The organism is Devosia geojensis, from assembly GCF_000969415.1.
GTDB lineage: Bacteria > Pseudomonadota > Alphaproteobacteria > Rhizobiales > Devosiaceae > Devosia > Devosia geojensis.
Genome location: NZ_JZEX01000179.1, coordinates 1 through 56,908, shown reverse-complemented (window position 1 = coordinate 56,908; position 56,908 = coordinate 1). Strand labels below are relative to the sequence as shown.

The 56,908-nt window shown below is 66.9% G+C and carries 50 protein-coding genes (1 of these 50 cut by a window edge); 28 read left to right on the top strand and 22 right to left on the bottom strand.

Annotated elements, in window-relative coordinates:
• The 6 genes from VE25_RS19725 to VE25_RS19700 all read left to right on the top strand — a co-directional run.
• Positions 1–24: the 3' end of a carbohydrate ABC transporter permease gene (locus VE25_RS19725; protein WP_046110380.1), read on the top strand. It extends 837 nt beyond the left edge of the window; 24 of the gene's 861 nt are visible here — the last part of the coding sequence; its start codon lies beyond the left edge, outside the window; its stop codon occupies positions 22–24.
• A gap of 11 nt (positions 25–35) precedes the next feature.
• The gene (locus VE25_RS19720; RefSeq protein ID WP_052732101.1) at positions 36–863 is read left to right on the top strand and encodes a carbohydrate ABC transporter permease; all 828 of its coding nucleotides are present in this window, start codon (positions 36–38) and stop codon (positions 861–863) included.
• A 19-nt stretch (positions 864–882) separates the two neighbouring features.
• Complete coding sequence (locus tag VE25_RS19715; protein WP_046110379.1) at positions 883–2,349, top strand: alpha-L-arabinofuranosidase family protein; 1,467 nt, start codon at positions 883–885, stop codon at positions 2,347–2,349.
• Positions 2,350–2,370: 21 nt separating this feature from the next.
• Positions 2,371–3,444, top strand: a complete 1,074-nt coding sequence (locus VE25_RS19710) for an ABC transporter ATP-binding protein (RefSeq protein ID WP_046110378.1) — start codon at positions 2,371–2,373, stop codon at positions 3,442–3,444.
• Between the two features lie 71 nt (positions 3,445–3,515).
• Positions 3,516–5,546: a glutaminase family protein gene (locus VE25_RS19705; RefSeq protein ID WP_046110377.1), complete on the top strand. Its 2,031-nt coding sequence runs from the start codon at positions 3,516–3,518 to the stop codon at positions 5,544–5,546.
• 138 nt (positions 5,547–5,684) lie between these two features.
• Positions 5,685–6,695 carry a LacI family DNA-binding transcriptional regulator gene (locus VE25_RS19700; protein WP_046110417.1) on the top strand — a complete coding sequence of 337 codons (1,011 nt, stop codon included), beginning with the start codon at positions 5,685–5,687 and terminating at the stop codon, positions 6,693–6,695.
• Positions 6,696–6,702: 7 nt separating this feature from the next.
• Here VE25_RS19700 and VE25_RS19695 read toward each other — a convergent pair whose 3' ends face one another.
• The 5 genes from VE25_RS19695 to VE25_RS19675 form a co-directional block, all read right to left on the bottom strand.
• Complete coding sequence (locus VE25_RS19695; protein WP_046110376.1) at positions 6,703–7,716, bottom strand: LacI family DNA-binding transcriptional regulator; 1,014 nt, start codon at positions 7,714–7,716, stop codon at positions 6,703–6,705.
• Positions 7,717–7,890: 174 nt separating this feature from the next.
• Positions 7,891–8,871 carry a sugar phosphate isomerase/epimerase family protein gene (locus tag VE25_RS19690; RefSeq protein WP_046110375.1) on the bottom strand — a complete coding sequence of 327 codons (981 nt, stop codon included), beginning with the start codon at positions 8,869–8,871 and terminating at the stop codon, positions 7,891–7,893.
• Between the two features lie 27 nt (positions 8,872–8,898).
• Positions 8,899–10,365, bottom strand: a complete 1,467-nt coding sequence (locus tag VE25_RS19685) for an FGGY family carbohydrate kinase (protein WP_046110374.1) — start codon at positions 10,363–10,365, stop codon at positions 8,899–8,901.
• Positions 10,366–11,325, bottom strand: coding sequence for a transketolase family protein (locus VE25_RS19680; RefSeq protein ID WP_046110373.1), 960 nt, complete (start codon positions 11,323–11,325; stop codon positions 10,366–10,368).
• Entirely contained in the window at positions 11,325–12,146 is an 822-nt protein-coding gene (locus VE25_RS19675) for a transketolase (protein ID WP_046110372.1), read from the bottom strand. Before VE25_RS19675 ends, VE25_RS19680 begins: the two co-directional genes overlap by 1 nt.
• Before the next feature lie 410 nt (positions 12,147–12,556).
• Between VE25_RS19675 and VE25_RS19670 the strand changes: the two genes are divergently transcribed.
• The 8 genes from VE25_RS19670 to VE25_RS19635 all read left to right on the top strand — a co-directional run bounded on the left by VE25_RS19670 (position 12,557) and on the right by VE25_RS19635 (position 22,522).
• On the top strand, positions 12,557–13,372 hold the full coding sequence (locus VE25_RS19670; RefSeq protein ID WP_046110371.1) for a DeoR/GlpR family DNA-binding transcription regulator: 816 nt from the start codon (positions 12,557–12,559) through the stop codon (positions 13,370–13,372).
• Positions 13,373–13,665: 293 nt separating this feature from the next.
• Positions 13,666–15,573 (top strand): ABC transporter substrate-binding protein, encoded by a 1,908-nt coding sequence (locus tag VE25_RS19665; protein WP_046110370.1) that lies wholly within the window; start codon positions 13,666–13,668, stop codon positions 15,571–15,573.
• 72 nt (positions 15,574–15,645) lie between these two features.
• A complete protein-coding gene (locus VE25_RS19660) occupies positions 15,646–16,647 on the top strand; it encodes an ABC transporter permease (protein ID WP_046110369.1) in 1,002 nt (333 codons plus the stop codon).
• Positions 16,644–17,552: an ABC transporter permease gene (locus VE25_RS19655; RefSeq protein ID WP_052732099.1), complete on the top strand. Its 909-nt coding sequence runs from the start codon at positions 16,644–16,646 to the stop codon at positions 17,550–17,552. Before VE25_RS19660 ends, VE25_RS19655 begins: the two co-directional genes overlap by 4 nt.
• On the top strand, positions 17,549–18,526 hold the full coding sequence (locus tag VE25_RS19650; protein WP_046110368.1) for an ABC transporter ATP-binding protein: 978 nt from the start codon (positions 17,549–17,551) through the stop codon (positions 18,524–18,526). The genes VE25_RS19655 and VE25_RS19650 overlap by 4 nt, the downstream gene beginning before the upstream one ends.
• Positions 18,517–19,347: an ABC transporter ATP-binding protein gene (locus tag VE25_RS19645; protein WP_046110367.1), complete on the top strand. Its 831-nt coding sequence runs from the start codon at positions 18,517–18,519 to the stop codon at positions 19,345–19,347. The genes VE25_RS19650 and VE25_RS19645 overlap by 10 nt, the downstream gene beginning before the upstream one ends.
• 53 nt (positions 19,348–19,400) lie before the next feature.
• Positions 19,401–20,993, top strand: a complete 1,593-nt coding sequence (locus VE25_RS19640; protein ID WP_046110366.1) for a DUF5060 domain-containing protein — start codon at positions 19,401–19,403, stop codon at positions 20,991–20,993.
• A 14-nt stretch (positions 20,994–21,007) separates the two neighbouring features.
• A complete protein-coding gene (locus VE25_RS19635; protein ID WP_046110365.1) occupies positions 21,008–22,522 on the top strand; it encodes a DUF5060 domain-containing protein in 1,515 nt (504 codons plus the stop codon).
• A 20-nt stretch (positions 22,523–22,542) separates the two neighbouring features.
• Here the strand turns inward: VE25_RS19635 and VE25_RS19630 are convergent, their stop codons facing one another.
• From VE25_RS19630 to VE25_RS19610, 5 genes are all read right to left on the bottom strand, one after another.
• Positions 22,543–23,577, bottom strand: a complete 1,035-nt coding sequence (locus VE25_RS19630) for an aldo/keto reductase (RefSeq protein WP_046110364.1) — start codon at positions 23,575–23,577, stop codon at positions 22,543–22,545.
• Positions 23,578–23,618: 41 nt separating this feature from the next.
• Complete coding sequence (locus VE25_RS19625) at positions 23,619–24,575, bottom strand: dihydrodipicolinate synthase family protein (protein WP_046110363.1); 957 nt, start codon at positions 24,573–24,575, stop codon at positions 23,619–23,621.
• A gap of 18 nt (positions 24,576–24,593) precedes the next feature.
• Positions 24,594–25,472: a carbohydrate ABC transporter permease gene (locus VE25_RS19620; RefSeq protein ID WP_046110362.1), complete on the bottom strand. Its 879-nt coding sequence runs from the start codon at positions 25,470–25,472 to the stop codon at positions 24,594–24,596.
• A complete protein-coding gene (locus VE25_RS19615; RefSeq protein ID WP_046110361.1) occupies positions 25,469–26,380 on the bottom strand; it encodes a carbohydrate ABC transporter permease in 912 nt (303 codons plus the stop codon). Before VE25_RS19615 ends, VE25_RS19620 begins: the two co-directional genes overlap by 4 nt.
• A 74-nt stretch (positions 26,381–26,454) precedes the next feature.
• Positions 26,455–27,744, bottom strand: a complete 1,290-nt coding sequence (locus VE25_RS19610) for an ABC transporter substrate-binding protein (protein ID WP_160300007.1) — start codon at positions 27,742–27,744, stop codon at positions 26,455–26,457.
• Positions 27,745–27,909: 165 nt separating this feature from the next.
• On the opposite strand from VE25_RS19610, the gene VE25_RS19605 reads away from it, so the two are divergent.
• The 8 genes from VE25_RS19605 to VE25_RS19570 all read left to right on the top strand — a co-directional run bounded on the left by VE25_RS19605 (position 27,910) and on the right by VE25_RS19570 (position 36,474).
• The gene (locus VE25_RS19605) at positions 27,910–28,806 is read left to right on the top strand and encodes a helix-turn-helix domain-containing protein (protein WP_046110360.1); all 897 of its coding nucleotides are present in this window, start codon (positions 27,910–27,912) and stop codon (positions 28,804–28,806) included.
• A 427-nt stretch (positions 28,807–29,233) separates the two neighbouring features.
• Positions 29,234–29,803, top strand: a complete 570-nt coding sequence (locus VE25_RS19600; protein ID WP_046110359.1) for an RBBP9/YdeN family alpha/beta hydrolase — start codon at positions 29,234–29,236, stop codon at positions 29,801–29,803.
• Positions 29,804–29,972: 169 nt separating this feature from the next.
• Positions 29,973–30,425: an RrF2 family transcriptional regulator gene (locus tag VE25_RS19595; RefSeq protein WP_046110414.1), complete on the top strand. Its 453-nt coding sequence runs from the start codon at positions 29,973–29,975 to the stop codon at positions 30,423–30,425.
• A 16-nt stretch (positions 30,426–30,441) separates the two neighbouring features.
• Positions 30,442–31,821 (top strand): FAD/NAD(P)-binding protein, encoded by a 1,380-nt coding sequence (locus tag VE25_RS19590; RefSeq protein ID WP_046110358.1) that lies wholly within the window; start codon positions 30,442–30,444, stop codon positions 31,819–31,821.
• 67 nt (positions 31,822–31,888) lie between these two features.
• A complete protein-coding gene (locus VE25_RS19585; protein ID WP_046110357.1) occupies positions 31,889–33,055 on the top strand; it encodes an NAD(P)-binding domain-containing protein in 1,167 nt (388 codons plus the stop codon).
• A gap of 140 nt (positions 33,056–33,195) precedes the next feature.
• Positions 33,196–34,680, top strand: coding sequence for a UbiA family prenyltransferase (locus VE25_RS19580; protein WP_046110356.1), 1,485 nt, complete (start codon positions 33,196–33,198; stop codon positions 34,678–34,680).
• Positions 34,680–35,111, top strand: a complete 432-nt coding sequence (locus tag VE25_RS19575; protein ID WP_152664686.1) for a GtrA family protein — start codon at positions 34,680–34,682, stop codon at positions 35,109–35,111. The genes VE25_RS19580 and VE25_RS19575 overlap by 1 nt, the downstream gene beginning before the upstream one ends.
• A gap of 79 nt (positions 35,112–35,190) precedes the next feature.
• Positions 35,191–36,474, top strand: a complete 1,284-nt coding sequence (locus tag VE25_RS19570; protein WP_046110355.1) for an O-antigen ligase family protein — start codon at positions 35,191–35,193, stop codon at positions 36,472–36,474.
• 124 nt (positions 36,475–36,598) lie between these two features.
• Here the strand turns inward: VE25_RS19570 and VE25_RS19565 are convergent, their stop codons facing one another.
• From VE25_RS19565 to VE25_RS19555, 3 genes are read right to left on the bottom strand one after another with little or no spacing between them, the layout of a single operon-like run.
• A complete protein-coding gene (locus VE25_RS19565; protein ID WP_046110354.1) occupies positions 36,599–37,000 on the bottom strand; it encodes a hypothetical protein in 402 nt (133 codons plus the stop codon).
• A complete protein-coding gene (locus VE25_RS19560; RefSeq protein WP_046110353.1) occupies positions 37,000–38,598 on the bottom strand; it encodes an FAD-dependent oxidoreductase in 1,599 nt (532 codons plus the stop codon). Before VE25_RS19560 ends, VE25_RS19565 begins: the two co-directional genes overlap by 1 nt.
• A 1-nt stretch (position 38,599) precedes the next feature.
• The gene (locus VE25_RS19555) at positions 38,600–39,835 is read right to left on the bottom strand and encodes a glycosyltransferase family protein (RefSeq protein ID WP_046110352.1); all 1,236 of its coding nucleotides are present in this window, start codon (positions 39,833–39,835) and stop codon (positions 38,600–38,602) included.
• Between the two features lie 199 nt (positions 39,836–40,034).
• Here VE25_RS19555 and VE25_RS19550 point away from each other — a divergent pair, with 199 nt between their 5' ends.
• The 3 genes from VE25_RS19550 (at position 40,035) to VE25_RS19540 (ending at position 44,019) form a co-directional block, all read left to right on the top strand.
• Positions 40,035–41,357 (top strand): GumC family protein, encoded by a 1,323-nt coding sequence (locus tag VE25_RS19550; RefSeq protein WP_046110351.1) that lies wholly within the window; start codon positions 40,035–40,037, stop codon positions 41,355–41,357.
• A gap of 91 nt (positions 41,358–41,448) precedes the next feature.
• Positions 41,449–42,627 carry a GNAT family N-acetyltransferase gene (locus VE25_RS19545; RefSeq protein WP_046110350.1) on the top strand — a complete coding sequence of 393 codons (1,179 nt, stop codon included), beginning with the start codon at positions 41,449–41,451 and terminating at the stop codon, positions 42,625–42,627.
• A 75-nt stretch (positions 42,628–42,702) separates the two neighbouring features.
• On the top strand, positions 42,703–44,019 hold the full coding sequence (locus tag VE25_RS19540; RefSeq protein WP_152664685.1) for an oligosaccharide flippase family protein: 1,317 nt from the start codon (positions 42,703–42,705) through the stop codon (positions 44,017–44,019).
• Between the two features lie 366 nt (positions 44,020–44,385).
• Here VE25_RS19540 and VE25_RS19535 read toward each other — a convergent pair whose 3' ends face one another.
• From VE25_RS19535 to VE25_RS19515, 5 genes are read right to left on the bottom strand one after another with little or no spacing between them, the layout of a single operon-like run.
• Positions 44,386–45,513, bottom strand: a complete 1,128-nt coding sequence (locus tag VE25_RS19535) for a substrate-binding domain-containing protein (protein ID WP_046110348.1) — start codon at positions 45,511–45,513, stop codon at positions 44,386–44,388.
• Positions 45,514–45,571: 58 nt separating this feature from the next.
• Entirely contained in the window at positions 45,572–46,561 is a 990-nt protein-coding gene (locus VE25_RS19530; RefSeq protein ID WP_046110347.1) for an ABC transporter permease, read from the bottom strand.
• Positions 46,558–47,541, bottom strand: coding sequence for an ABC transporter permease (locus tag VE25_RS19525; protein WP_046110346.1), 984 nt, complete (start codon positions 47,539–47,541; stop codon positions 46,558–46,560). The genes VE25_RS19530 and VE25_RS19525 overlap by 4 nt, the downstream gene beginning before the upstream one ends.
• A complete protein-coding gene (locus tag VE25_RS19520; RefSeq protein ID WP_046110345.1) occupies positions 47,538–49,070 on the bottom strand; it encodes a sugar ABC transporter ATP-binding protein in 1,533 nt (510 codons plus the stop codon). Before VE25_RS19520 ends, VE25_RS19525 begins: the two co-directional genes overlap by 4 nt.
• Positions 49,067–49,921 (bottom strand): sugar phosphate isomerase/epimerase family protein, encoded by an 855-nt coding sequence (locus VE25_RS19515; protein WP_046110344.1) that lies wholly within the window; start codon positions 49,919–49,921, stop codon positions 49,067–49,069. The genes VE25_RS19520 and VE25_RS19515 overlap by 4 nt, the downstream gene beginning before the upstream one ends.
• A 290-nt stretch (positions 49,922–50,211) precedes the next feature.
• Between VE25_RS19515 and VE25_RS19510 the strand changes: the two genes are divergently transcribed.
• A complete protein-coding gene (locus tag VE25_RS19510) occupies positions 50,212–51,246 on the top strand; it encodes an AraC family transcriptional regulator (protein WP_046110343.1) in 1,035 nt (344 codons plus the stop codon).
• 111 nt (positions 51,247–51,357) lie between these two features.
• Positions 51,358–52,086 carry a GGDEF domain-containing protein gene (locus VE25_RS22075; RefSeq protein ID WP_052732097.1) on the top strand — a complete coding sequence of 243 codons (729 nt, stop codon included), beginning with the start codon at positions 51,358–51,360 and terminating at the stop codon, positions 52,084–52,086.
• A 180-nt stretch (positions 52,087–52,266) separates the two neighbouring features.
• Here VE25_RS22075 and VE25_RS19500 read toward each other — a convergent pair whose 3' ends face one another.
• Genes VE25_RS19500 through VE25_RS22065 form a run of 3 tightly spaced genes read right to left on the bottom strand, consistent with a single transcriptional unit; the run spans position 52,267 to position 55,287 of the window.
• On the bottom strand, positions 52,267–53,364 hold the full coding sequence (locus tag VE25_RS19500) for a GNAT family protein (RefSeq protein WP_046110342.1): 1,098 nt from the start codon (positions 53,362–53,364) through the stop codon (positions 52,267–52,269).
• On the bottom strand, positions 53,361–54,125 hold the full coding sequence (locus VE25_RS22070) for a polysaccharide deacetylase family protein (protein WP_052732096.1): 765 nt from the start codon (positions 54,123–54,125) through the stop codon (positions 53,361–53,363). Before VE25_RS22070 ends, VE25_RS19500 begins: the two co-directional genes overlap by 4 nt.
• Complete coding sequence (locus VE25_RS22065; protein ID WP_052732095.1) at positions 54,118–55,287, bottom strand: glycosyltransferase; 1,170 nt, start codon at positions 55,285–55,287, stop codon at positions 54,118–54,120. The genes VE25_RS22070 and VE25_RS22065 overlap by 8 nt, the downstream gene beginning before the upstream one ends.
• A gap of 193 nt (positions 55,288–55,480) precedes the next feature.
• On the opposite strand from VE25_RS22065, the gene VE25_RS19485 reads away from it, so the two are divergent.
• Entirely contained in the window at positions 55,481–56,698 is a 1,218-nt protein-coding gene (locus VE25_RS19485; protein ID WP_152664684.1) for a polysaccharide biosynthesis protein, read from the top strand.
• On the opposite strand, the gene VE25_RS23045 is transcribed toward VE25_RS19485, so the two are convergent.
• Positions 56,631–56,908 (bottom strand): hypothetical protein (locus tag VE25_RS23045; RefSeq protein ID WP_046110341.1); only part of this gene is annotated, 278 nt, incomplete at its 5' end. The two genes, VE25_RS19485 and VE25_RS23045, sit on opposite strands and share 68 nt — an antisense overlap.

Genomic DNA, 56,908 nt, shown 5'->3' with positions numbered 1-56,908 from the left:
TTCCGCTTCTTCCGGCAGCGCTGAGGATCGGTCCCATGAACAGGAACAACGTCCCCCGCTGGCTGATCCTCCTGGTGCTGGCGCTGCTGTGGATCCTGCCCATGGCGTCGCTGATCCTCTTTTCCTTCGCGCCCTCGTCCGAGATCCTCAAGGATCAGCTCGTCCCTTCCAACTGGACCTGGAGCAACTACTGGCGCGTGCTGACCGACGCCGGGCGCGGCGTCAGCATCCCCCAGGCCATGCTCAACAGCGCCGTGATCATGGTGGCGCAGGTGGTGGGAATCCTGCTGCTCGACATCCCGGCGGCTTATGCGTTCGGACGCCTGCGCTGGCCGGGGCGGGACTTCGTCTTCTTCCTCGTGCTCGTCACCATGATGATGCCAGGCATCCTCGAGGTCATTTCGCTCTACGACCTCATGGCCAATTGGGGCCTCGTCGACACCGTCTATGCCGTGATCCTGCCCGGCCTGCCGCGCGTCGTCGGCATCTTCATCCTGCGCCAGTTCTTCCAGCAGCTGCCGCGCGAGATGGAGGAGGCGGCGCGCATGGATGGAGCCACCGATTTCCAGGTGTTCCGCCTGATCATGGTGCCGCTGGCGGCGCCCGCGATCATTACCGTCGGCGTGCTCTCGGCGCTCTATAGCTGGAACAACTTCCTCTGGCCCCTGATCATCACCAACTCGCCCGCCTCGATGACGGTGCCGGTGGCGGTTTCCTACCTCTCGGCCGATACGGCCGCCATCATCAACTACACCGTGATCCTCGCCGCTGCCTTCTTCACCTCTCTGCCGATGATCATCCTGTTCCTTTTCGGACAGCGCTGGATCGTCAACGGCATGCGCCCGACCGCGGGCATCAAATAGGAACTAAGGACTTTTCTTCATGACCCGTATCCGAGTGGACATCCGGCCCCGCCACGAGATTTCGCCCCGCCTCTACATGCAGTTCATGGAACCGCTGGGGACCACCGACTCCTCGGTCGAGGCCTGCTGGGACATCCTCAAGGACCAGTGGCGCGATGATTTCGTCGAGGTCGTACGCGATCTCGCCCCATCTTCGATCCGCTGGGGCGGCATTCTCACCAGCTTCTGGAAGTGGCGCGAGAGCGTAGGCGCGCCGGCCGACCGGGTGCCCATGGTCAACTATCTCTGGGGCGGCATGGAGACCAATCGCATCGGCGTGCACGAATTCCTCGATTTCTGCGAGGCGGTGGGCGCCGAGCCGATCATGGCGATCAATTTCGCCGCCGACGGACGCCCCGACTACATCGAGACGGCGCGCGGCGAGCGGCGGGCGGGAACCACCGAGGAGGCCGCCGATCTCGTCAGCTACTGCAACGAACCCGACCATCCCGAGCGTAAGGCCAATGGACGCGAGAAGCCCTGGAAGGTGCGCACCTGGCAGATCGGCAACGAAACCTCCTATCCCAGGGAGGGCGCGCGCTTCACCTCGAAGGAAAACGCCACGCTCTACCGCGAATTCGCCGACGCCATGCGGTCGCGCGATCCCAATATCCTGCTGATCGGCTGGGGCGACATGGAGCAGGGCGAGCGCTGGTGGGCGCCGGAGCTGATCGAGGCGGCCGGAGACCGGATCGACATGGTCGCCCTGCACATGATGCAGCAGCGTCCCAAGGATCCGGCGAATTCGGTGCTCAAGGGCCGACTCTACCGCAACGACTACGACCGCACCTGGTCCGAGCTCGACGCCATCTACAAGGCCATGGAGGCCAAGCTTCTGGGCGCAAGGGAGGTGGTGTCTGCCGCCAACCCCAACCTGAAGCTCGCCATCACCGAGGGGCATCTGTCGCTGCAGCCGCACAACAAGATCGAGCTGCTGCGCGAATGGCTCTCCGGCGTCTACCACGCCCGTTGTCTGACGCTCTTCGAGCAGCACTCGGACATCATCGACATCTGCACGCTCGCCGACTTCGCCGGCACCAGTTGGACGGTCAATGCGGTGCTGCTGGGCTCGCCCGTCGAAAAGCCCTATCTGCTGCCGGTCGGGCACGTGATGCGGCTCTTCCGGCGCAGTTCGGGCACGCATGGCCTCGCCGCCAGCAGCGACAGCGAGAACGTGGTCGTCTCCGCCTCCCGCCGGGACAACACCGTTTTCGTCCACGCCACCAATCTCGACATCCGCGACGATGCGACCTTGGCGATCGACCTGGATGGGGCGCAGATCGCCCGCGCCACCTGCCATCGCATCGCGCCCGACGCCCTCGATGCGGCGATCGACACCACCAACCTCGATGTCTTCGCCGTCGAGCAGGTGCCCGTCGAGGACGTCAGCCGCATCGCCGTGCCCAAGGCCTCGGTGAATGCCTTCGTGATCGAGCTCGCTGACTAGAGGCGCGATAGGAGAACGCAGATGGCCGGATTGCAGCTCAGCGGCATCCACAAGAACTATGGTCCCGTCGAGGTCATCAAGGGCATCGACCTGGCCATCGAGCCGGGCGAGTTCGTGGTCTTCGTCGGCCCTTCGGGGTGCGGGAAATCGACGCTCTTGCGCATGATCGCCGGGCTTGAGGAGATCACCGGCGGCACCCTGCGGATCGGCGAGCGCGTCTGCAACAAGGTGGCTGCACGCGATCGGGGTGTCGCCATGGTCTTCCAGTCCTATGCGCTCTATCCGCATATGACGGCAGAGGAGAACGTCGGCTTCGGCCTGCGGCTCGCCGGCGTGCCCAAGGCCGAGCGTGCGAGGCGCGTGCGCGAGGTCGCCCGCGTCCTGCAGATGGAGCATCTGCTCGAGCGTAAGCCCGGCCAGCTTTCCGGCGGGCAGCGCCAGCGCGTCGCCATCGGCCGGGCCATCATCCGCAAGCCCGACGTATTCCTTTTCGACGAGCCGCTCTCCAACCTCGACGCTGCGCTGCGGGTCGACATGCGCATGGAGCTCTCCAGGCTCCATGCGGACCTCGGCGCCACCATGATCTACGTGACCCACGACCAGGTGGAGGCCATGACCATGGCCGACAAGATCGTGGTTCTCGATCAGGGCCGCGTGCAGCAGGTCGGCACGCCGATGGAGCTTTACAACATGCCGGCCAACCTGTTCGTCGCCGGCTTCATCGGCGCCCCGAAGATGAACCTGCTGCGCGTCAGGATTGATGCCGCGGACAGGGCAGGGGCGGCTATCTCGGCGCCGTTCCTGCGAGCCACCGAGGTTCGCACCAGCGTGCCATCTGCCCTCGTCGGGCAGGAGGTCACGCTGGGCATTCGCCCCCATACCCTCGAGTTGCGCGCTTCGGGACCGATCAGCGGGTCTATCCGGCTGGTCGAAAGGCTGGGGGACACGTCCATCATCGAAGTCGCCACGCAGGCGGGACAGAGCGTCTTCGCCGCCATCGACGGCGATATCGATGTCGAGCTGAACCAGGTGGTCTCGCTCGGCTTCGATCCTGCCAAGGCGCATCTCTTCGGTCCGGAGGGAACGCGGCTCTAGTCGCGGGTTTTCCATTCTGCCGCTCCGGACCGAACGTCCGGCGCACCCTCAACGAACGTCAGAGCTTTCCAATGACCTACGATATATCAAGCGCACGCGCCCCGGCCGTTCCGCTGGTGCTGCACGACCCGTTCATGAGCGTTTGGTCGCACGCGGACCTCGCGACGGATGACTGGTCCCGTCACTGGACCGGCAAGCTGCAGGAAGTGTGCGGCCTGCTGACCGTCGACGGCACCGCCTACCGGTTCCTCGGCATGCAGACCTCGATGACCGACCCCCTGCCCGTCATGGAGCAGGTGGAGCGGCGGATCACGCCTTTACGCACCATCTACACGTTCGCCGCCGGCGGGGTCGAGCTGACCCTCACCTTTACCAGTCCCCTGCTGCCCGACGATCTCGAACTGATCGGTCGCCCCGTCAGCTATATCGATCTCGATGTCCGCAGCACCGACGGCGCGGCCCACGCCGTTAGCGCCTATCTCGATTTCGGGGCGCGCTGGGCCACCGGGGATGCCGAAACGGAGATTTCGTGGGGTCGGCACCGCGCCGGGCCGGTCGAGGCGATGTTCCTCGGCGCCGCACGGCAGGACTATCTGCGCCGCTCGGGCGACGAGGTACAGATCGAGTGGGGCTATCTCTTCGTCTCCTCGCAGCCCGGAACGCCGGCGGCGAGTGCCTTCGGCGACATCAGGGCCCTGCGCCGCGAGTTTGCCGCGACGGGCGCCATTCCGGATCGCGACGACGTTCGCGAGGTGCGTCCGCTGCGCATGCCTGCCAGCAGCGAAAGCAAGGCGCTGGCGATCTGCCACCATTTCGGCGACATCGCCGGTTCTGCGTCCTGGCGCACCCTCGTCGCCTACGACCAGGTCTGGGCCGCCACCTATTTCGATCGCCGCCTGCGCCCCTACTGGAGCCGCAACGGTCAGTCCGCGATCGGTCTGATCGAGGCCGCGTGGGCCGAGCGCGACGCGATCATGAAGCGCGTGGAAGCTTTCGACGCTGACCTCGTAGCTCAGCTCCAGGCCTCCGGCGGTCCGATCTATGCGCGCCTCGGAACGCTGGCGCTGCGCCAGTCCCTCGCCGCCCATATCCTCGTCGAGGACTTCAACGGCGAGCTGCTGCATTTCTCCAAGGAGAACAGCTCGAACGGTTCGCTGGCGACGGTGGATGTGACCTATCCGACCGCCCCCTTCTTCCTGCACTTCAATCCGGCCCTCCTGCGGGCCCAGCTCTGGCCGGTGCTCGACTATTCGGCCAGCGGCCGCTGGCCCTTCCCCTATGCGCCGCACGATATCGGGCGTTATCCCTGGGGCAACGGCCAGAACTACGGGGGCGGCGATCGCACCGGGCACAATCAGATGCCGGTCGAGGAGTGCGGCAACATGCTTGTCCTCGTTGCGGCCCTGGCGCACCGCACCGGCGAGCTGGATCTGGCCGAAACCTTCTTCACCCAGCTCAAGGGCTGGGCCGACTATCTCGTCGGCCACGGGCTCGACCCCGACAACCAGCTCTGCACCGACGATTTCGCCGGGCATATGCCGCACAACGCCAATCTCGCGATCAAGGCCATAATCGGCCTCGGCGCGTTCGGGCAGCTCTGCGCCCGCATCGGCCGCGACGCGGACGCGACGCACTACATGGCGACCGCGCGCGATTGGGCCGGCAAATGGCAGGAGATGGCCCGCGATGAGGCCGGCTATCGCCTGGCGTTCGATCAGCCGGGCAGCTGGAGCCAGAAGTACAACCTCGTCTGGGACCGGATTCTCGGCCTCGGTCTCTTCCCGTCCGAGATCGCCGAGACCGAGATGGCGTCCTATCGCTCGCGCCTCAACCGCTACGGCCTGCCCCTCGACAGCCGCAAGGCCTACACCAAGCTGGATTGGCTGGTCTGGAGCGCGTGCCTCACCGGCAGGCAGGCGGATTTCGACGCCATGCTGGCGCCTCTGGAACGCTGGCTCGACGATGCGCCGGCGCGGGTGCCCCTTTCCGACTGGTTCGAGACCGACACAGGGCTGCAGCCGAGGAACCACGGGTTCTTCGCGCGCTCGGTCGTCGGCGGCATCTTCATCAAGCTGCTGATCGACCGCATGGGGTCCCGCTAACCTCTTGCCTCGGGCGGGCGTCCAGCGCAAAAGGACGTCCGCAACTGGCAAGGACGGACGATGGCGGCCCGCGGGTCTGGCAAAGGTGAGCGTGCGGGCGGCAAGGGGCGTGCGGGTGGCGCCGCGCGCCGGGTCACCATGACCGACATCGCCCGCGAGGCCGGCTGTTCGCAGACCACCGTCTCGTTCGTCCTCAACAATGTCGAGGATATCCGCCTTTCACCGGAGACGCGCCAGAAGGTACTCGAGGTCGCGCGCCGGCTGGGCTACACCTCCCCGCGCCGGCCCGCCGAGCCGAAACCGCCGCAGGAGGCGGGTTTCGTCGGGTTCATCGTCGACAATCTCTCCACCAGTCCGGAAGCCGTCCAGGCCATCGAGGGCCTGAGCCAGGCCCTGCGCCCCTCGGGCCTCACCGTCCTCGTCGCGCAGACCTATGGCAGCCACGATGCCGAGGCCCAGCTCGTCGCCCATTTTGCCGCCCAGCGCGTCAAAGCGCTCGTCCTGATGACCATCTTCACCCGTGAGTTGATCGTACCCCAGGGGCTGCGTGAGTTCGATGCACCCGTCGTGCTGATCAACTGCTACAGCACCGAAGCGGATTTCCCGGCCGTCGTGCCCGGCGAGGTCGCCGGCGGACAGCGCGCCACCCGGCACCTCATCGACAAAGGCCATCGCCGCATCGCCACCATCACCGGCGAGGCCTGGATGGAGGCGGCCGGCGACCGCCCCAAGGGGTATCGGCGCGCGCTTTCCACCGCCGACATTCCGTTCGATCCGGACCTGGTGTTCGAGGGCGACTGGTCGGCCAGCGCCGGCTATGAGGCGACCCGGCGCATTCTGGCGCTGCCGGACATGCCGACCGCCATCTTCTGCCAGAACGACCGCATGGCGATCGGCTGTTTCGAAGCCCTGAAGGAGGCGGGCCTCGACATTCCCCGCGACATGTCGGTGATGGGCTACGACGACGAGGAGATCGCCCGCCACCTGCACCCGCAACTGACGACGGTGGTTCTGCCGCATCGGGCGATGGGGCAGTGGGCTGCCGAAATGGTGCTCAACGGCCAGGATATCGACTCCCCGCCCGTGCTCCTGACCCGGCTGGAATGCGCGCTGGTGCAGCGGAGCTCCGTCGCCTCTCCGCGCCGCTAGAGCATTGCTAGGGCGGCGGCGCGATCGAGGATCGCGTCACCAGCTCGCACTCGATCTTGACCTTCTGCAGGCGCTCGTCCGCATCGCCCCCCTCCGCCAGGAAGCTGACCGCCAGCCGCGCCATCTCGTCATGCGGCAACACCATGGTGGTCAGCGGCGGGTCCATGCCGGCCGCCAGGTCCGTCTCGTCGTCGAAGCCGACGATCGACAGGTCCTCGGGCACGCGAAGGCCGAGGCTCCTGGCCGCCTCGTTGCATCCGAGCGCCATGCGGTCGTTGAAGCAGAAGACTGCGGTGGGACGGTCCGGCCGCTGCAGCAGCGCCAGCGCCCGCTCGCGCCCCGCCGGCAGCCGCCATCCGCCGAGCGTGACGAGGCTTTCGTCCACCGGAACGCTCCAGTCGGCCATGGCTTGCCGGAAGCCGCGCTCGCGATCCCGGCCGGCATCCATCGAGTGTTCCCCAGCAAGGTGGGCGATCCGCCGGTGCCCGGCCTTGAGCAATGTTTCGGTCGCCGTGTAACCACCCACGAAATCCCCCGGCACGATCGAGGCAAACCGCAGCTTGCGCTCGTAGCAATTGAGCAGCACCAGCGGAAACTCGAGGAACATCTCGGGCACGGCCACCTCGCGGGTGATCAGCGTTGTATAGATGACGCCGATAGCATCCTGGCTGGCCAGCATGTGCAGGGCTTCGCGCTCGACATCCGGATTTCCGGCCGTGCAGAACGTCGCGACATAGGCATTGTGCAGCCCGGCCTGCTCGCGCGCGCCCTCGATCAGTGGCGAGGCGAAGGCGGTCGTGCTGACCTCGTCGATGAAGAGGCCGATCAGCCGGCGGTGGTTCTCACGCAGGGACCGCACCTTCTCGCGTCGGTATCCCAGCGCGTCGGCCGCCTCGATCACCCGCCGGCGCGTCGCCTTGGAGATGCGCGCGTTGGGTACGCCGCTCAGCACCAGCGACACCGTGGCCTGGGAGACCTTGGCGCTGTCGGCCACATCCCGCATGGTCGGTGGTTTCTGCATGCCTGTCCGTCGAGCCCCGGTGTTCACGCCGGGACTCGAGGTTCCGAGCATTCCGGCTGGTCGCAGGATAGGCAGTATCTGACGAAGTCCGAGGGCGCCAGTGCGTTGTGTTTCCTGAGGCAATGCTCGCGGAGCTGCACGGACCGGCCGGTCCGTGCAGCTCGAGTGTGCAGGTCAGAACGCGCCGAACAGCGCCTTCTGGGCGATCTTCAACGCACCGATGGCGTCGTGGCGCGCCTGGGCTTCCTTCAAGGCGTCGATGTCGAGGGCGTCGAGCCCGCGCGCGGCGGCCTTGAGGAAGTCGATGGCGTGGTTGGCGGTCTCGACGCTGTCCTCGCGGAACGGGAACTGGTCGAGCTGCCAGACGCCCGCCCACTTGTTCTTCCTCAATACATAGAAGAATTCGAAGAGCTCGATGGGATGGAGGCTGCCGGCGACAAGATCGTCGTCCCAGGAACGGAAGTTGTCGTTGACGTCCATGCCGAAGAGCCGGCCGTAGTCGATGGCCATCTGGGCCGAATCGGCCGCCGATTCCCCGCCGAAGAGCGCATGGCCGAAGTCCAAGAGGATGCCGACATTGGGCAGGCCGATCTTCTCGATGCCGAGGAGCGTCCTCGAAAGCGAATCGAAGCTCATGTGCACGCGCGGCTCACGCGGCTTGTATTCGATGACGAACTTCAAGTCCGGGTTTTCGCTCGCAAGCTGCCCGACGCCGTCGAGCGAATGCTTCCAGAGCGCGCCGTGGTCGACCTGGAAGGGGTAGTCCCAGCCGTCCTGGCCGGGCCAGAGCTTGACGTAGTCGGCTTTGAAGAAGCGCACGACATCGCACGCCTCGCTGATGAGTTTGTGCGCGCGCCGGCGGATGCCGGGATCGGGGTTGGTGAAGGCGCCCTTGCGGAACTCGCGGGTATAGATCTCGGGTGTGACGCCGATGACGCCGAGCTTGTTGCGATCGAGCGCCGCCTTGATTTCCTCGTTGGTGAAATCGCCGCCGAAGAAGGGATAGTTGATGTCGACGACCGAGAGGTCGCGAACCTTGCCCGCGAGATCGATGGCCTCGATGACGCTCCTCGGCTCTCCGTAGCCGTCGGTGGCGTAGCGGTCGACATAGGTGGCGAAGTGCCAGATGCCGGCGCCGAAACGCTGTGTGCTCATTGCTTCCTCCCTGAAATGCGTTGTGCGTTATGTCGTCAAGGTCTGCCGGACGGCGGCCTGCCAGCGCTCGAGATGTGCGGCGCGCGCCGCCGGATCGATCGCCGGCGAGAAGCGGGTGCCGCCGTCGGAAAACTGTGTCGCGATGCCGAGCCCGTCGAAGGCAAGGGCAGCGGCGCCCAGCGCGCTGACCTCGGGCGCCGCGCTTGCCGTGACGGGCCGATCGAGAAGATCGGCCTGGAACTGCATCAGCATGGCGTTCTGCGAGGCGCCGCCGTCGGCCGAAAGCCCGGCGAGCTCGGCACCGAGGTCCTTTTCCATCGCCGTAAACACGTCCGCGACCTGGAAGGCGATGGCCTCGAGCGCGGCGCGGGCGAAGTGGGCGGGCTTTGTCGTCAGCGACATGCCTGTGATGGTGCCGCGCGCGTCGCTGCGCCAATGCGGCGCGCCGAGCCCGACAAGGGCAGGAACGAAGGTGACGCCCTGCGTGTCGATGGCCGTCTGGGCAAGCGTTGCGACCGCATTCGCATCGGTAAGGCCGAGAAGTTCGGCCATGAACTGCGCTGCCTGGCCCGAGACCGATATGTTGCCTTCGAGCGCATGCACGGCACCCGCCGGCGTGCTCCAGGCGATGGTCGCCGAAAGCCCGTGGCGCGAGCGCACCTTGCCCGGCGTCAGCGTCATCAGCGAGGTGCCGGTGCCGTAGGTCGCCTTGACGGTGCCCGGCGAGCGTACGCCATGGCCGTAGAGTGCGGCATGCGAGTCGCCGATCATGGCGTGGATGGGTATGCCCGCCGGCAGGGCAGTCGTGCCGGCTGCGACCTTGCCGAACCGGGTATTGGAGGGATGCACCTGTGCCAGCAGCGGCATCGGCACGCGGAAGAGTTCGGCGAGCTCCGCGTCCCAGGCGAGGCGCCCGATGTCGAAAAGCTGGGTGCGCGAGGCGTTGGAGTGGTCGGTGGCGTGCAGCGCGCCGTCCGTTAGTTTCCAGAGGAGCCAGGTGTCGACCGTGCCGGCGCGCAGCTCCCCGCGCTCGGCCCGCTGCCGCGCGCCGGGCACGGCATCGATCAGCCAGGCGATCTTGGCAGCGGGAAAAAGCGGATCGAGCCCGAGGCCCGTGCGCACCGCGATCAGGTCGGCATGGCCGGCCGCCTGCAGCTGCGCGCACACCTCTGCCGTGCGCCGGCATTGCCAGATGATGCAGGGGCCGATCGGCTCGCCCGTTGCCGCATCCCAGACCAGCACGGATTCGCGCTGGTTGGAGATGGCAAGGGCAACGATCTCCTCCGCGCCGCCGGCCCGGCCGACCGCCGCCTCGATCGCTGCGCGCACGCCCTGCCAGAGTTTCTCGCCCGATTGCTCCGCCCAGCCGGGACGGGGATAGTCGACCGCGTTGGGCACGCTTGCCTGCGCGACGATCCGCCCGTCGGGCGAAACCAGCAGCGCTTTGGTGTTGGTCGTGCCCTGGTCGATGGCGAGAACGAGCGGCGCGGTCATCTATTGGGCCTTGCGCGCCAGCGTCCTGCGCGCCGCCTCGGCGATGCCAGCAGGCGTCAAACCGAAATGCTCGAGCAGCCATTCGGCCGAACCCGTCGGCACGAAGCCCGGGAAGCCGAGGATGCTCATCGGCACCGGCCGGTGCGTCGCCAGCACCTCGGCGACCGCGCCGCCGAGCCCGCCGCGCACCGAGTGCTCCTCGGCGGTGACCACCGCGCCGGTTTTGGCTGCTGCCAGAATGGCCTCCTCGTCGAGCGGATTGATGCTCGACATGTTGACGACGCGCGCCTCGATGCCTTCGCCGGCCAATGCCGCCGCCGCGGCGAGCGCCCGGTGCACCATCACACCGTTGGCGATGATCGCGATGTCGCCGCCCTCGCGCAGCACCTCGGCCTTGCCGACGGTGAAGACCGGATTCTTGCGCTCGAGCGCCGGCACGGGCATGCGGCTGACGCGGATGAACACCGGGCCTTCGTGCCGTGCCGCGAACCGCACCGCTTCCGCCGTCTCCCATGGGTCCGAGGGCACGATGACGGTGAGATTCGAGAGCGGGCGCAGCCAGGCCATGTCCTCGATCGAATGGTGCGTTGGCCCGAGCTCGCCATAGGCGACACCGCTCGACTGGCCGATGAGCTTGACGTTGACGTTGGAATAGGCGACGTCCGCCTTCACCTGCTCCAATGCCCGGCCCGTGAGAAAGCACGACGCCGCCGAAACGAACGGCACTTTGCCGCCATTGGCGAGCCCCGCGCCGACCGCCACCAGCACCTGCTCGGCGATGCCGACGTTGACCATGCGCTCGGGGAACTTCTTGCGAAATCCCGTGAGCTTGGACGAGCCGACGCTGTCGCTGACGACGGTCACGATGCGCGGGTCGGCCTCGGCGAGCGTCTCGATGACGTTGGCAAAGCTGTCGCGGCAGTCGAAATAACCGCTGGGTGTCGGGACTGCTGCGCTCATCAGACCAGTTCTGCCATGGCTTGTTCGTACTGTTCCTTGTTGGGCACGCCGTGATGCCAGGCGACATTGTCGTGCATGAAGCTCACCCCCTTGCCCTTGAACGTATTGGCGATGACGCAGAGCGGCTTGCCCCGCCCTTTGGGGCTGACCGACAGGATGTCGAGCAGCCGGGCGTGATCGTGCCCGTCGACGATCTCCACGTGCCAGCCGAATGCCCGCCATTTGTCGTCCAGCGGGTCGAGCGAGGCGGTTTCCTCGGTGCGCGCGCCCTGCTGCAGGCGGTTGCGATCGATGATCAGGGTGAGGTTCTCGAGCTTGCGGTGCGCGGCGGTCAGGGCCGCCTCCCAGTTGCTGCCCTCCTGCAACTCGCCGTCTCCGGTCAGAACGAACGTGCGGAAGTCGGCTCCGTCGATCTGGCCGGCGATGGCGATGCCGGTGGCGACCGGCAGGCCGTGGCCGAGCGGCCCGGTATTGGTCTCGACGCCGGGCAAGTAGTTGCGGTTGGGGTGGCCGTTGAGCCGTGACAGCGGCAGCATGTAGGTCGAAAGTTCCGCTTCCGGAAAGTATCCCGCCGCCGCCAGCACCGAATAGAACGCGCCGGTGCAGTGCCCCTTGCTCATGACGAACCGGTCGCGCGCCGGGTCGTTTGGTCGGGTGGGATCGAATCTCAGCACGCCGAAATAGAGCGTTGCCAGGATATCGGCGGCGCTGAAGTCGCCTCCCGGATGACCTTGTTGGGCCTCATAGACCATCTGGAAGCTGCGCCGGCGTATCCATAGCGCCTTGGCGCGGATGGCCGAGACGAGGTCGTTGGTCTGCATGTGATGGGCCGGTGCGGACGATGACAATCTGGCCTCCCGGGGCAATCGCAGGGCTCCGACTTCGCTTCGTCATACGCGTGCCGGGATCGGCTGGCTCGCCGGCGGCACCAGGCCGCCATGGCGGCGGTGCCCTCGCGGAAAGCTGTTCTCCTCGCGCACGACGTCGGAATGCCCGTGCCGTCTCGTTTGCCGAGAAGCTATAATGCGTTTTTCTTTCGCGCAATACGGAAAAATTTCGATTTATGCGGTTTTCTTGCGATCGGCTTTGGTGTCGGCCTGGCTGACCCTGTTGCGTTCCGCAGGCTGCGGTGACAAACAGGAAGCGGCGGATTGGCGGTACTGCGGTGTCTAGGTCGCCTGATCTGCCGGGGCTTGCGCAAGGAAGCGGGGGAGCGATGCAGAAACCCAGGATGTCCAGAGCCGTGCGCGAGCGGATCGCCGCCGACGGCGGCCGGCAGCAGCTTCTTGCCGAACCGCGGCGCATGAAGATCCTCGAGTGGCTGCAGGAGGAGGGGAGCGCGCGCGTGCGTGACCTTTCGGCCGCCTTTGCCGTCTCGGAAGCGACGATCCGCCAGGATCTCGAGCGCCTCGATGCCGATGGCTACATCACGCGCGAGCACGGCGGGGCCTACCTCAAGTCCGTGCCGCAGCAGGTGCAGTCCATGACGCTGCAGCACGTGCAGAACATGGACAAGAAGCGCAAGATCGGCGAGGCCGCCGCCGCGCTCGTCGGCGATCACGAAACGATCATCATCGATTCCGGCACCACCGCCACCCAGTTTGCCGAGAATCTCAAGGCCCGGCACGACCTCAACATCATCACCAACGCGCTCAACATCGCCCTGATCCTGGGGGCCATGCCCACCAATACGGTGCACATGCCCGCCGGTCAATTCAAGGCGCCGACCTTGTCGCTGAGCGGGGAGAAGTCCGCCGATTTCTTCGTCGGCATCTATGCCGAGAAACTGTTCCTGGCGACCGCCGGCGTCTCGTTCGAGGCGGGGCTCACCTATCCGGCCATCGGCGACATCTATGTCAAGCGCGCCATGGTCAAGGCCGCCTCGCACGTCTATCTCCTGGCTGATTCCACCAAGATCGGGCGGGTGTCCTTCTCGGCCCTCGGCGGTGTGGAGATCGTCCATACGCTTATCACCGACGACGGCATTTCCGATGCCGACCGGGCCGAGTTCGAGCGGCGCGGCGTCGAGGTCATCGTCGCCGGCTAATCGGCCCCTTCGTTTTTTATCGAATCGTGGCACTTGGCTTGCGAGAGCCATTGACACCGAATTCTTTCGCTCATATTCGTTAGAAATCGCAAGAAAACGAAAACTAACTTGCGAAGCGCGCCACGGGTGTGCGCGTGGGATCTGCGGGAGGTTGCCGCAAAAGACCGGATATGCCTGGCCGAACGGCGGGGCTGAACCGGCATGGTCGCCTTCCGGCTCGTCAGTCCTCGAAATCCGCCCGGATCTGGTCGGCTGCCGCATGCGGCGCACGGCCATTCAAGGAGGAGACAACAATGGCACGGCTCGGCCGATACCTGCTGGCGCCCGTCCTGGGTGCCCTGATGACCACTACCGGCTTTGCGCAGGGGGCGATGACCGACGTCGGCACGCCCCGCAGCGAGACTTTGATCGTCCAGGCGTTCGACGGGCGTTCCGCCAACCCTTCGGCACAGAACCCGCTCAATTCCTACGCCATCTGGCGCGGCTTCCGCGAGCTCGGCTGGAGCTTCCTCTGGGAGATGGACACCGCCACCGGCGAATCCTATCCCGAGCTCGCCGATGGCTTCCCGGAAGTCCTCAACGATGAGCGCACCCAATTCCGCGTCAAGCTGCGCGAGGGCGTCTACTGGAGCGACGGCGTCGAGTTCACCGCCGACGACGTGATCTACACCCTCGAGACCGCGTTCAAATACCGCGAGCAGCTGACAAACGTTGCGACCGTCACCAACTACGTCAAGAGCTGGAATAAGGTCGACGACTATACCTTCGAGATCGAGACGGTCCGCCCGGCTTACGATTTCACCACGGTCCTGGGCGTCTATACCTGGGGCTCCCAGTTCAACATCGTGCCCAAGCATATCTTCGAGCCGCTGGGCGACGAGGTCGTCACCTTCCAGAACGCGCCGGCGGTAACGCTCGGGCCTTACAAGATCCGCGAGTTCGACCCCAACGGCTTCTGGCAGCTCTGGGAGCTGCGCGAGGACTGGGAGCGCTCCGGCTGGGGCAATCTCGGCGAACCCAAGCCCAGATACATCCTCTACAAGGACTTCGGCACCGAGGAGACGCGCGCGCTGGCGTTCGTACAGAACCAGTACGACGTCGACACCTTCATGAGCCCGGACAGCATCGATGCCGCCAAGGCGCGCAATCCCAATATCGAGACCTTCTCGCCGACCTTCCCCTACCACGACATGAACGATGCCTGCTCCTACGGCATCTACATCAACGGCCAGAAGGCGCCGTTCGACATGCCGGAGGTGCGCTGGGCCCTGGCGCTGACGGTCAACCTACAGCAGGTCGGCATCAGCGCCATGAGCGGGCAGTTCAAGGCCGGCGCCCTGCCGCTCGCCGATACGCCCATCACCGGGCCGCTCTACTATGATGAGCTGCGTTCGTTCCTCGAGGAGCTGACCCTCGCCGACGGTTACAAACCCTTCAACCCGAACTTCGGGGCCGAGCTCGCCGAGACCCTGGCCGCCCAGGGCGTCGATGCCTCGCAGCTGCCCTCAGGCGATGCCATCCGCGACGGCTTCGGCATGGGCTGGTGGAAGCACGATCCCGAGCAGGCCGCCAGCCTCCTCGAGTCGGTCGGCATGGTCAAAGGGGCGGACGGCTACTTCGCCCTGCCGGACGGCTCGCCCTGGACCTTCGAGCTCGTCATCCCCGGCGACTGGAACAAGGTGATGCAGCGCATAGGCTTTTCCATCGCCGACAGCTGGCGGCAGGCCGGGTTCAACGTCAGCGCCCGCCAGGTGGACAATGGCGAATTCACCACCGTCCAGAACACCAACTCGCGCAACGAGCTGCAGCTCAACTGGTCGAACTCGTGCACCTACAACTCGAACTGGCAGAATTCCTGGCGCCAGTTCACCCCCAACAACGTGCAGCCGGCCGATTCAACCGACCAGCTTTCGGGCAACTACATGCGCATCACCGACGAGCGGATCTTCGATCTCGTGGCCGAGAGCGCCAGCCTCGAGACGAACGCGCCCGAGTTCATCGAGAACGGCCGGCAGATCGCCCGCTACCTGGTGGAAGACATGCAGATGATCAATCTGATGAACATCCCCACCACCATCCCGACCAACAGCACCTATTGGACGAACTTCCCCAAGCAGGACAACTTCTACGCCACCCCCTACACCTGGTGGAGCTCGTTCAAGCAGACGGTCGTCCGGATCGAGCCGACCGGCCAGCAATAGGTCGTCTCACGGGGCGGGGCAGCCAATCCTCCCGGCTGCCCCGCCGCGCTCTTCAAGCCAAGGATGTGACCCATGGGTGTCATGCGCTACGTGGCCAAGCGGCTGGGGCTTTATCTGGCGGTCCTTTTCATCGGACTGACGATCACCTTCCTCCTGCCCCGGCTGATGCCGATCAATCCTGTCGACGGTTATATCGGCCAGATCCAGAGCCGGGCCAACGGCTCGATCTCGGCCGAGGCGATCGCGGAGCTGCGCGTCAATCTCGAGCAGCTCTACGGCCTGGAAGGTGATCTCTTCACCCAGTACCTGGCCTACCTCAAGCGCGTGGTCCTCAACTTCGATTTCGGCCCGTCCTTCACCTATTACCCGCAGCCCGTCTCGGCGATGATCCTCAACGCGCTGCCCTGGACGCTGGGGCTGCTGCTGATGTCGACGTTCATCGCCTGGGTCATGGGCAACATGGTCGGGCTCGTCGCCGGTTACTTCCACAGGAAGAAGGCCGCCTCCGTCCTCGAGTTCGTCGGCATCCTGCTCTACCCCATCCCCTATTACATCCTCGCGGTCACGGTGCTGTTGCTGCTCGCTTATGTCTTCCCGATCTTCCCGCTCTCGGCGACGTTCCCCGTCGGCCAGATGACGCCAGAAAAGTTCGGGATGATCATCTACAACTCGCTTCTGCCGGGCATCACGCTGGTCCTTGCCGGGTTCGGCTGGAACATCCTGTCGATGAAGGCGCTGGCGGTCGCGACGACCGAGGAGCCCTACGTCACCTATGCGCGCCTGAAGGGCGCCTCCAACTGGATGCGGATGACCCGCTATGTCTTCCGCAACGCGCTCCTGCCGCAGGTCACCGCGCTCGCCCTTTCGCTCGGCATGGTGTTCAACGGCGCGCTCTTGACCGAAATGATCTTCTCTTATCCCGGCATCGGCCTCGTCATGCGCACGGCCGCCACCGGCGGCGATTACAACGTGCTCTATGGCGCCATCACCTTGTCGATCATCGCCGTCGCCACCGCCGGCCTCGTGATCGACCTCATCTATCCCCTTCTCGACCCGCGGATCCGGCACAGATGAGCATCGACATCAAAGACACCGCCATGCCGGCCGTTCTCGTGTCCGCCCCGGCCAGATCGAAGGCCCGTGCAAGCTGGCTCTGGCTGGTCAACCCGCGCCTTGCCGCCGGGCTGGCCATCCTCGTGGTCATGGGGCTCGGCAGCTTCGTCCTGCCGTTGTTCGCGCCGGCGGACCCGTCGGTGCAGGCGACCTATATGCGCAATCTGCCGATGTCGCCGGTCCACTGGCTCGGCACCAATGCCCTCGGGCAGGACATCTTCTGGTTCCTCGTCTTTGCCGTGCGCAACTCGCTGATGCTGGGCGTTCTGGTGGCGGCCGGCGTGACCGTCATCGCCACGATCGTCGGCTTGAGCGCCGGCTATATCGGCGGACGGTTCGAGCGGATCGTGATGCTCTTCGTCGATACCTTCATCACCATTCCGCTGCTGCCGATCCTCATCATCCTCGGCGCGCTCATCCGCGGCAACACCTCGTTCCTCACCGTCGGCATCATCATCATGATCTTCGGCTGGGCGTGGGACGCGCGCACGGTCCGGTCGATGGCCCTGTCGCTGCGCGAGCGCGAGTTCATCAACATGGCGCGGTTCTCGGGCGCCAACACCATCCAGATCCTCGTGCGCGAGGTGTTCCCTTACGTCATGGCCTATACCCTCGTCGGCTTCATCAACACGATCCTCTTTGCGATCAACCTCGAGGCGACGCTGGCGGTGATCGGGCTCTCCAAGATCGAGGTGCCGACGCTCGGCTCCATTATCTTCTGGGCGCTCAACTACAACGCGCTCTTCACCGGCCAGTACGTCTGGATCGTCGCGCCGATCGTCGCGACGGTGGTGCTGTTCCTCGGCCTCTTTCTCACTTCGACCGGCTTCAACGCGGCCTTCGCCAGCAAGCGTGGTGTCTCATGATCCGCCTCAACAACGTCGTTGCCAGCTATCGCACCGGGCGCGGCTCCATCAACGCCGTCGACGGCGTCACCATCGAGATCCCCGATGGCTGCATCCTGGGCGTCGCCGGGGAGTCCGGTTGCGGCAAGTCGACCCTGATGAAGGTCCTCTATGGCGACATCCTTTCACCCATGACCCTCGCGTCGGGCTCCATCGAATATGGCTTTGTCGACCGGCGCGGCGCGCCCGTCACCAGCCATACCGTGCAGCAGGAGTGGTTCCGCCGCGTCTCCTATGTGCCGCAGAGCTCGATGAATTCGCTGAACCCGGTCATCCGCATCAGTCAGCAGTTCATCGATTTTCCCGGCAACGATCCGGACAAGCGCCGCGTGCTCGAGCAGGTGCGGGCCTATATCGGCAAGCTCGGCCTTCCCGCCGAGGCGCTCGATGCCTACCCGCACCAGCTTTCGGGCGGCATGCGCCAGCGCATGATGATCGCCATGGCGACCTTCTTCCAGCCTGAGCTGATCCTCGCCGACGAGCCGACCACCGCCCTCGACGTGGTGGTGCAAAAGGAGATCCTCATGCTCCTCATGGAGCTGCAGGAGGAGATGGGCAACACCATCGTCCTCGTCTCCCATGACATGGGCGTCCACTACCAGGTCACCCATCGCATGCTCATCATGTACGCGGCCAAGGCCGTGGAATATGGCGACAGCGACAGCGTCTTCGAGGCGCCGCTCCACCCCTATACGCGCATGCTGATCAGCTCGCTGCCGACCATCGGCGACGATCGCGCGCGGGACGGGATTCCGGGCCGCCCGCCGAGCCTTTGGGGGGAGCTGCGCGGCTGCCGCTTCGCCGACCGCTGCCCGTTCGCCACCGATCGCTGCCGCGTCGAGGAGCCGGTGCTCGTCGAACACCGGCCCGGCCACTTCGCCGCCTGCCACTATGCCGGCGCCGAGATGCCGTCGGGAGGCGTCCAATGGCAGTGATCCTCAGGACCGAGGGCCTCAACAAGGTCTACCGCCTCGGCAGCTTCGGGCGCGCCAGGACCATCCAGGCCTTGAACGATGTCGACATCAGCGTCGAGAGCGACAATCCGGTCATCATCGCCGTGGTCGGCGAATCCGGCAGCGGCAAGACGACGCTCGCCAAGACGCTGCTGCGCCTCGTCGAGCCGACGTCCGGGCGCGCCATCGTCTACGACAAGGTGGTCGCGGGGCGCGGAGCGCAGCCCGGCAAGCGCGAGTTCCTCTCTTCCATCCAGCCGATCTTCCAGAACCCGTTCGAGGCCTTCAGCCGCTACCGCACGGTCGATGCCTACCTTTTCGAGACCGCCGACCGGGTGGCTGGCCTTCGCGGCCAGGCCGCTGAAGCGGCGGTCGAACAGGCGCTGGCCTCGGTCGGGTTGGAATTCGCCGATGTCGTGGGCAAATACACCAATCAGTTCTCCGGCGGCGAGCTGCAGCGCGTCTCCATTGCCCGCGCGCTGATCCCGCAGCCCAGCCTCATCGTCGCCGACGAGCCGGTGAGCATGATCGACGCGTCGCGCCGCATGATCATCATCAACCTCTTCAAGCGTCTGCGCGACGAGGCCGGCCGCAGCTTCCTCTACATCACCCATGATCTGGCCACCGCCTACTACATCTCCGACTTCGTGGCGGTGATGAACAAGGGGCAGGTCGTCGAGTTCGGTGCCGCCCGCGACGTGATGTCCAACCCTCAGCACGCCTATACGCGCCTGCTGCTCGGATCCATTCCCACCACCCGCTCCCGCTGGCGGCCGCGCAAGGCGGCCGCGGCGCCTCATTGAAAGTCGTTTGTTGCCGGCGGGTCCTGCCCGCCACTAGCTACGGGATAAAAGAAATGACCGATACCGCCACCGCCAACGGCGCCGCGTCGCTGTGGGCGACGTTCGAGCTCACGCTTTCCGGCCCTTCGCAGGGCAATCCGTTCCGCGACGTCGAGCTCGGCGCCGTCTTCCGCCGGGGCGATCGGCGGGTGCGGGTGACAGGCTTCTATGACGGCGACGGCATCTACAGGATCCGCTTCCTGCCCGACGCCATCGGCCAATGGACCTACGAGACGAGGAGCAACAGCCCGGCGCTAGACGGTGCGACGGGAACCGTCGACGTGGCGCCCGCCAGGCCCGGCCACCACGGTCCCGTGCGCGTCTCCAACCGCCATCATTTCCGCTATGCCGACGGCACCCGCTACATCAACATCGGCACCACCGCCTATGTGTGGAACCTGCAGGGCGACGCGCTGGAGGAGGAGACGCTGGCAACCCTTGCCGAGGCGCCCTTCACCAAGATTCGCATGTGTGTCTTTCCCAAGCACTACCGCTACAACGAGAACGAGCCCGAGCGGTATCCTTTCCCCTTGCTGAAGAAGGGCGAGAGCAAGTGGGTCGGCGGGTTCTCCGGCAGCGGCTGGGAGTTCGATTTCGAGCGCTTCGAGCCCGGCTATTTCCGCCACCTCGAAAAGCGCATCGCCCAGTTGGCGCAGATCGGCGTCGAGGCCGACCTCATCGTGCTCCACCCCTATGACCGCTGGGGCTTCGCGCGCATGAGCGCCGACGAGGACGACCGCTATCTCAAATACCTCGTCGCGCGCCTTTCGGCCTTTCCCAACGTCTGGTGGTCGATGGCCAACGAATATGATCTCATGGCCGCCAAGTCGCCGGCCGATTGGGATCGGCTCATCCATGTGGTGGCCGACAACGACCCCTATGGGCACCTGCTCGGCGTCCACAACTGCTTCGCCTTCTATGATCACAACCACCCCAAGGTGACCCACGCCAGCATCCAGCGGCCCGATCCCGCGCGCTCGGCGCTCTGGCGCGAGCAATACGGCAAGCCCGTTTCCATGGACGAGGTCTGCTACGAGGGCGACATCGCCGAAGCCTGGGGCAACATCTCCGGCCGCGAGCTGGTGCACCGCTTCTGGGAGGGCACGGTCAATGGCGGCTACGTCACCCACGGCGAGACCTTCCGCAACCCCGGCGACGTCATCTGGTGGGCCAAGGGCGGTTCTCTGCGCGGCGAGAGCATCGCGCGCATTGCGTTCCTCAAGCGTCTGTTGGAGGAGGGGCCGGACGAAGGGCTCGACCCGATGCCGCACACCGGGTCCTACAAAGTCATGATGGCCGGCGGACTGGACAAGGTGCTGATGAACCGTCTCTTCACCCCCGTGCCGGGAGAGGAGGACTGGTCCCGCGTTCCCGCCCATTTCGCCACCGCCGGTCAGCCCCACCGCTATTACCTCACCTACTTCGGCCAGAACCAGCCGGGCGAGGTGGCTGCAGCCGTACCGCCCGGCGAGCGCTATGCGGCCACGCTCATCGATACCTGGGAGATGACGCAGACCCCGCTCGCCGACAACGTCGAGCGCGGCCAGCTGCTGCATTTCGCGCCAAAGCCCTACCAGGCGCTGCTGCTGACGCGCGTCGACAACTGAGGGAAGAAAACACCATGACGAACACCAGCGTCGCCAAATGGGATGTGTACGAGGCGAGCCTTGCCGGTCCGGCCGGCGGCAATCCCTTTCTCGACGTCACCCTCGATGGGTTCTTCCGCCAGCACGGCCGGGTCGTGCGGGTGCCCGGGTTCTACGATGGCGGTGGCGTCTACAAGCTGCGCTTCATGCCCGACAACGAAGGCGAGTGGAGCTTTTCGACCCGCTCCAACGTGGCAGAACTAGACGGTAAGTCCGGCGCCTTTACCGTCACGCCCGCCCGGCCGGAGGTCCATGGACCCGTGCGGGTCGCCAACAAGTTCCACTTCGCCTATGCCGATGGCACGCCGTACCTCTCCTTCGGCACCACCTGCTATGCCTGGACCCATCAGCCGCTCGCCGAGCAGCAAAAGACGCTCGCGACGCTGAAGAAGACGCGCTTCAACAAGATCCGCATGGGCGTCTTTCCCAAGGACTACCCCTACAACGTCAACGAGCCGCTGCACGACGTCTACCAGCCCGGCGCCGACGGCAAGCTCGATTTCGACCGGCCGAATCCGGAAAGCTTCCGCCACTTCGAGAACCAGGTGAAGGCGCTGGGCGAGCTCGGCATCGAGGCCGACATCATCATCTTCCATCCCTACGACCGCTGGGGCTATTGCGACATGAGCGAAGAGCAGGACTACCGCTACGTCGCTTACCTCACCGCACGCCTCGCCGCCTACCGCAATGTCTGGTGGGCGCTCGCCAACGAGTACGACTTCCTCCTCGATACCAAGCCGCTCCACCAGTGGGAGCGCTATTTCCATATCATCGAGGAGAACGACCCTTACGGCCACCTGCGCTCCATCCACAACGGCGATCCTGCCGCCAACTACGATCACAGGAAGCCCTGGGTCACCCATGTCTGCATCCAGAACTGGGACGTCAAGCGCACTCCCGAATGGCGCGCCGACTACGGCAAGCCCGTCGTCAACGACGAGCCGGAATATGAGGGTAATATCATCCAGTGCTGGGGCAACATCTCTGCCGGCGAGCTGACGCACCGCTTCTGGACGACGCTGATGCGCGGCGGCTATGCCGGGCATGGCGAGACCTACAGCCACCCGCAGGACCTCATCTGGTGGGCCAAGGGCGGCGAGCTGCACGGCGAGGCCTGGAAGCGGATCGGGTTCCTGCGTGACCTTCTCGAAGAGGACGTCACCCACGGCCTGGAGCCCATCGAACGTGCGACGGGCTTCCCCTGGAACCGCATCTCCGGCGCCCGCGACGGCGACGTCACCTACATCTATTTCGGCGAGCACCAGCCGGTCATCTGGGCGGCGGGCCTGCCCCAGGACGACCGGCGCTATGCGGTCGATCTCATCGACACCTGGAACATGACGGTGACGCCGGCAAAGATCGTCCCCGCCCCGGAAAACCATCCCACCCGCCACGGCGCGATCGTCCGGCCGAGAAGGCCCGACGCCGCCTTCGCCGTCGAGCTGCCCGGCAAGCCCTACCTCGCCATCCGCGTACGCCCGCTCGACTGAGCGGGCGGCACTTGGGCCGGCTAACGCGCCGCTTGCCAGGAGGGCCTGGCGTCCGAGCGTCCGCCTGCGGTGGCCTTGTCGATCGCCTCGAGTTCCTCTGGCGAGAAATCGAGGCGCGCGAGGGCGCCAAGGTTGTCGTGGAGCTGTTCGAGCGTGCGCACGCCGATCAGCGCCGAGGTGATCTCGCGCCGGCGCAGCACCCAGGCGAGCGCCAGTTGCGGCAGGCTCTGCCCGCTCGCCGCGGCGATCTTCGCCAGGGCGTCGACGGCGTTGAGCGTCTCGGGCTTGATCTCGGCGGCCTTGAGGAACGGGTTGTTGCTCACCCCGCGCGCGCCCTGCGTGTCGCCGGTGTTGTACTTGCCCGAGAGTACGCCTTGGGCCAGCGGCGAAAACGCGATCATGCCGATGCCGAGCTCTCCGCACGCATCGATCGTGCCGTCCGCCTCGATCCAGCGGTTGAGCATCGAATAGCTCGGCTGATGCAGCACGCAGGGCGTGCCGAGTTTTTGGAGCATGGCCTGCGCCGCGCGGGTCTCGGACTGCGGATAGTTGGAAATACCCACATGGAGCGCCTTGCCTTGCCGCACGATGTCGGCAAGTGCGCCCATCGTCTCTTCGAGCGGCGTGACGGGATCGTAGCGGTGGGAATAGAAGACGTCGACATAGTCGAGCCCCAGGCGCCTGAGGCTCTGGTCGCAGCTTGCGGTCAGGTTCTTGCGGCTGCCCCACTCGCCATAGGGTCCTTCCCACATGCGATAGCCGGCCTTGCTGGAGACGATGATCTCGTCGCGATAGGGCCGGAAATCGCGCGCCATCACCTGACCGAACAGCTCCTCGGCTGCGCCCGGCGGGGGGCCGTAGTTGTTGGCGAGGTCGAAGTGCGTGATGCCGGCATCAAACGCGGCGCCGAGGATCGCGAACGCCGACGGGTAGTCGCGCGTGCCGCCGAAGTTCTGCCAGAGGCCGAGGCTGATGGCGGGGAGCTTGAGGCCGCTGCGTCCGGCGGTGCGATAGGGCATGGAGTCGTAACGGCTCGCGGCCGCGCGATAGGTCATGGCTTGTCCTGGTTGTTGAAAGCTGGGAAGTGCCGGAGCTCTTATGCGCTTTTTCGAAGCGCCGTCGCGAGGCTGACGATGTCGACCGGCAGGTCGAGGCTCTTCACATAATCGATGAGCGCGAGCAACGGCAGCTCGTCATGCCGGCTGAGGCTGTCGTAGATCGAGCGGCAGGTCGTCGCGATCTCGACGCCGGCGTTCTGCGCAACGAAGAACTTGGCCGAAGCCGGATATTTGGCGTTGATCGCATGCTCGGCGATGGCGAGGAGCTGCTGCACGCGCAGCGCCTGCGCCCGGTCGGCGGCGTGATTGGTCGACAGCCACTGCACGAGCTCGGGATAGAGGTTGGCCGCATAGCTCGAAAAGCCGTGTCCGCCCGCGTCGAGCGTCTCGATCAGCGTGCCCATCTGCGTATTGAAGAACTTGAGCCCGGTATCGGCAACGGCCTTGAGCTTTTCGCGCATCAGGTCGAGGTCGTGGCAGGTGTCCTTGTGGAAGAGCACGCGCCCGGCGCGCGCCGCCCAGCCGAGGTTTTCGGGCGAGACGCCGCGCTTGTAGGGCCGCGGGCACTCGTAGAAGCCGAGGGGGATGTTCCCCGTCCCGGCAAGGATCGCCTCGACGCGCGTCCGCCACACGTCGTCCCCTTCGCCTTCCCCCGCGATGAGGCAGGGCAGCAGCACGACGGCGGCAACGCCGGTATCGGCCATGGCCTTGACCGCTTCGGCCTGGCTCTCGGGCGAAGCTCCAGCGACCGCCGATGCGATGACCGGCACGCGCCCGTTGGCGCGCTTCACCACCCGGCGGGCGAGCTCGAGGCGCTCCTGCGGGCTCATCTGGTAGATCTCGCTCGACAGGCAGACGGTGAAGATTCCGGCGACACCCGCCGCCGCGTAGTAGTCGACCAGCCGGTCGACGCCGACCCAGTCGATGGACCGGTCGGTAAGGAACGGCGTCAGCATAACCGGCCAGGCGCCGTTGGGGATGAGGTCCTTGGACATTCTTGGTTTCCTTTGGGTTCAGCCCTTGACCGACCCGGAGATGAGGTCGAGCCGCCAGTAGCGCTGCAGCAGCAGGAAGAGGGCGATGAGGGGGAGGATGGAGACGAGCGCGCCGGTGATGATGAGGGTATAGACACCCGGCTGCTCGGTGCCCTGGTTGACCATGGTGTAGAGGCCGACGGTCAACGGGAAGAGCCTTTCGTCGGCGAGCATGATGAAGGGCAAAAGGAAGTTGTTCCAGATGCCGACGAACTGCAAAAGGAACACGGTGATGAGGCCGGGGATCATCGGCGCCAGGCCAATGGAAAAGAAGATGCGCACCTCGCTCGCCCCGTCGATCCTTCCGGCCTCCAGCAGTTCGTCGGGAATGACCGCCGCCGCGTAGACGCGGCAGAGATAGATGCCGAGCGGCGAGACGATCGAGGGGATCAGCACCGACCAGTAGGTGCTGGCGAGACCGAGCTTGCTCATCAGCAGGTATTGCGGCACGGCGAGCACCACGCCGGGGATCAGCACCGCCCCCAGGAGGAACCCGAAGACGAGCCCGCGTCCGGCGAAGTTGTATTTGGCCAGCCCGTAGCCCGCCATCGCCGAAACCATGGTCGAGAGCGCCGCGCCCCCGCCGGCATAGATCAGCGAGTTCCAGGTCCACAGCCAGTAGCGCCCGCTGCGATAGTTCGTAAGGCTCGCGATATTCTCCCAGAGCCCGCCGCTGAAACCGGGCAGGAACGAGGGCAGGGTGAAGAGTTCGCCCGGCAGCTTGCTGGCCGCCGCCACCAGCCAGTAGAGCGGCAGCAGGCAATAGAGCGCGCCGAGGATGAGGATGACGGTCGGGATCCAGGCCGAGCCGCCCCGCACTCCGGCGCGGGCGGTCTTGCCGTCGGTGAACGCGCTCATGTCCGTCCCCCCTGGCTGCGCCGGCGCGTGATCCAGAAGAGGACGACCGAGGCGAATGTCGTCAGCACGGCGATGAGGATCGAGGTCGCGGCGCCCGCGTGCAGGCTCTGGGCGACGAAGGTGTCGCGATAGACCAGCATCATCGGCACCCAGGTGGTCGAGACCGCGTTGCTCAGTGGCTCCAGCGTCGTCGGCTCCGAAAAGAGCTGGATCATGCCGATGAGCGAGAAGAGCCCGGTGAGGACGATCGCCGGCAGCAAGAGCGGCAGCTTGATGTGCCGGGCGATCTGCCACTCGTTACAGCCGTCGATGCGCGCCGCGTCGTAGAGGTCGGCGGGAATGCCGCGCAGCGCCGTGAAGAGGATGACCATGTTGAAGCCCACCCCGCCCCAGATGACGATGTTGGAGATCGACCAGTAGACCGAATCGCGGGTGAAGAAATCGGGCTGCGGCAGGCCGAGATTGGCGGCGATCTCGCGGATGGGGCTGACGCCGGGCAGATAGATGAACCCCCACATCAGCGACGCGATGACGCCCGGCACGGCATAGGGCACGAAGATGGCGATGCGCGAGAAGCGCGCAAAGCGCACCCGCGGCACGTCGAGCATCAGCGCGAAGAGGAGGGCAAAGCCGAGGATCAGCGGTACGGTGATGATGCCGACCGTCAGCATCCGCCCGAACCCGGCCCACAATTCGGCATTGGTCAGCGCCGTCCAGTAGTTGGCAAGCCCGACGAACACCTCCTCGCGCCGCCCGAGGCCGCCCCCGCTGACGCGGATGCCGCGCAGGCTCAGCATGATCGAATAGACGAACGGGGCGAGGATCGTGAAGAGCGAGAGCGCCACCGCCGGCCCGACGAAGAGCCACGGCGTTATCGGCGGGACGGGATGGTAGCGTTTCCTGCGCATCGGTGGTGTTGCCTGCGTCTGGTTGGAGAGCCCGGCCGGGATGATCCCGGCCGGATCGTGCGGAACGCGGCGCCTTACTGCGCCTCGACCACGCTGTAGCCCTGGTTCGACATGTCGCCGAACACCGTCTGCTGCACCTGGTCGAGAACCCCGGCGAAACCGGACTTGTTCTGCACCGCCTCGCCCATGGCGTTGCGATAGACGTCGAACGCGGCGCTGACATTTGGTCCCCAGGAAACGCTGGGCGTATCGACGTCGATCTCGGCGGCCATGGTGTAGAAATCCGTCGCGTCCGGCAGGAACGTCGGCGCTTCTTTCAGTTGCGGCAGGTCGCGGGCGGAAAGCTGGGCCGGCCAGATGTTCATTAGCCGCACATAGGCCGAGAGCGCATCGAGATTGTTGGTGATCCAGATGGCGAATTCCTTGGCCTCCTCCGGGTGCTTGGTGAGCGAGGAGACGGCCGTGGCGCTGCCGCCCATGACGCCGCCCGAGAGCTCGGCGCCGGTGCCTTGGCTCCAGCGCGGCAGCGGCACGACGCCCCACTTGCCCTGCGTGTCGGGTGCGAGGTTGGCGATGAGCGGCGGCGCCCAGACCGCGCTGATGAAGCCGAGCAGCGACCCGTCGGCCATCGCCGCGCCCCATTCGGGCGACCAGGTCTGCATGGTCGAGACGGCGTCCTCGGCCACGAGCCGCTCCCAGTAGGCCGCGACCTCCTTGGCTGCCGGGGTGTTGATGCCGACCGTCCACTGGTCGCCGTCGAGCCGCCACCACTGGGCGCCCACCTGATGGGTGAGGGCCGCGAAGAGTCCCGGGTCGCTCGAGGGGAAATGAGCGAGGTACTTGCCGGGGTCGGCCGCCCGCACCGCCTTGGCGGCTGCCTCGAACTCCTCCCAGGTCGCCGGCGCCTCGATGCCGAGATCGGTGAGGATGTCCTTGCGATAGAAGAACATCATCGGCGAGGTGCCCTGCGGCGTCGCCCAGGTCGTGTCGCCGAAGGTGACGAGGTCCCAGGCGACCGGCGCGATTTGGTCCTTGAGCGAGGCCATCTCGGGGGTGATGTCGGCGACAAGCCCGTTGACCACCAGCGCCGGCAGGTCCTGATAGGTGACGTTGGTCACGTCCGGCGGATTGCCGGCCGTATGGGCGGCCGAGAGCTTCTGCACGATCTCGGCGGCGCCGGCCGCGCGGCTGACCGTCACGTGGATATCGGGGTTGGCCTCGTTCCAGATGGCCACGACCTCGTCGATATGCGGCGCCCAGTTCCAGTAGGTCAGCTCCACCCGCTCCTGCGCGGTCGCCGCGCCCGACAGAAAAAGTGCAGCCGTGCCGGCGCAAGCCAGCATGCGATAGAATGGTCCAGACATTCGGGTCTCCTCCACGCGCCCGGTGGGCGCTATGATTTGCGGGGCCTCCGGCCGCGCCGCACCTCGGGACCGTCTTGCTGCGGTCCATTTCGTTTGCGCCGGCCTCGAGCTGGCCATACCCTAGGTCGCGCGGAGGGCTGCGTCTCTTTGGATGGGAGTGGAGACTTGTGGAAAGGTAAGACGGCGCAAACAAAGGCGTGGACGCAGCTCTCGCACGAGCTCGAGCGCATCCCCACCAGCCTCGTCGCCGCCAGCAACAGCGGCTGCTACATGCCGCACCCGCACTGGCACGCCCAGGTCGAGGTCAACCACATCTATTCCGGGGCCATGACCTACCGGATGGCCAATCACACCGTCGACCTCGAGGCGGGGGACGTCTGCATCTTCTGGGGCGGCCAGCCGCACCAGGCCGTAGAGGTGGCGCCCGATACCGAGCTCGTCGCCATCCACCTGCCGCTCGTCCATTTCTTCCGGCTGCGCCTCTCGGGCGAGCTCATGCAGCGCCTGACGCGCGGCGCGACGGTCGTCACGCGCCACGAGGGGCAGGCCGACGGCGAAACCTTCCGGCGCCTGACCCAATACATGAACAGCGATGATCCCGTGCGCCGCGAGCACGCGATCGACGAGCTGCTCCTGCGCCTCAACCGCATCAATTTCGAGCCCTACCGGCTCGTCGACGGCGAGGAAATGGGCCGGCTCGAAGGCGAGCCGCTCGATGCGCAGGGCTTCCGCAACGTTATCGAGATCTGCGCCTACATCACCGAGAACTTCCGGCACGACATCGGTTCGGCCGACGTCGCCTCTCACGTCGAGATCCACCCCAAATACGCCATGAGCGTCTTCAAGAAATCGACCGGCATGACGCTCAACGAGTACATCACGCTCTTGCGCCTCTCCTATGCGCAATCCCTGCTCCTTGCTGACGACGTGACGGTCCTCGATGTCGCCATGGAAAGCGGCTTCGGCTCCTTGAGCGCCTTCAACCAGTCCTTCCGCAAGGTTACCGGCCAGTCCCCGTCCGATTTCCGCCGCCAGCGCAGCAGCTCGCTGATCGACGCCTGAGGCGGCAAGACGCTCGGTTGCCCGCTCGCCGCAGCGGCATTCCCAACATTCCCGTCGTGAGGGAACAGGGTTTTACCAGAGCGGGGAAATACGCAACGATCACAACTCGACTAATTCTATAGAGAAAGAAATTATTGGCAGGTTAGCCGAAACGGGAGAGACATCATGATCGCGTTCTTCGGTATCCTGCAGCCCGGCTCCGGGCGGCGCAGACGTTCGGCGAAAGCGCCTCGCAAGCGTCCATTCTTCGGTGGAGCGGCGCTTACCCGGAAGGAGCAGGCCGCTCCCGGGCGTTCCCAGCGCCATGTGCCCCGCACGCCAGAGGAAGAGGAAGCCGAACGCCGCTTCCTGCAGCTCTGCTTGCCGCCGGGTCCTTGAGGCGCCGCCTCCTGCGGACCGATTCCCTGAACGAACTGGAGCGGCGGCGATGGCGCGGACCCTCATCGTGCCCGGCCTCAACGGCTCGGGCGAAGGCCACTGGCAGTGGTGGTGGCTGCGCGACCAGCCGGGCGCGCGCCTCGTCGAGCAGGAGGATTGGGCCCGGCCCGACGCCGACCAATGGCTCGCCGCCCTCGAGGCGGCCGTGCGCGCTTCGCCCGGCGCCATCGTCGTCGGCCACAGCCTCGGCACGATTCTCACCGCCCGCCTTGCCGAAAGCCCAGTCGCGCCCATGGTGGGTGGCGCCATTCTCGTGGCCCCGGCCGACATCGAGCGCACCTCGCGCCTGCACGCCCGCACCTACCAATTCGGCGTCATTCCCCGCCGACGCCTGCCGTTCCCGTCGATCCTCGTCGCCAGCCGCGACGACATCTACATGTCGTTCCGCGCCGCAATCGACATCGGAACGGACTGGGGCAGCGAGATCGTGGATCTCGGCTATGCCGGACACATCAACCCGGCCAGCGGGTACGGGCGCTGGGTGGAAGGCTACCGGCTCGTTCCGCGCCTGGCGGCTGCCGGACGCGTAGCGCCTGTCGAAACACGACTGGTACGATAGACTTTTCGCAACTATACTCGCCGTTCACCAGTCGGCAGCAGAGGAGGAGATCACTCTTGTACACTGCTTCGCTAGACTTTATGTATGGGGCGGACCCGCAGGAATGGGCTGGCGCAGCGGCGCCGAGCCCTTGGGCGTTCCGCCCCGTCACACCAACCATTCACGCCAGATGCTCACGAAAAAAGGCAAGTACGGACTCAAGGCGCTCACGCACCTTGCCGCGCTGCCTCCGGGCGATCTCGCCTTTGTCGGCGAGGTGGCCAGGGCCAACAACATCCCCAAGAAATTCCTCGACGCCATCCTTGCCGAATTGCGCAACGCCGGCTTCGTCTATTCCCGCAAGGGCAAGGCTGGCGGCTACTGCCTCGCCCGCCCGCCCGAGGAGATCAAGATCGGCCACGTGGTGCGCGTGCTCGATGGTCCGCTCGCGCCCATCCCCTGCGCCAGCAAGACGCGCTATCAGCCCTGCGATGATTGCGAGGAGGCCACATGCCGAGTCCGTCATCTGATGCTCGACGTGCGCAATGCCATCGCCGAGGTGCTCGACAACACGAGCCTGGCAGAGATGCGCGATGCCGGCGGCCCGGAGAAGCTCGTCGAGGAGGAGCCGATCCGCGCCTGAGCCGGGGGAGGGTGCCATGAGCGCTCCCAACCAGCGACACTCGGTCGCCATCGTCGGCGGCGGTGCGACCGGCGTGCTCCTCGCCGCCCACCTGTTGCGCAATGAGGAAGCGGACATCCGCGTCACGCTCATCGAGCGCGAAGGCTCGTTCGGCCGGGGGCTGGCCTATTCGGCCGTTCAGCGCGACCACAAGGTCAACGTGCCCTCGCGCGGCATGAGCGCCTTTGCCGACGATTCCGAGCATTTCCTGCGCTGGCTCAAGGCCCACGGCTACGCCGAGGGTAACGATCCCTGGTCGTTCGTCGCGCGCAGCACCTACGGGACCTATCTCGCCGATGTGCTGCGTGAGGCCGACCGGGCCCGCCCCGGACGCCTGGTCGTCCTCTCCGAGGAGGCGATTGCCGTGCGCGAGACGGCGGCCGGCATCGAAACGCGCCTTGCCAACGGCACCAGCGTCCTCAGCCACCATGCCGTTCTCGCCGTCGGCCACGAGACGCAGCCCGCGCGCGGCCGCGGCATCGCCGTGCGCGTCGGTTCTGCTCGCGACACCCCGCTCGATCCCTACGCCAGGGTGATGATCCTCGGCTCGGGTCTCAGCATGGTCGATGCCTGGCTCTCGCTCGCCGAGGCCAATCACAAGGGGCCGATCCTCGTCGTCTCCCGCAACGGCCTGCTGCCGCAAGCGCACAGGGACGTTCCGCCCATCGAGATCGATGCGGCCGACGTGCCCTTCGGCACCAATGTGCAGTACTTCATGCGCTGGTTCCGCGATCTTGCCGACGAAACCGAGGAGACCGGCGGCGACTGGCGCAGCGTCGTCGATGGCTTGCGTCCCTTCAACCAGCGCATCTGGCAGAGCTGGTCGGAGCATTCGCGCCGCCAGTTCTTGCTGCATCTGCGCCCCTGGTGGAATATCCATCGCCATCGCCTTCCGCCGGACCTGCACCGGCGCATGATCGAGGCTGTGGACCAGGGCCAGGCGACCCTCATCGCCGGCGAGTTCCTCGGTATCGCGCAGCATGGCGACATGGTCGACGCCACCATCCGGCGGCGCGGGGCCAGGGACGAGGAGACCATCGAGGTCGCCCGCGTCTACGACTGCGGCGGGGTGAGCGTCGATGTCGAAGCGAGCTCTAATCCTCTCATCCGCGATCTCGTCGCGACCGGTCGCGGCCGTCCCGATCCCCTCCATATCGGGCTCGACGTCACCGAGGACAATTTCGTCATCGATGCGGCCGGACAGCCTTCGCGGCGCCTTCTCGTCGCCGGTCCCCTGACGCGCGGCCGCTTCTTCGAGATCGAGGCCATCCCCGACATTCGCCTGCAATGCGCCCGGCTCGCCGAACGGCTGACCGGCGGGCAGGTCGCGCAGGCGCGGCGGTTTCCCTCGTCCTGACCGGCTTGCGCCGGGCGGGAGAGGGCCCCACATTCGCTCCGGCGGCGTTCTGCCGCCGGAGATCGTCATGAGCGAAGTCCTCGCCCCGCCGCAAGCCGCCCCGGCGCCCCGCGTCGCCGTCAAGACGGAAATCCTGGTCATCGGCGCAGGGCAGGCGGGGCTTTCCAGCGCCTATCACTTGAAACGCCGGGGCCTCGCGCCCGGCAAGGGCTTCATCGTTCTCGACCGCAATCCCGAGCCCGGCGGCGCCTGGCAGCATCGTTGGCCCTCGCTGACGCTCAGCACCGTCAACCGCATCCATGACCTGCCCGGCATGAAGTTCACCGACGCCATCGGCACCACGGCCGAGACGGTCAAGGCTTCGGTTGCCGTGCCGCAGTATTTCGCCGCCTACGAAAAGGAATTCGGCCTGCCGGTCTACCGTCCGGTCGAGGTCAAGGTCGTCTGCGAGCGCGACGGGCGCTTGCGCGTCGAGACCGATCGCGGCCTTTTTTCCACCCGCGGGCTCATCAACGCCACCGGTACCTGGGAGACGCCCTACATTCCCGACTATCCGGGTAAGGATCGCTTCAAGGGCCGCCAGCTCCACACCCGTGATTACAACACCGCCGACGAGTTCGTCGGCCAGCACGTCCTCATCGTCGGCGGCGGCATCTCGGCTATCCAGCTCCTCAACGAGATCTCGGGCGTGACGACCACCACCTGGGTCACCCGGCGCGAGCCGCAGTTCCGCGACGGCCCCTTCGACGAGGACGCCGGCCGCAACGCCGTCGCCATGGTCGAGGCGCGCGTGCGCGCCGGCCTGCCACCCACATCCGTCGTTTCCGTCACCGGCCTTCCGGTCACGCCTGCCATAGAGGCGATGCGCGCCCGCGGCGTGCTGAACCGCCTGCCCATGTTCGCCGAGATCGTCGAGGACGGCGTGCGCTGGGAAGACGGCACCCATATTCGCGCCGACGTCATCCTCTGGTGCACGGGCTTTCGCAGCTCGCTCGATCACCTGGCGCCCCTGATGCTGCGCGAAGCGGGCGGCGGCATAACCATGGCCGGGCGGCTCGCAACGCAGGTCGCGCGCGATCCGCGCATCCACCTCGTCGGCTACGGCCCCTCGGCCTCGACCATCGGCGCCAACCGTGCCGGCTCCGCGGCCGCCGCCGAGCTGATGGCTTATCTCGACCTGGAACCCGCCGGGCAGGTAGCCACGGCTGGCTCGGTTGCCGATGTAAATGCGTAAGGAAGAAGAAATACTGTATTAACTACCATTTATATTTTAGATATAATTTTACTTATTGACCATTATCTGCGTCGAGCACTGTTGCGACCTCCGGTTTTCCGCTAGAAGAGCGCTCCATATCAGTATTGGGTGGCTCGCAGATGAGTTCGTTGTCCCTGCCTCAGGTCGACCGCAGCCGCGTGGATGAAGCAGGGGCGACCCGCAAGCCGCCGCTGGTCCTCGACGTCGATGATGCGCTCCTGCGCACCGATATGCTGCATGAGACGGCCGTGGCCTACGTCAAGGCCAATCCGCTGCGCGTCTTCAACCTCGTCCTCTGGCTTTTGAAGGGCAAGGCGACGCTGAAGCGCAAGCTCAGCGAGAGCGTGCCGCTCGACGTCGACAACCTGCCCGTCAACCAGGAGCTCGTCGGATATGCGCGTCAGGAGCATGCCAGGGGTCGGCAGGTGGGGCTCGCCACCGCCGCCGACGAACTGCTGACGCTGCGCCTCGCCCGCCGCTTCGAATTCGTCGATTTCGTCGTTGCGAGCGATGGCGTCGAGAACATGAAGGGCGCCCGCAAGGCGAAGGCGTTGACCGAACGCTTCCCCGACGGCTTCGCCTATGCCGGCGACAGCCGCTCCGACCTTCAGGTCTGGTCGCAGGCTGAGACGATCGTGCTCGCTGGCGCCGCTCCCGCGACCGCGCGCAAGGCTAAGGCCCTTGGTAAGCCCGTCGAGGCCGAATTCATCCGCCCCGCCCTCGGCCTCAAGGGTTGGGCAAGGGCGCTGCGCGTCCACCAGTGGGCCAAGAACGCCCTCGTCTTCGTGCCGCTCATCCTTTCCGGCATGGCCGACGAGCCGCTGGCGGTCATGCAGGCGCTCGTCGCTTTCTTCGCCATGTCGCTGATGGCCTCGGGAACGTACCTGCTCAACGACCTCTTCGATCTCGCCGACGACCGCGTGCATTGGACCAAGCGCAACCGCCCCCTCGCCTCCGGGGCGCTGCGCATCAAGCACGGCGTGCCGGCCGCCGCCGGCCTCGTCGGCGCCAGCCTCCTCGCAGCCGCGACTCTCGGCCTGCCTTCGCTTGCCCTGCTCGTGGTCTACATGGCGACGACCCTCGCCTATTCGTTCTACCTGAAGCGCCAGCCGATCGTCGACGCGTTCACCCTTGCCGCGCTCTTTACGCTGCGCCTCGGCATCGGCATCACCGCGGTCGGGGCCATCCCGTCGCCCTGGCTGCTGGTCTTCTCGATGTTCCTCTTCACCTCGCTCTCCTTTGCCAAGCGGCAGACGGAGATCCAGAAGAGTGTCGCCAATGGCCGCACCTCGGTCAGCGGGCGAGGGTATCTCGGCACCGATGCGGCGCTGGTGGTTGCGATGGGCGTTGCCACCTCCATGGCCGCCATCACCATCATGGTGCTCTACATCATGAACGACGTCTACAGCGCCGAGTTCTACGGCCAGCCGCTCTTCCTCTGGGTGTTCCCGGCCGCGCTCTTCATGTGGGTGTCGCGCATCTGGCTGCTCTGCCACCGGCAGGAGCTCAACGACGATCCCGTCGCCTTCGCCATCCGCGACCGCATCAGCATCGGCCTCGGCGGGCTGATGGGCGTGGCGTTCCTCTCGGGCTGGCTGCTCTGATGCGCGCGCGCCTCAAGGCCCTCGCCGACAATCAGATCGTGCGGTTCCTCGCGCTCGGCGGGTTCGCCGCGGCGGTCAACTGGCTGGTGCGCTTCCCGCTCTCGGCCGTGCTGCCGATGAGCCTCGCCATCGTCTTGGCCTACGTCATCGGCATGACGGTCGGCTTCACCCTCTACCGCAGATACGTCTTTCCGGGCTCGACCCGCCCGATCGTCGAGCAGAGCCTCATCTTCCTGGCCGTCAATCTCGTCGGCGCGCTGGTGGTGCTGGGCCTGACCCACGCGCTCATCGAAGCGCAGGCGGGGCTCGCCTGGCCGGCCTTCGTCAGGGAAGGCCTGGCCCACGGGCTCGCCATCGGCGTTGGTTCGGTGGTCAATTTCATCGGCCACAAGACGCTGACCTTCCGTTTGAAGAACGGCAAGCCGGCCTGATGCTGGGCGGACGGAAGGCGCTTAGCACTTCCTTCACGCCGCCCTTCCTATTCTGCCCGCCGATCCGGGACACCTGAAGATGGCAGGAACAGCAGGCGCCTTCGCACCGTCGTCCGCAAAAGATGCCGGCCGGCTCGGCCGCGCGTTCGTGCGCGCGCAGACCGCCTCGCTCCTCGATATCGTCGTCGCCGTCTGGATCTTCGGCGGCGGCATCATCCTCTTCGAGCCGTCGATCTACGAGTTCGCCTTCATCTTCGTGCTGCTGCTGGCGCTCGCGGCGGGCATGAGCATCTACAGCTCCACGGTTCCGCTCCTCGCCCTGACGATCGTCTTCACCGGCTTTGCCATGGTCGGCGCGTTCCAGGTGCGCTACACGGGCCTGTCCCAGGCGTTCCAGTTCTCCGCCGTCACGGTCTTCCTTTTCCTCACCTCGTGCTTCCTCGCCAACTATGTGGGCGAGGCGCCGCACCGGCGCATGGCTGTCATCCGCCGCGCCTATGTGGCCATCGCGCTGGTCTCGGCGGGCCTCGGCACGCTCGCCTATCTCGGCCTCATCCCCAATGCCGAGTTTTTCCTGCGCTTCGACCGCGCCAAGGGCATGTTCAAGGATCCGAACGTCTACGGGCCCTTCCTCATCCTGCCGGCGATGTTCCTCCTGCGCGACGTGTTCTTCGGCCACAGGCACGCGCTGCTCTTTGCGGCCGCCGCCTTCCTTGTCCTGGCGATCGGCGTCTTCGTCAGCTTCTCGCGTGCCGCCTGGGGGCACTTCGCCGCGTCCGCCGTCATCGTCTTCGCGCTCTGCTTCTTCCTCGAGGCGCATGCGCGCGACAAGGTTCGCATGATGATCCTCGCCCTCGCCGGGCTGATGGTCATCCTCGTCGCCCTCGCTGGGCTTCTCAGCATTCCCGAGGTCGGCGCCCTCTTCGAGCAGCGCGCCAGCGCCGCGCAGGACTACGATACCGGCGAGACCGGCCGCTTCGGACGGCAGGGCTACGCCTTCGAGCTCGCCCTCACCCATCCTTGGGGCCTGGGGCCCACCGAGTTCGAGAACCTTCTGATCAGCGAGCAGCCGCACAACACCTATGTCACGGTGCTGCAGGCCTATGGCTGGGGCGGCGGCATCGCCTATTACATCCTGGTGCTGGCGACCCTCTGGCGCGGCATCGCAGGCCTGCGCGATGCCGGCAAGCGCGCGCTCCTCATCCCGGTCATAGCCGTCTATATCCCGCTCGCGCTCCAGTCCGGCCTCATCGACACCGACCACTGGCGGCACTACTTCCTCGTCGTCGGCCTCGTCTGGGGCCTGACGGTCAACGCCGATCCGAAGGGAAGGATGGGCGTGCTGGAGCGGAAGGTGGCTTAGCAAGCCCACCATGCAGCAAATCCCACAGGGTCATCCCCGCGAAAGCGGGGACCTCCGTTTCTTTGCCCGCGTTGCAAACAGAGGTTCCCGCTTTCGCGGGAATGACCCGGTGGCGACAACGGAACTACGCCACCGCCGCGCAGAGCTGCGCTTCCGTCTCCGAGATCACCCAGCCGTCGACCACGAGGCAGCGGCCGTTGGAGAAATCCTCGCCGCACTGGCTCTGCAGCATCGCCTTCCTCGTGTCGAGGCAGGTCTCCTCGGCCGCCTCTAGCAGCAGCGGCCGCTCGCCATAAAAGCGCGCGAGCATCGTCTCCGTGCCGAAATCCGGGTGCAGGCGCTTGACCTGCCGCCCCACCGCCCTGGCGGCACCGAAGACGCTCTCGTCGCCGAGGCTGGCGAAGAAGTCCGGCGTGTTGCGCGAGACGTTCCGGCAATAGAGCAGGAAGAAGTCGCGCGTCGCCAGCACCGACATCACGCCCACGGCGCCGAACAGCACATTACGGCGGTTGATGAACTTGGCCATCATGCGGCTCCCGAGATTTCGCCGGCCAGGTGATCGGCAAGCCGGATCGCCAGCGCGACGATGGTGAGCGTCGGGTTGGCCGTGCCGCCGGTGGTGAAGACCGAGCTGCCGGCCATGTAGAGGTTCTGGACGCTGTGCACCCGGCAATCGGCATCGACGACGCCCTGGCGCGGATCGTCATGCATGCGCGTGGTGCCGATATGATGGTAGCCGGTATAGATCGCGTCGAACAAAGGCGGAATGTCGATCCCCAGCCGCACGCGCCCGATGCCGGCAGCGCCCACCGCCTGCCCGATGAGTTCGTGCGTGCGCCGCAACGACAGCAGGTCCGCCTTGGTCAGCTGCCAGTCGAGCGTCGCCCGGCGCATGCCGAGCGGATCGAGCTCGCCGTTGAGCGTCACGCGGCTGTCGGGGTTCGGCGCCTGCTCGGCATCCTGGCGGAAGCGGATGGTGGTGACGGTCCCCGCCGGCTCGAAACGTCGCCGGATGTTCCGGTAGACACCGGTGACGACAGCGCCGGGCGCTTCGGCGATGGTGCAGGTGCGCGCCCAGAACTGGTCGGGCACTTGGCCGCGCGAGAAGGCCCGCGCTATGGCCGAGAACGCGAGCCACGCATGGTCGCGGAAGTCGTCGTTGTGACTCTCGCTTTCCCACACGGGGTCGAGGAACACCGTATTGTCGAGCAGCCCCTCGCGCCGCATCAGGTCCTCGGTCAGCTTCAGGCCGATATGGACGGGCACGGTGTCGGTCTGGTGCGTCAGGTAGTAGGCGATGTCGCCTTGGCGGTCGGCCGGCGCCAGCTCGCTCAGGGTGCAGTTCATGTGGTCCATGAAATAGCGCCCGACGAGGTCGTTCTCGTTGCCGATGCCGCCCGCGCGCTGGCTGTCGAAGTTGAGGAGCAGCCGCGCGTTCTCGATGCCGCCGCAGGCAAGCACGAACCTTTCGGCTTCGATGAAGACCGTCTTGCCCGAATAGCCGACGACCTGCGCCCGCGTCACCGCTCCGCCATCGCTCAATTCCAGGTTCTTGAGGTTGGCGTGGTAGAGGCAGCGGATCGTCGGCGCGTCGGTGATGGCCTGAAGGTACGTCTCGGCGAACCGCGTCGGCGGGCTGCTCTGGTAGACCGCCGGCTCGACCACGGCGGAATCGAGCGCCCATGGCGCGCCGGTAAGGAGCCCGTCCCAGTCGGCCGGCGCATAGGCGTAAGGGCCGAGCTGCAGATAGGGCTGGGCGCGCTCGTAGAACGGGTCGAGGTCGGCGCGCGTGATCGGCCAGCCGCTGTGCGGCACGCCCTCGCGCTTCTCGAAGTCGATGGGCGCAAGCGGCGCGCAGAGCCCCGTCCAGTGCCCGGTGGTGCCGCCGAACTGGCGCAGCCGTGAGAAGGCGATGTCGGTGTGCCCCTGGCCCGTCACCTCGCCCTCGTAGATCGCCTGTGACTCGTCGGTAAATTCGAGTCCGCCGCCCTCGAGGAGGATCGCCTCGACGCCGGCCCGGGCGAATTCGAGCGCCATGGTGATGCCGGCGGCTCCCGCGCCGACGATGCAGACGGGCGCGCGCAGCGTCGTGTTGTCTTCCAGGGTTTCGAGATCCGCCAGCATGTCAGGCGTTCCCGAGGATGCCGCCGAAGACGATCATGGCGAGGGTGACCATCATGGAATAGGCGATGAGGATAGAAAGCACCGGCACATGCTCGCGCTTGATCCCGCGCAGCAGCAGCACCAGCAGCACCGGCAGCCAGTCGAGCGCGTAGCGCTGCGCGCTGTACTGGGAAAAGCCGTTGGAATGGTAGAGGAGGGTCAATCCGAGGATCACCGCGCAGGTGCCGAGCCCGAACCAGAACGCCCGGTTCCAGGGCGCCAGCAGCGCAAGCAGCAGCACGGGCGTGACGAGGAAGAGCGAGGCCCCGTTGATGTCGAAGCCGGACATCTGCGTCATATAGCGTCCGGCGAACTCCACATGCGGGCCGGCGATGAACATGTAGATGAAATTGAAGAGGAAATAGTCCGGCGCGAAGATGCCGAGCTCCCGCACGCGGTACTGCAGGAAGTCGCCGGCCGACGTGGTCGCGGCGTCGAACTCGGCCGGGAAGATGAAGCTGTAGCCGGTCTCGCCGATCGAGCCGAACCGCGCATAGTTGTAGGCGAAGTAGATCAGCACGGCGAGGATCGGCACCGCCGCGAGCGAGAACCCGCGCTTGATGGCCGCCATGTCGATGCGAAAGAGCGGCGTCTCCCGGTCGAGCAGCAGCACGTAGAGGAACGGTAGGTAGAGGATGGTCATCTGCCGGCAGAGGAACGCCATGCCGATGAAGAGCCCCGCCGCCAGTACGTTGCGCTTCAACGCGAAATAGATCGCCGCCGACGAGAACAGCACGCCCCAGCTCTGGGCAAAGAACCACACATGGTCGCCGCGCAGGGTGACGAAGGCGAGGGGCGTTGCGAAGAGCACGAGCAGCGTCATTAGTGCCGTCAGGTCTCGTTCGTTGCCGGTCTCGCGCTCGCCGATCCGCCACCAGATGAGGCCCGTAAGCGCAAAGGCGACGAGGCTCAGGGGCACGAAGAACTGGAAGTCGATGCCGAAGAGCGCAACGAACGGCAGGGCGATCACCGCCGGCATCGGCGGGAAGATGATGTAGGTGCGCCCCTCGAACAGCGCACAATCGTTGTCGAAGCAGGGGCCGGCGGTGTCGAGCCGGCCTTGCAGCCAGGAGGCGGCGAGCTGGGCATAGGTGTTGGTGCCCGGCGTCTCGCGCATGACCGCGAGCGCCAGCGCCGCGAGGACGGCGAGGGCGAGGCCGAGAAGAACAATGGAAATCGCGATGCGCCGAATGTGCATGCCGGCCCCCTGAATTGTGCGGCGCAGGGTGGCGCGTAAATATGAATAATCCGTCCAGACGGCGCAACAAATGGCCGGTTTGCGTTGACGTTTCGACAACCGTGAGGGCGGCAAAAGCTATAGAAAACCGCTCCATCGGTTAACCGTGCGGGCAGAAGTTTCGGATAGCTTCCTGGTACGCCGGAAAGAGGCCGCCGCTTTGTCCCGATACGACGCCGAGATCGATCTCTACCAGTTGCTGCGCGCGCTCCTGTCGCGCTGGCTCTGGATCGGGCTCGTCCTCGCGCTGACGCTCGCCATCGCCTATCTCGTCGTCTCGCGCGTGCCGCGCCACTACGAGTCCTTTGTCACCATGCTCGTCGAGCCGCGCCCCAACACTTACCTCTGGCCCGGCGAGCCTATCGGCGAGGTGACCGGTCCGCAGGTTGCCAGCCGCGTCGAGCTCGCCCGTTCGCCGGATACCTTCGCCATGGTCGTCTCGGAGCTGGGTCTCGCAGATGTCCCCGAGTTCAACGGCGGCAGGACAGGGCAGGCCGCGTTCGAGGCGGCGCTGGCGACGCTCACCGACCGGGTGGTCGTCGATACCGACCGCCGCACCGCGGTCTTCTACATCAGGGCCCGTTCGCGCGATCGCGATCTCGCCATGGAGATCGCCAACAGCGTGGGCGAGGCGGCCATCGCACGGCGCTCGCAGTTCATGGTCGAGGATGCCCGCCGCGCCATCGAATGGCTCGACGGCGTGGTGCCGGACCTGACCGCGCGCGTGCGTGCCGCCGAGGCCGCCGTCGCCGACTACCGGATCGAGCGCGACATGCTGGGCGGGACGCCGGACGGCAGCCTCGTCGAGGAGCAGATGACGAGCCTTGCCGAGCGGATCGCCGCGGCCGAGGGCCGGCGCATCGCCCTTTCCGTGCGCGCCGACGTCCTCACCCGCATGATCGGCAGCGGGGCTCCCGTCGACGCGCTTGCCGAGCTCGCGCAGGCTCCGACCATCGACGGGCTCCTGCGCCAGCGCTCGGACCTGCAGGTGCAGCTGGCGCGTGACGCGGCAACGCTCCTGGCCGGTCATCCGCAGCTCAATGCGCTGCGCGCCCGCATCGGCGAGATCGAGCGCCAGATCGTTTCGCAAGGCCGGCGCATCGCCGAGGACCTGGCGAGCGAGGCAGCGGCGGAGGCGGAGCTCGCCGGCAGGCTGCGCGACGACCTCGCCGCGCTCCAGCAATCGGCATCGCGCGGTATCGTCGATGCCGTCGATCTTGCCGCGCTGCAGCGCGAGGCGGCGGCGAGCCGGAGCCTTCTCGACGACTACCTCCTGCGGCTCGACGCGGCGCGATCGCTGGTCGCGACGGGCGCGGCGCTGCCGGACATGCGCGTCGTGACCCACGCCATGCCGGCCTCCGGGCCGATCTCGCCGCGCACCGGGCTGGTGCTGGCCGCCGTCGCCATCGTCGCGGCCGGCGTGATCCTTGTCTGGATGGTGGTGACCGGGCTTGCCGTCGCGCGCCGGCGCACGGCCGCCTGAGGCGCACAATGCCGGCAATGGGTTGTTCATTGTTAGAGGCTAACACTTGCAGCCGGACGGCGCGGCAGCCGTGCGCGCCGGGGGATGGGCGATGACGACGATCATGCAGGAGCGCGACCTGACCGTCAGGACGGTCCGCAGCCTCGATGATATCGAGGCCATCGCCGCCGACTGGCGCGCCCTCGAGGCCGCCTCCGCCGATTCCCTTTCCTATTTCCAGACCTATTCCTGGTGCCGCAACTGGGTGGCGCATTTCGCCGCGAACGGCGGGGAGCACCAGCCGGTCATCCAGACCGCCTGGCGCGGCGATACCCTCGTCGCCGTCTGGCCGCTGATGCTGACCGGCCGCTGGGGCATCCGCAAGATCGTGGCGCTAGGCGATCCGCATTCCCAATACTGCAACGCCATCTGCCACCCCGAGCACGGCGAGGCCGATACCGTGCGCACGCTCCTTGCCAGCTCGCTGGCAACGAACGGGTGCGACGTCGCGCTCTTCCGCCCGGTGCCGGAAAGCTCGCCGCTCGTGCCGGCGCTGGATGTCGTGCCGCGCATCGCCGACTACGACAACGAATCCTCGATCCTCGACCTCTCGGAATTCGGTTCGTCCGAGGCCTATGTGCAGGGCCTCGGCAAGCTGCAGAAGCGCAACCGCAACCGGCGCCGCAACCACCTGGCGCGGCTGGGCGAGCTCTCCTTCGAGGTGATCTGGCCGGACCATCCCGATTTCGCCGCGCTGGTGGCCGAGGGCACACGCATGAAGCGCCGCTGGCTCAAGGAAACCGGGCGCTACAGCACCGGCTTTGCCATGAAGGGCTATGAGGATTTCCTCGGCCACCTTTCCGGCGATAAGGAACGGCTCGAAGGCGCGTGCCTCTCCGTGCTGCGCGCCGGCGAGCGGGTGGTCGCGGTCGAATTGGGCTTCATCCACAAGCGCGCCTACTACGCCTATATCGGCGGCTTCGACTGGGAGCTGCGCGAGATGTCCCCCGGCAAGGTGCAGATGGAGATGACCGTCTGCTGGCTGATCGACAACGGCGTCGTCGGCTACGACCTCCTGGCCAATCCGGCCGACTACAAGAAGAGCTGGAGCAACACGGCCATCCGGCTCCTCGGCTTCGCCGCGCCGATGAGCTGGAAGGGCCGGCTCTACATCAGCGCCTGGCTGCCGATGCTGCCGGCGGCCAAGGCGGCCTATGCGGCGGTGTCCGAGCGCATGCGCAAGCTGATGATCTTCGGGCAGGGCGTCGGCTGCCTGATCCTTTGTTTCTAGAGTGGTTCAGATCTTAACAGCATTGGCGGCCCTATCGCCTCCTTCCCCTCAAGGGGGAGAGGAGCCTGTCGGCCCGTGTTTCTGTCAAGAGCTGCCCGTACCGTCATGCTCGACGCGGCCATAGCGTTCGCCATCCGCGTCCTCAGCGCCGGCCTCGTCTTCGGCCTGCAGGTGCTGCTTGCCCGCCTGATGCCGCTCGAGGGCTATGGCGGGTTCGTCACCCTCTGGACCTGGCTCCTCGCCATCGGCAGCTTCGCGGCCCTCGGCTTTGCCGAATCGAGCGTCCGCTTCCTGCCGCGCTACCGGGCGCGCGGGCGCGAGGCGCAGGTGCGCGCCTACTGGCGCTATGGGTTGCGCGCCGTGGTGCTGGGCTCGCTGGCGCTTGCCGTTCTTGCGCTGATCCTCGCTTTCGTCCTCGGCACGCGCACCGAACCCGGCCTCATCGTCCTCTACGTCGCCATCGGCCTGCCGTTCCTTGCCGTCGAATACTACCTCGAGGGCGTGGCGCGCAGCTTCGGCTGGTTCCGGCTGACGACGGTGCCGGTCTATATCGTGCGCCCGCTCCTGATCGGCGCCATCTGTCTTGCGATCCACTTCTCCGGCGTGCCGCTGACGCTGCCGGTCGTCGGCGCCGCCGTCGTCGGGTCCATGGCGCTGGTCTCGTGCGGGCTCGCCATCGTCCTCGCACTGCGGATGCGTGGGGCGAGCGCCGAGCAGAAGCCCACGTCCGCCACGGGCAACCTGTGGCTGCGCGCCTCGCTGCCGCTGCTGCTCGTCTCCGGCCTCGAGGACCTCCTCGCCTATTGCGACGTGCTGATCTTGAGCCTCATGCTGCCGGGCGAGGACGTCGGCCTCTATTTCGCCGCCGCCCGCGCATTGGCGCTGACCAACTTCGTCTACTACGCCATGTATCTCGTCTCCGGCCGGCGCTTCGCCCTCGACATGGCCGATGCGGATAAGAGCCGTTTGCAGCGGTCCGTGCGCGAGGCCTCGCGCCTCACCTTCTGGCTGACGGTCGTCGCCGTCGTCGTCACCCTCGCCGCCGGGCCGATCCTGCTGCGCGCCTTTGGTCCGGAGTTCGTCGCCGCCTATCCGGTGATGGCGATCCTCGCTCTCGGCCACATCGCGCGCGCCGCGAGCGGGCAGGCGGGCGAACTGCTGGTCGTTGCCGGCCGGCAGCGCGAGAGCATCTTCATCGGCCTCGGCGTGCTGGCGCTCAACGTCGCGCTGACCGTCGCCTTCGTTCTAGCCTTCGGCCTCTTTGGCGCCGCCATCGGCACGGCGCTGGCGCTCGCCGGGCGCAGCGTGGCGCTGGCCTTCGTGGTGCGGCGCACCACCGGCATCAGCGCCGTCTCGCTCGGCCTGCCGAGCATGAAAAAGCCGCGGGGATGAGCCCGCCAACTCGACTCCCTTCCTCAGAGGGGAGCGAGGCCCATCATGCTCGTGGCATCATCGTGCCGCACCCACCGGCTGTCATCCCGGCGAAAGCCGGGACCCAGTACACGCTGACTGGACGGATTTCGCTCGATGTCTTCACTTGGTAGCTAACGACATCCGCCGCAAAGCTCCAACCGCATCGTTTACTGGGTCCCGGCTTTCGCCGGGATGACACCGCGATGGCGGCGGCGGGTGCGAAGGTAAGTACGAGCAGCCGGAAGGCGCGGGGAAAGATCGCAGACCCTCCCCAGACTTTCCGCCGTATAGGGGACGCCATCCCTCTCCCCTGAGGGGAGAGGGACACACGCACGAGACCTCCGCTTACTGCCCGCCCCAGGCCTGCGGATAGTTCGGCATCTCCTCGCAGCCGCACATGGCGTAGTGCAGCGGGGGCATGGCCGGGTTGACCATGGCCTCGAGGTTCTCCTGCGTCACCGCCGGCTGCGGCAGCACCCACTCGGGGCCGGGCACCTCTTCACCCTGGAGGATCCGCACCGCCGCGATGATCGGGGTCCGCCACTGGTAGGTCGGGTAGGTCGGGGCGATGGCGGTCATGCCGAGGTCCTGCCACTTGCGCAGGAAATCCTGCTGGTCTTCGCCGACGAACACCGGAATGTCGTAGCCGCCGTCCTCGAAGGCTTCGACCGCCGCGACGGCCGTTGCGCCGGCATCCATCCACACCGCATCGATCGTGCCGCGGGCGAGGTAGTCCTCGACGATCGACTTGGTCTTGGCGTTGTCGCCGTCGGTGAACTCGGCCCCGACGATGTTGAGCCCGGCCTCCTCGAGGATGCGCCGGCCCGCCGAATAGCGGGTCTCGAGCACGTCGACGCCCGGCAGGATGCGCAGCATCAGCACGTTGGCGCCCGGCTCGACGTTCTCGGCAATGAACTCGGCGCCCTGGATGCCGAAGCCGTAGCCGCCGACCGGATGGATGAAGGTCACCGGACAGTCGGTGTTGACGCCGCGGTCGAAGACGATGACCGGCAGCTGCGCGCAGGCCTTCTCGACCGCCGGGGTCAGCGCCGCGGTGGTATTGGGCGAGACGATGAGGATGTCGCAATTGCCGCCCGCGAGCAGATCGTCGATGTCGGCGATCTGCTTGTCGTCCGAGCCCTCGGCATCGACATGGATGAACTCGCCGATCTCCTCGTGCAGCGCCACTTCCTCGGTCATGTTGGTGTAGCCCACCACGCGCCAGGGATTGTTGACGCCCGCGTTCGAGAAGCAGACCGTATAGGGCCCCTCCTTGGCGTGGGCCGAGGTGTCGGCCATGGTGTCGATCAGGTATTGCTCCCAAGGCATGCCTTCCGGCCCCATCGGCGTCGCCGTCAGCTGCTCGCGCTGCTTGGCGAACTCCTCCGGATCATCGAAATTGGGTGCCTGGGCGAAGGCGCCCGCGGTCAGCGCCAGTCCGGCCGCCGCTGCTAGTGCCACCAGTCTCTTCATTTGCAAATCTCCTCCCGTTGGTTTGCATCGTCGCGCCCGTTCGGGTGCATTCGTCGGGCTAGCGCCCGGCCCGCCGCTGGCGGTAGACCGTCGCCGCCACGGCGAGAATGAGGATCAATCCCTGCACCACCTGCCGCACCGGCTGCGGCAGGCCGAGGAAGTTGAGAAGCGTGAAGATCGCCATCAGCGTCAGCGCGCCCGCGATCGCCGCCGGCACGGAGCCGCGCCCACCCAGAAGCTGCGCCCCGCCGAGGACCGTCGCGGTGATCGCCTGCAGCTCGTAGCCGAGCCCGACATCGGTCGAGACGCCGGCGAACCCGCCGAGCAGGATTCCGGCGACGACCGCCGAGAGCGAGGAGACGACGAAGGCGGAGATGCGCACCCGGTTGACCGGCACTCCGGCGAGCCGGGCGGCGCGCGGATTGTCGCCGATGGCGTGGAGCAGACGGCCGAAATTGGTGCGGTGCATGAACCAGTAGAGCACGAACCCGGCGACCACGAGGACGATGATGGCGACCGGCAGGATGCGGATGACCGGCAGGTCGGTGAAGTTGAAGCGGCCGAAGAACCGGAAGCTGTCGGGCAGGTACCCGCGCGGCGCCCCGCCCGACCACATTAAGGCAAGGCCGTTGAGGGTGATCATCATGCCGAGCGTCGCGATGAGCGAGGGCACCTTGAGGTAGCAGACGACGAGCCCGTTGATGAGCCCGACGCCGAGCCCGATGCCGAACATCACCGCGATCACCCACCAGGTGGCGTTGGGATCGTTGTTGGTCAGCATCGAGGAGCCGACGACGACCAGCGTGATGAGCGAGCCGACCGAGAGGTCGAACCCGCCCGAGACGATGACATAGAGCTGGCCGGCCGCGAGGATCGCGAGCGGGGCGGCGCGCTTCAAAAAGTTCATGTAGCCGGTCGGCTCGACGAAGGCCGGGTTCTGCACGATGATCGCAACGATCAGCGCCGCCAGCACGAAATAGACCGGGTTGATCTGCGGCAGCGCGCGGCGCGGACGGGCGGGTTCGTGGGGCAGGGCGTTCTCGCTCATGCGACGAGCCTCCGCGAGCGCACCGCATAGAAGGCGACGGCGGCAACGATGATGATGCCGCGCAGCACCTGCTTGGCGAAGGCGTCGACGCCGGCGATGTTGAAGATCGAGTCGATGAGCGAGAAGATCATCACCCCGGCCATCGTGCCCCAGATGCCGCCGCGCCCGCCGGCCAGCACCGTGCCGCCGATGACGACGACGGCGATGGATTCGAGGTCGTAGACGCCGTCCGCCCCGATCCACGGCGCCCCCGAGCGGAGGCGACTGGCGAGGTAGAGCCCGGCGATGGCCGCGCAGAGCGAACAGATGAGGTGCGCCCCGATGACGACGCGCGCGGTCTTGATGCCGGCCAGCCGCGCCGCCTCGCGGTTGCCGCCCACCGAATAGACGTCCGATCCGAAGCGGGTGAGGCGCAGGATGAACCAGGCGGCGAGCGCGAGCAGGATCATGAAGATCAGGCTGAACGGCAGGCCGAAAAGCGTGCCGTAGGCGAAGTACTGGAATTCGACCGGCACCGAGCCGGCAAAGTTCGAGACGAACGCCGACAGGCACCCCTGGATGACGAGGCTCATGCCGAGGGTCGCGATCAGCGGGTTGATCTCGAGCTTTGCCACCAGCACGCCGTTGACGAGCCCGACGATGGCGCCGAGCGCGAGGACGGCGATGCTCGCCGGCAGGATCATCGCCGGATCGCCGTTCATCACCACCGAGGCGAGGACGGCGGTCGCCGAGATGAGGCTTGCCACCGAAAGGTCGATGGACGCAACGAGGATGGCGAAGGTCTGCCCGATGGCGGTGAGTCCGAGCGCGATCGAGCGGCCGAGGACGGAAATGAGATTGTCCCAAGTCAGGTACCGCGATTGCCCGGTGCCGACGGCGATGAGGACGTATAGCAGCAGCGCGACGACCAGCAGCAGGGCCGGCGCCCAGCGCTCGAAGCGCAAGCCCGCGCGGGGCCGGGGCAGGGCTGCGTCCGTCATGCCGCCGCCTCCGTTTCCCCGGTCGCTGCCAGCATGATTTGCGCCTCCGTCGGGCCGGGGCCGAATTCGGAAACGATCGCGCCGGCGCGCATAACGAGGATACGGTCGGCCGCCCCGATGACTTCGGGCAGGTCCGACGAGATCATCAGGATCGCCGTGCCCTCGCGGGCGAGCTCGCGCATCAGGTGGTAGATGCCGGCCTTGGCGTTGACGTCGATGCCGCGGGTCGGCTCGACGAAGATCATGACCTTGGGCTTCAGGGCCAGCCAGCGCGCGACGATCGCCTTCTGCTGGTTGCCGCCCGAAAGGCTACCGATCGACTGGTCGTAGGAGGCGGCCCTGACCTCGAGGCTGTCGAGCAGCCGGTCCATGCCGGCAAGGTCCGTGTGGTGGTTGGCCTTGTGGGTGGCGGCGAGACCGGCAAAGGCGCGCGCGGTCAGCATGCCGTTGTCGCGCACGCTCTGCATCGGCGTCAGCCCCTCGGCCTTGCGGTCGCCGGGGACGAGCCCGATGCCGGCGCGGATCGCCTCGCGCGGATGGGCGAAGGCGACTTCGGCGCCGCTGAGGTAGACCTTGCCGGCGGTGAAGGGCCGGTGTCCGATGAGGGCCATGGCGAGCGCCACGCGCCCGGCCCCCTGGATGCCGGCAAAGCCGAGGATCTCGCCGGCCCGGAGGTCGAGGTCGATCCCGCGCAGCGCCGCGTTGCCGCCGCCGCGGATGGAGAGCACCACGTCGCCGATCTCCTCGCGCGTGGCGCGCGGCGCGTAGAAATCGGCGATGTCGCGCCCGACCATGGCGCGCACGATGACATCGGGGGCGGGACGGGTGTCGAAGCGGGTGGCGACCTCGCCGTCCTTCAGCACCGTCACCCGGTCGGCCAGCCGCGTCACCTCGCGCATGCGGTGGGTGATGTAGATGACGGCGGTGCCGCGATCGCGCAGCTTCCCGACGATGCCGAACAGCACCTCGCACTCGGCTTCGTTGAGCGCGGCGGTCGGCTCGTCCATGACGACGACGCGCGCCTCGAGCGAGATGGCTTTGGCGATCTCGACCATCTGCTGGCTGGCCACATCGAGCTCGGTCACCAGCATGTCGGGATCGATCCGCCCGCCCGCGCCGAAAAGATCGAGCACCCGCCGCGTCTCGGCGCGCATGGCGGTGTAGTCGATAAGCCCGCGCTTGACCGGTTCGCGCCCGAGAAAGAGGTTCTGCGCGACAGTACGCTCGGGCAGCAGCGAGAACTCCTGGTGGATGACCGAGATACCGGCGCGCAGCGCCTCGACCGGGTGCTGGAAGCTGACCGGCGCGCCCGCGAGCAGGATCGTGCCGGCATCGGGCCGGTAGGCGCCCGAGAGGATCTTGATCAGCGTCGACTTGCCGGCCCCATTCTCGCCGACGAGCGCGTGCACCTCGCCGGCCTTGGCGGCAAAGCTCACGTCATGGAGCGCGCGCACGCCGGGGAAGGACTTGCCGATGCCCTGCATCTCGATCACGGGCGGAGGGACGGTCTCGGGCACGGTTTCGTTCATGGCGCCGCCTCCGCCCAGCCCTTGCGGATGAAGGCGATGGATTCGGCAAAGAGCGTCTCGAAATCGGGAAAGAGCGGCCGCCAGACGCGCGTCGCGGCGGCAAGCTCGGGCAGGCCCGCCCCGAATGCCTCGACCGTCACCCAGCCGTCGAACCCGGTCCTGCGGACGGCCGAGAAGATCTCGGCAAAATCGATGTGCCCGCGCCCCGGAATGCCGCGGTCGTTCTCCGACACATGCAGCACGCCGATATGGCCGGCGATGGTCTCGATGGCGCGGACCTGTTTCTGCTCCTCGATATTGGCGTGGAACGTGTCGTACATGATGGCGAATGCCGGATGGTCGACGGCGGCCACATAGGCGCTCGCCTGTTCCATGGTGTTGAGGAAATAGGTCTCGAAGCGGTTGAGGTGCTCGAGGCTCAAATAGATGCCGTTGGCCTGCGCCCGCTCGGCCATCGCATGGTGCGCCTCGGCCCCGTAGCGGATCTCGTCCGCGCTCGGACCCGTGCCGGTGAAGTGCCCGATGGGCGCATGGAACGGCCCGCCGACGCTCTCGGCCCCGAGCGCCAGGGCGCAGTCCATCGCCCAGTCGAGATGGGCGATGCCGCGCCTGCGGATTTCGGGGTCCGCGCTCAGGGGATTGGCCTCGACCGAGGGGATGACGGATGTGGTGGCGCGCCGCAGCCCCATCGCGTCGAGCTCCCGGCCCAGCCACGCATAATGGGCAGGCTCGCCGGTCAGCACCGGCACCTCGACGCCGTCATAGCCGAGCGCCTTCAGCCGCGCGATCTGCGGCAGGTGCTCCTGCGTGATCTTGCCTGCAAGGCACAGCAGATTGATGCCGACCTGCATGGTCCTCCCTCGGCGGCCATCGGCCGCCCGCCGTCTTCGCATGAGTGGTGTCGGGAGAACCCTGGATTGCGGCTTGGCATTTTTTGAACGTCAGCAAGGCTGACAGAATCTTGGCCGTTCGCCGCTCCCCCGATTCGCTCCGACCCTCCCTGAGCCCAATGATCGTTTGACTTTTCCGCCCGCAACTCTTTACGGTCCGGTCAGCGGCAGCCGACAACGATCATCCGACAACACGGCCCGCTTAGCGTTCGAAATAGCCAGCTGGTAAATTTCGAACACGAGGAGGGGATATGGACAAGTCCGAGAAGGCGAGGGCGGTGGCGCGCCCGACCGTGTTCCGCGAACCCGGCGCGTTGCTCTATGCCGGCAACTGCAAGGACCTGCTTGAGGCTTCGCTCGCCGGCAAGGTCAAGCTCAGCGCCTGGACGCGCCGCGGCTATCCAGGGCGCGACCTCGGCGAGGCGCTGCCGCAGGTCTGCTCGGTCGGCGGCTGGGACGCGGCCCACCCGCAGGACTGGGGCCTCAAGGAGCACTGCAACGAGGGCGTCAAGATCGCCTACCTCGCGCGCGGCACCATGAGCCTCCTGCTCGACGGAAAGCGCTACACCATCCAGGAAGGCCAGATGTTCGTGGTGCGCCCCTGGCAGCTCCACGCCTTCGGCGACCCGCATGTGGGCGCGAGCCAGATCATCTGGGTGCTCTTCGACATGGGCGTGCGCCGCCCGCACGAGCAGTGGCTCTGGCCCGACTGGGTCGCCTGGCCCGAACATGACCAGAACCGGCTGACCGAACTCCTCTCGCGCAACGAGCAGCCCTGGTACCAGGCCTCGCGCGAGGTCGCCCGCACCTTCCTCGACATCGCCGACGTGGTCGCGACCGGCGACATCGCCGGCGGCGAGACGCGCCTGCGCCTCCTGATTTCCATGATGCTTTTGCAGTTCATGGAGCAGATCGAGGCGCAGGACCCGCCGCTCGACAAGGCGCTGGCCCATTCGCGCCGCACCGTCGAGATTTTCTTGAAGCGCCTGCAGCACGCCCTCGAGGAGGACTGGACGCTCGAGAACATGGCCGCCGAGTGCAACCTGTCGCGCACCCAGTTCTCGAGCCATTGCCTGTCGATCACCAACATGACGCCGGTGCGCTACCTGCAGATGCTGCGGCTCGACGCGGCGCGGCGCATGCTCGAGGCCGATGCCTACCTGCCGGTCACCACCGTCGCCTATGAGTGCGGCTTCTCCTCCAGCCAGTATTTCGCCACCTGCTTCAAGAAGCGGTTCGGCCATCCGCCGGGCGAGATACGGCTCAACCAGCGCGCGGCAGTATAAACGCGCGCCTATTGCAATCGATCAAATTGCATCGGCCGGCGATACCCGGTGTTGAGGGGTGGCGCGTAAGTAAATACCGTGGCCAATTCCGTGGAACCCTCCATGCCCGGTATGTCGCTCCGTGTTGTTCTGGTTGCCATCGCCCTGCTCTGTTGCGGGGCGATGCTGTGGATCGTCGGCTATCTGGCGCTCGGGGGCGCGCCGCCCGCCTACTTCGTGCTGGTGGTTCTGGCGCTTGCGGTCGTCGCGACCGTCGCGGCGGTCCTGGTGCTTCTGATGCGCGACCGGCGCGAGACCGCCGGCGGTCCGTTTGCCCTGCGCTCCGGTGCGCCCGCTGCAACGGCGGCCGCTCCCGATGAGCTCGACCCCGCCACGGGCGTTCTGTCCAGCCCCGCCTTCATGGATCACCTCGAGGCAACGCTGCGTCAGGGCGGCGGCGCGCTTCTCCTCATCGATGCCACGCAATTCTCCGTGCGCCGGCCCCACCGGCAGCTCGCAAGCCGCGACGAAGCGCTGAGGCTCATCGCCCAGACCATCAGGACCTCCGTGCGCAGCGACGATCTCGTCGGGCGCACCGGCGCCGACCAGTTCGGCGTCTACCTCAAGGGCGCGACCGACGGTGTGAGCGCGCAGGTCGCCCGCCGCATCTGCGAGAGCGTCGAGAACACCATCTACCTCAACGAGGAACGCACCATCGGCGCGCTCTCGGTCAACATCGGCGGCGCCATGACCCGCCCCGGCCTCATCGAGCCCTACCTCAGGACCGCGCGCACCATGCTCGGCCGCGCCAAGCGCGCCGGCCGCGGCCGGTTCGTGGTCGCAAGCCTCGCCCAGGCCTAGGGATCAGTAGCGGAATTGGCGGGTCGGTCACCCCCTGGGAGAACTATCGAATGTGCACGGTTCCCCTTCTCCCCTTGTGGGAGAAGGTGCCCGAAGGGCGGATGAGGGGTTAGCGATGCCGGCGCGAGAGCTGGCATATGTTGCGGCACCGCGACCCCACACCGGCGCTGCGCTTAGGCTTCACCGGAAATCCGCCATCAGCCGGCTCCAGCTCTCGCCCATCAGGCCGCCGAGATAGATGTCGCCGCGCATCGCCGCGTCGCGGATGTGGCCGTGGCGGGTCGAGAGGCACACATAGCCGCGGTGGCGGAAGCTCGTGTGCGGCTGGCGGCAGAGCGCGTCCATGAGGAAGGGCTGCGTCATGCCGCTCGCTCCTGCGCATCCGGCGGCATCGAGGTGCGCGAGCATGGTCGTCACCACCATCTCCTCGCCCTTCGGGCGGGCAAGGACGTTCAGCACCTGCGCAATCCCGCCCTTTTGCGCATGGCAGGCGAAGGCGCCGGCGACCTTCCACCATTCGTCGCGCACCAGATGGAGCTGCAGCGGACCGTGAAGCGTGTTGCGCGCGGCCATCGAGATCAGCCAGGCCAGCTCGTCCTTCGACCAGGCCGGCGCGACGGCGAAGCGGTCGAGGAAGAGGGGGGCGATCTGCGCGAAGGCCTCCACATCGACCGCCTCGACGCCGCCGTTCGTTTCTTTCTGGCGCAGCGACGTCCTGATCGACCGCAGCACCGCATCCGCCGTACCGGCCGCAACGCCGCCCGCCCGTCTTGCCCAGGCCGGCAGACGCCCCCCCACCCGCTCGATGCCGGCCCGGACAGGACGGAAGGTGCGGTGCCAGGCAAGGCTCTGGACCGGCAGCACGAGGCCGCCGATGGCCTTGTAGTGGTCGGCGCTGACGGCGTTGGCGCTGTCGCAGAAGCAGAAATCCTGGTGGCGCGGGCGGATGGTCAGCACCAGTTCGGCTCCGCCGCGCCCCGGCGCATCGGGGTCGGTCATATAGATGCTCATCAGCCGGCCGGTGAGCAGATCCTCGCCCGCGCGCACCTGCATGGGGACGACCCCGATGGCGCCATCGACGGCGCCGTCCTCGCGCAGGTGGACGATGCTGCCGGCTTCGGGACGGAAGGCCGGGCTGCCGAAGCAGAGCTCGGCGAAGTAGGCGTCGAAATCGGCGCTGCTCGGCGCGTCGCGATCGCGGAAGACGCGGTTGAAGAGCCGCCCGACCTCGGGCACGTCCTCGGGCCGCATGCTGCGCACGCCGCCTCGACCGCTCATGGCGCGGCTCCCGCCGCACCGATCCGGCGCAGCGTCGTTGCGACTGGCTCGACGCGGATGCCGCGCCGTCGCACCGCGGCGACGGTCTGTGCGAAATGCGCCGGCGAGCAGCCGATGCCCGTCGGCTCCGGCCGCACATCATGGGTATAGAAGATCAGCCAACCGCCGAGCCGCTCCAGCCCGTCGAGCAGGGCCTCGATCGAGGCGGGTGAGCTGGTGCTGTCATAGAGTTCCTCGGCGCGCAGGTGCGCAAGGTCGAAGACGCCCCGGTTGATGCCCCCGGCGATGCCGCGCAGGCCCGCGTAGCGGTGCATCAGGGTCTGCTTGGCGCGCAGCGAGACGATGCCGTAGGGGTAGGCGAAGGACGCCGGCGCCGCCCCTGCCGCCTCGGCGATGAGGAGGCCGTTGATCTCGACGTCGGCAATGAGCGCGCTGTCCGGCGCGCGCTGCACGTCGATATGCCCGTGGGTGTGGGCGCCGATCTCGTGGCCGGCGGCGGCGAGCGCCTCGACCCGGTCGAGGCCGGCGATGGGCTGGCCGTTCTCGGCCGAGCCGACGAGGCCGGTCGCCAGGTAGAACGTGCCCCGCATGCCGGCGTCCTCGAGGATCGGCGCGGCGTTGTCGGCGGCGGAGGCGGGGAAGTCATCGAAAGTGAAGGCAACGACCGGCGCATCGAGCCGCCAGCGTGCGGGTCGGAACGGCAGGTTCCGCGCGAGCCGGCGCGAGAGGCCCGCGCCGATATCCTGAAACGCATTAGCCATGGACGGCCTCCGGCGCGGCAAGAGGCAGCGGCGCCGGCAGCAGGCTGCGCTCGCGCAGAAGGTTCGCGAAACGCGCTGCGGCCCGCGCGACGGTGAAGTCCGATGCCCGGGCCCGCAATGCTTCGGGCGCCGGGGGAGCGTCGAGCGCCCCGGCCATGGCGTCGGCCAGCGCTTCGGCGTCCCCGACCGGCACCAGGGCGCCGAGCCGCCCGCCCGCAAGGACCTCGCGCGGCCCGTGTGGCGCATTCGTCGCCACCACCGGCACGCCCAGCGCCATGGCCTCGATCAGCGCATTGCCGAGGCCTTCGTGACGGGAGGCGGAGGCAAAGAGCGCCGCCCTGGCGAGGAGCGGCGTCGGGTCGGCGAGAAAGCCGGCGAGCGTCACATGTCCGGCAAGGCCGAGCATGGCGATCGTCTGTTCGATCCGCGCCCGCTCGGGGCCGTCGCCAACGATCACCAGCCGCGCCGGATGGGTGCGGATGAGGCTGGCGAAGGCGAGGAGCAGCGTTTCGTGGTCCTTCTCGCGCGACAGCCGCGCGACGTTGACGATGAGCCCCGCCTCGCGCGTTCCGTCCGGCGCCCTCGCGCCCATGTCCGTCAGCACGGCATTGGTGCCCAGATTGACGACCTGCGCGGGACTCAGTCCGAAGTGCGTGACGAGCTCGTCGCGTGCCCCTTGGCTCAGCGTCACGAGGAGGTCCGCCTTGGCGTAGAGGAGCGGGGCGAGCCGGTAGCCGAGCCGGTTCTGCCAGTGCGGATCGTGCCGGCGCGCGGCGAGGGGGCTCGCGACTTCGCGCAGCACCAGCCGGGGGCGCTCGGCCGCCGGCAGGAGGCGGCTCACAAGGACGGCGAGCCCGTTGCCGGACGCTTCCGACGCGACGAGGACACGGGGCCGCCCGGTCCGCAAGAACCGCGCGATCGGCCCGGCCGCGAGCGCCATGCGCCGCCGCCTGCCTTCGCCGAGATCGATGAAGCGCACCCTCCGGTCGACGAGTTCCGCCAACGGTCCATTGGCGCCGAGCGTGGCGATGGCGGTGATGATGCCCATGGCGGCAAGGCCGTTGGCGAGCAGCACCGCATCGCGCTGCGCGCCGCCGCCCGCCATGGCCCGCACCAGGAAGCAGACGTCCGGCCGGTGCATCGCCGCACTGAACATCTGCATTTACTTAATCCTCGTCAAGTTGTTTGCACGAAATGAATTTATCAATAATGATCGGATCAACGGCAATGTTGAAGAAGAATTAATATTAACGTGTACGCAGAAATACTTATATGTGAGGGGTATTGTGTTTTCGATCTCTGATCGCCATGCGGGCATTTACCTCGCGACGCGGATATTCGCCGCAGCATGCAACATGCTCGCCCTCGTCCTCTTCACCAGGCTCGCCGCTCCCGCCGTGTTCGGCGACTATCTCATCGGCTTCGCCTGCGCGTTCGTGGTCTACGCGATCGCCGTGCAGTGGCTGCTGCAGGCGTTCTTTGCCCGTCATGCGCCGGCCGACGCGGCGCGAGCGGCATCGGCCGCGCTGGTGGCGGGCGGCGCACTGGTGGCGGTCGCCGGAGCGGGACTGGCGCTGGCGGCCGCGACCGGGCTGTTGTCGGCCGCGATGGCCGCCGGGTGCATAGGTCTCGTCATCGGCCTTTCCGTCTTTTTCGCCATGGTCGAGATCGGCCGCACGCGGCTGTTGGCTACGGCTGTGGGGCTGGCGAGCGTGTTGCGGGCGGCGCTGGTTCTCGCGCTCGGCGCACCGGTGCTGGCGCTGACCCAGTCGGCGCCCGCGCTCCTCGGCGCGGTCGCCCTGGCGCATGTGCTGGCGGCCCTCCCGGTGGCGGCGCGGCTGCGCGCAACGCTCTGGGCCGACGGCTTTCCCCGCCCGCGGCGCGCGGATATCGCCGGGCTCGCGCGCTACGGCTGGCCGCTCGTCCTCTCGCTGGGCGCGGCGGCGCTGGCCCTCAATCTCGACCGCATGCTGATCGGCTTTTTCCATGGCCCCGAACCGGTCGCCGCCTATGGCGCGGTTGCCGATTTCATCAAGCAGAGCTTCGTGCTGGTCGGCGAGGCGGTGGCCGCCGCCTATGTGTCGGCCGCCAAGGCGGCTCACGGCCGGGCCGATGCGGGCGGAACGCGGCGGGCGTTGGAACGCGCGCTGGTCGTGCTGTCGCTGGCGTGCGTGCTGGGTGCGGCCTTCTTCCTGACCTTGGGAGACACGCTGTTCGCACTGCTGTTTGCTCCGGGCTATGGTGACGCCGCGCGCGAGGTCCTGCCGCTCCTCCTTGCCGGCACGGTGTGCCTGGTGCTGCGCGCCTACTATTTCGGGCAGGTGATCTACTTTTCCCGCACCGCCTGGGCCGACGTCGTTTCGTCCGCCGCCATGCTCGCCGCCACGGGGCTCTCCGGGCTGCTCCTCGTGCCGCCCTGGGGCGCGGCCGGCGCGGCGCTCGCCTTCGCCGCCGGGCAGGCGGCGGGGCTCCTCGTCTTCGTCCTTGCCGATCCCGGCGGCCGCCTCATGCCGCGCGATCCTCGGCGACTGGTTCGCGCGATCCATCGGCAGCCGGGCGTGACGCCGCGATGAGCGCCATGTAGCGGTCGATCATCGCGTCGACGCCGTGCCGGCGGTGGGCGGCGGTTGCCAGCCGCATGCGCCGTGCATCGCCCGGACGGGCGGCGGTCAGCACCGCGGCCTCATGGGCGAGCGCGCCGGCGTCTTCGGGTGCGTGGAACCGCACCAGCTCCGGGTCGAGGTCGCCCAGCACCTCGCGCAGAACGGGGACGGCCGGCGCCG

Coding starts and splice junctions, on each gene's coding strand:
- VE25_RS19720 (WP_052732101.1), top strand. CDS start 36: ATGAACAGGAACAACGTCCCCCGCTGGCTGATCCTCCTGGTGCTGGCG.
- VE25_RS19715 (WP_046110379.1), top strand. CDS start 883: ATGACCCGTATCCGAGTGGACATCCGGCCCCGCCACGAGATTTCGCCC.
- VE25_RS19710 (WP_046110378.1), top strand. CDS start 2,371: ATGGCCGGATTGCAGCTCAGCGGCATCCACAAGAACTATGGTCCCGTC.
- VE25_RS19705 (WP_046110377.1), top strand. CDS start 3,516: ATGACCTACGATATATCAAGCGCACGCGCCCCGGCCGTTCCGCTGGTG.
- VE25_RS19700 (WP_046110417.1), top strand. CDS start 5,685: ATGACCGACATCGCCCGCGAGGCCGGCTGTTCGCAGACCACCGTCTCG.
- VE25_RS19695 (WP_046110376.1), bottom strand. CDS start 7,716: ATGCAGAAACCACCGACCATGCGGGATGTGGCCGACAGCGCCAAGGTC.
- VE25_RS19690 (WP_046110375.1), bottom strand. CDS start 8,871: ATGAGCACACAGCGTTTCGGCGCCGGCATCTGGCACTTCGCCACCTAT.
- VE25_RS19685 (WP_046110374.1), bottom strand. CDS start 10,365: ATGACCGCGCCGCTCGTTCTCGCCATCGACCAGGGCACGACCAACACC.
- VE25_RS19680 (WP_046110373.1), bottom strand. CDS start 11,325: ATGAGCGCAGCAGTCCCGACACCCAGCGGTTATTTCGACTGCCGCGAC.
- VE25_RS19675 (WP_046110372.1), bottom strand. CDS start 12,146: ATGCAGACCAACGACCTCGTCTCGGCCATCCGCGCCAAGGCGCTATGG.
- VE25_RS19670 (WP_046110371.1), top strand. CDS start 12,557: ATGTCCAGAGCCGTGCGCGAGCGGATCGCCGCCGACGGCGGCCGGCAG.
- VE25_RS19665 (WP_046110370.1), top strand. CDS start 13,666: ATGGCACGGCTCGGCCGATACCTGCTGGCGCCCGTCCTGGGTGCCCTG.
- VE25_RS19660 (WP_046110369.1), top strand. CDS start 15,646: ATGGGTGTCATGCGCTACGTGGCCAAGCGGCTGGGGCTTTATCTGGCG.
- VE25_RS19655 (WP_052732099.1), top strand. CDS start 16,644: ATGAGCATCGACATCAAAGACACCGCCATGCCGGCCGTTCTCGTGTCC.
- VE25_RS19650 (WP_046110368.1), top strand. CDS start 17,549: ATGATCCGCCTCAACAACGTCGTTGCCAGCTATCGCACCGGGCGCGGC.
- VE25_RS19645 (WP_046110367.1), top strand. CDS start 18,517: ATGGCAGTGATCCTCAGGACCGAGGGCCTCAACAAGGTCTACCGCCTC.
- VE25_RS19640 (WP_046110366.1), top strand. CDS start 19,401: ATGACCGATACCGCCACCGCCAACGGCGCCGCGTCGCTGTGGGCGACG.
- VE25_RS19635 (WP_046110365.1), top strand. CDS start 21,008: ATGACGAACACCAGCGTCGCCAAATGGGATGTGTACGAGGCGAGCCTT.
- VE25_RS19630 (WP_046110364.1), bottom strand. CDS start 23,577: ATGACCTATCGCGCGGCCGCGAGCCGTTACGACTCCATGCCCTATCGC.
- VE25_RS19625 (WP_046110363.1), bottom strand. CDS start 24,575: ATGTCCAAGGACCTCATCCCCAACGGCGCCTGGCCGGTTATGCTGACG.
- VE25_RS19620 (WP_046110362.1), bottom strand. CDS start 25,472: ATGAGCGCGTTCACCGACGGCAAGACCGCCCGCGCCGGAGTGCGGGGC.
- VE25_RS19615 (WP_046110361.1), bottom strand. CDS start 26,380: ATGCGCAGGAAACGCTACCATCCCGTCCCGCCGATAACGCCGTGGCTC.
- VE25_RS19610 (WP_160300007.1), bottom strand. CDS start 27,744: ATGTCTGGACCATTCTATCGCATGCTGGCTTGCGCCGGCACGGCTGCA.
- VE25_RS19600 (WP_046110359.1), top strand. CDS start 29,234: ATGGCGCGGACCCTCATCGTGCCCGGCCTCAACGGCTCGGGCGAAGGC.
- VE25_RS19595 (WP_046110414.1), top strand. CDS start 29,973: ATGCTCACGAAAAAAGGCAAGTACGGACTCAAGGCGCTCACGCACCTT.
- VE25_RS19590 (WP_046110358.1), top strand. CDS start 30,442: ATGAGCGCTCCCAACCAGCGACACTCGGTCGCCATCGTCGGCGGCGGT.
- VE25_RS19585 (WP_046110357.1), top strand. CDS start 31,889: ATGAGCGAAGTCCTCGCCCCGCCGCAAGCCGCCCCGGCGCCCCGCGTC.
- VE25_RS19580 (WP_046110356.1), top strand. CDS start 33,196: ATGAGTTCGTTGTCCCTGCCTCAGGTCGACCGCAGCCGCGTGGATGAA.
- VE25_RS19575 (WP_152664686.1), top strand. CDS start 34,680: ATGCGCGCGCGCCTCAAGGCCCTCGCCGACAATCAGATCGTGCGGTTC.
- VE25_RS19570 (WP_046110355.1), top strand. CDS start 35,191: ATGGCAGGAACAGCAGGCGCCTTCGCACCGTCGTCCGCAAAAGATGCC.
- VE25_RS19565 (WP_046110354.1), bottom strand. CDS start 37,000: ATGGCCAAGTTCATCAACCGCCGTAATGTGCTGTTCGGCGCCGTGGGC.
- VE25_RS19560 (WP_046110353.1), bottom strand. CDS start 38,598: ATGCTGGCGGATCTCGAAACCCTGGAAGACAACACGACGCTGCGCGCG.
- VE25_RS19555 (WP_046110352.1), bottom strand. CDS start 39,835: ATGCACATTCGGCGCATCGCGATTTCCATTGTTCTTCTCGGCCTCGCC.
- VE25_RS19545 (WP_046110350.1), top strand. CDS start 41,449: ATGACGACGATCATGCAGGAGCGCGACCTGACCGTCAGGACGGTCCGC.
- VE25_RS19535 (WP_046110348.1), bottom strand. CDS start 45,513: ATGAAGAGACTGGTGGCACTAGCAGCGGCGGCCGGACTGGCGCTGACC.
- VE25_RS19530 (WP_046110347.1), bottom strand. CDS start 46,561: ATGAGCGAGAACGCCCTGCCCCACGAACCCGCCCGTCCGCGCCGCGCG.
- VE25_RS19525 (WP_046110346.1), bottom strand. CDS start 47,541: ATGACGGACGCAGCCCTGCCCCGGCCCCGCGCGGGCTTGCGCTTCGAG.
- VE25_RS19520 (WP_046110345.1), bottom strand. CDS start 49,070: ATGAACGAAACCGTGCCCGAGACCGTCCCTCCGCCCGTGATCGAGATG.
- VE25_RS19515 (WP_046110344.1), bottom strand. CDS start 49,921: ATGCAGGTCGGCATCAATCTGCTGTGCCTTGCAGGCAAGATCACGCAG.
- VE25_RS19510 (WP_046110343.1), top strand. CDS start 50,212: ATGGACAAGTCCGAGAAGGCGAGGGCGGTGGCGCGCCCGACCGTGTTC.
- VE25_RS22075 (WP_052732097.1), top strand. CDS start 51,358: ATGTCGCTCCGTGTTGTTCTGGTTGCCATCGCCCTGCTCTGTTGCGGG.
- VE25_RS19500 (WP_046110342.1), bottom strand. CDS start 53,364: ATGAGCGGTCGAGGCGGCGTGCGCAGCATGCGGCCCGAGGACGTGCCC.
- VE25_RS22070 (WP_052732096.1), bottom strand. CDS start 54,125: ATGGCTAATGCGTTTCAGGATATCGGCGCGGGCCTCTCGCGCCGGCTC.
- VE25_RS22065 (WP_052732095.1), bottom strand. CDS start 55,287: ATGCAGATGTTCAGTGCGGCGATGCACCGGCCGGACGTCTGCTTCCTG.
- VE25_RS19485 (WP_152664684.1), top strand. CDS start 55,481: ATGCTCGCCCTCGTCCTCTTCACCAGGCTCGCCGCTCCCGCCGTGTTC.